The sequence below is a fragment of the Bacteroides bouchesdurhonensis genome (assembly GCF_900155865.1).
GTDB lineage: Bacteria > Bacteroidota > Bacteroidia > Bacteroidales > Bacteroidaceae > Bacteroides > Bacteroides bouchesdurhonensis.
Genome location: NZ_LT707006.1, coordinates 2,844,960 through 2,902,630 on the forward strand (window position 1 = coordinate 2,844,960; position 57,671 = coordinate 2,902,630).

47 protein-coding genes and 2 tRNA genes (2 of these 49 cut by a window edge) are annotated in these 57,671 nt (G+C 36.7%); 30 read left to right on the plus strand and 19 right to left on the minus strand.

The window, feature by feature from the left end:
• Both CZ225_RS11945 and serB read right to left on the minus strand, forming a co-directional pair.
• Positions 1–1,249, minus strand: the 5' portion of a protein-coding gene (locus tag CZ225_RS11945; RefSeq protein ID WP_077154220.1) for a DEAD/DEAH box helicase. The gene continues 8 nt to the left of window position 1, outside the view; 1,249 of the gene's 1,257 nt are visible here — the first part of the coding sequence; the start codon lies at positions 1,247–1,249; its stop codon lies off the left edge, out of view.
• 47 nt (positions 1,250–1,296) lie between these two features.
• Complete coding sequence (gene serB / locus CZ225_RS11950; protein WP_077154221.1) at positions 1,297–2,526, minus strand: phosphoserine phosphatase SerB; 1,230 nt, start codon at positions 2,524–2,526, stop codon at positions 1,297–1,299.
• Between the two features lie 266 nt (positions 2,527–2,792).
• Between serB and CZ225_RS11960 the strand changes: the two genes are divergently transcribed.
• Complete coding sequence (locus CZ225_RS11960; RefSeq protein WP_077154222.1) at positions 2,793–3,296, plus strand: redoxin domain-containing protein; 504 nt, start codon at positions 2,793–2,795, stop codon at positions 3,294–3,296.
• Positions 3,297–3,461: 165 nt separating this feature from the next.
• On the opposite strand, the gene CZ225_RS11965 is transcribed toward CZ225_RS11960, so the two are convergent.
• Genes CZ225_RS11965 through lon form a run of 3 tightly spaced genes read right to left on the minus strand, consistent with a single transcriptional unit; the run spans position 3,462 to position 8,155 of the window.
• Positions 3,462–4,559 carry an LptF/LptG family permease gene (locus tag CZ225_RS11965; RefSeq protein ID WP_077154223.1) on the minus strand — a complete coding sequence of 366 codons (1,098 nt, stop codon included), beginning with the start codon at positions 4,557–4,559 and terminating at the stop codon, positions 3,462–3,464.
• A 3-nt stretch (positions 4,560–4,562) separates the two neighbouring features.
• Positions 4,563–5,693, minus strand: coding sequence for a tRNA guanosine(34) transglycosylase Tgt (gene tgt, locus CZ225_RS11970; protein WP_077154224.1), 1,131 nt, complete (start codon positions 5,691–5,693; stop codon positions 4,563–4,565).
• Complete coding sequence (gene lon, locus CZ225_RS11975) at positions 5,690–8,155, minus strand: endopeptidase La (protein WP_077155803.1); 2,466 nt, start codon at positions 8,153–8,155, stop codon at positions 5,690–5,692. Before lon ends, tgt begins: the two co-directional genes overlap by 4 nt.
• 214 nt (positions 8,156–8,369) lie before the next feature.
• On the opposite strand from lon, the gene CZ225_RS11980 reads away from it, so the two are divergent.
• Positions 8,370–9,083 (plus strand): tRNA1(Val) (adenine(37)-N6)-methyltransferase, encoded by a 714-nt coding sequence (locus CZ225_RS11980; protein ID WP_077154225.1) that lies wholly within the window; start codon positions 8,370–8,372, stop codon positions 9,081–9,083.
• Between the two features lie 51 nt (positions 9,084–9,134).
• Here CZ225_RS11980 and CZ225_RS11985 read toward each other — a convergent pair.
• Both CZ225_RS11985 and CZ225_RS11990 read right to left on the minus strand, forming a co-directional pair.
• Positions 9,135–9,209 (minus strand) — tRNA-Pro (locus CZ225_RS11985).
• A gap of 35 nt (positions 9,210–9,244) precedes the next feature.
• A tRNA-Pro gene (locus CZ225_RS11990) sits at positions 9,245–9,319 on the minus strand.
• A gap of 397 nt (positions 9,320–9,716) precedes the next feature.
• Here CZ225_RS11990 and CZ225_RS11995 point away from each other — a divergent pair.
• Positions 9,717–9,905 (plus strand): hypothetical protein, encoded by a 189-nt coding sequence (locus CZ225_RS11995; RefSeq protein WP_077154226.1) that lies wholly within the window; start codon positions 9,717–9,719, stop codon positions 9,903–9,905.
• A 25-nt stretch (positions 9,906–9,930) separates the two neighbouring features.
• Here CZ225_RS11995 and CZ225_RS12000 read toward each other — a convergent pair whose 3' ends face one another.
• Together CZ225_RS12000 and CZ225_RS12005 are read right to left on the minus strand one after the other, a co-directional pair.
• Positions 9,931–11,211 (minus strand): sensor histidine kinase, encoded by a 1,281-nt coding sequence (locus CZ225_RS12000; protein WP_077154227.1) that lies wholly within the window; start codon positions 11,209–11,211, stop codon positions 9,931–9,933.
• On the minus strand, positions 11,208–12,575 hold the full coding sequence (locus CZ225_RS12005; RefSeq protein WP_077154228.1) for a sigma-54-dependent transcriptional regulator: 1,368 nt from the start codon (positions 12,573–12,575) through the stop codon (positions 11,208–11,210). The genes CZ225_RS12000 and CZ225_RS12005 overlap by 4 nt, the downstream gene beginning before the upstream one ends.
• A gap of 195 nt (positions 12,576–12,770) precedes the next feature.
• Between CZ225_RS12005 and CZ225_RS12010 the strand changes: the two genes are divergently transcribed.
• The 5 genes from CZ225_RS12010 to CZ225_RS12030 all read left to right on the plus strand — a co-directional run bounded on the left by CZ225_RS12010 (position 12,771) and on the right by CZ225_RS12030 (position 21,084).
• Entirely contained in the window at positions 12,771–14,246 is a 1,476-nt protein-coding gene (locus tag CZ225_RS12010; protein ID WP_077155804.1) for a TolC family protein, read from the plus strand.
• Positions 14,247–14,273: 27 nt separating this feature from the next.
• Positions 14,274–15,524 carry an efflux RND transporter periplasmic adaptor subunit gene (locus CZ225_RS12015; RefSeq protein ID WP_077154229.1) on the plus strand — a complete coding sequence of 417 codons (1,251 nt, stop codon included), beginning with the start codon at positions 14,274–14,276 and terminating at the stop codon, positions 15,522–15,524.
• A 122-nt stretch (positions 15,525–15,646) separates the two neighbouring features.
• On the plus strand, positions 15,647–16,321 hold the full coding sequence (locus CZ225_RS12020; protein WP_077154230.1) for an ABC transporter ATP-binding protein: 675 nt from the start codon (positions 15,647–15,649) through the stop codon (positions 16,319–16,321).
• Between the two features lie 106 nt (positions 16,322–16,427).
• The gene (locus CZ225_RS12025; RefSeq protein ID WP_077155805.1) at positions 16,428–18,749 is read left to right on the plus strand and encodes an ABC transporter permease; all 2,322 of its coding nucleotides are present in this window, start codon (positions 16,428–16,430) and stop codon (positions 18,747–18,749) included.
• 13 nt (positions 18,750–18,762) lie between these two features.
• A complete protein-coding gene (locus CZ225_RS12030) occupies positions 18,763–21,084 on the plus strand; it encodes an ABC transporter permease (RefSeq protein ID WP_077155806.1) in 2,322 nt (773 codons plus the stop codon).
• A 255-nt stretch (positions 21,085–21,339) separates the two neighbouring features.
• Here CZ225_RS12030 and CZ225_RS12035 read toward each other — a convergent pair whose 3' ends face one another.
• Positions 21,340–22,317 (minus strand): Gfo/Idh/MocA family protein, encoded by a 978-nt coding sequence (locus CZ225_RS12035; RefSeq protein ID WP_077155807.1) that lies wholly within the window; start codon positions 22,315–22,317, stop codon positions 21,340–21,342.
• A 1,112-nt stretch (positions 22,318–23,429) separates the two neighbouring features.
• Between CZ225_RS12035 and CZ225_RS12045 the strand changes: the two genes are divergently transcribed.
• Both CZ225_RS12045 and CZ225_RS12050 read left to right on the plus strand, forming a co-directional pair.
• Positions 23,430–23,801 carry a hypothetical protein gene (locus tag CZ225_RS12045; protein WP_077155808.1) on the plus strand — a complete coding sequence of 124 codons (372 nt, stop codon included), beginning with the start codon at positions 23,430–23,432 and terminating at the stop codon, positions 23,799–23,801.
• A gap of 32 nt (positions 23,802–23,833) precedes the next feature.
• A complete protein-coding gene (locus tag CZ225_RS12050; RefSeq protein WP_077154232.1) occupies positions 23,834–24,181 on the plus strand; it encodes a lipocalin-like domain-containing protein in 348 nt (115 codons plus the stop codon).
• A gap of 84 nt (positions 24,182–24,265) precedes the next feature.
• Here CZ225_RS12050 and spt read toward each other — a convergent pair whose 3' ends face one another.
• Positions 24,266–25,450 (minus strand): serine palmitoyltransferase, encoded by a 1,185-nt coding sequence (gene spt / locus CZ225_RS12055; RefSeq protein WP_077154233.1) that lies wholly within the window; start codon positions 25,448–25,450, stop codon positions 24,266–24,268.
• Positions 25,451–25,668: 218 nt separating this feature from the next.
• Between spt and CZ225_RS12060 the strand changes: the two genes are divergently transcribed.
• The 4 genes from CZ225_RS12060 to CZ225_RS12075 all read left to right on the plus strand — a co-directional run bounded on the left by CZ225_RS12060 (position 25,669) and on the right by CZ225_RS12075 (position 30,897).
• The gene (locus CZ225_RS12060; RefSeq protein ID WP_077154234.1) at positions 25,669–26,694 is read left to right on the plus strand and encodes a diacylglycerol/lipid kinase family protein; all 1,026 of its coding nucleotides are present in this window, start codon (positions 25,669–25,671) and stop codon (positions 26,692–26,694) included.
• A gap of 109 nt (positions 26,695–26,803) precedes the next feature.
• Positions 26,804–28,570 (plus strand): aspartate--tRNA ligase, encoded by a 1,767-nt coding sequence (gene aspS / locus CZ225_RS12065; RefSeq protein WP_077154235.1) that lies wholly within the window; start codon positions 26,804–26,806, stop codon positions 28,568–28,570.
• 3 nt (positions 28,571–28,573) lie between these two features.
• Positions 28,574–30,511 carry an LTA synthase family protein gene (locus CZ225_RS12070; RefSeq protein WP_077154236.1) on the plus strand — a complete coding sequence of 646 codons (1,938 nt, stop codon included), beginning with the start codon at positions 28,574–28,576 and terminating at the stop codon, positions 30,509–30,511.
• Positions 30,508–30,897 (plus strand): GtrA family protein, encoded by a 390-nt coding sequence (locus CZ225_RS12075; protein ID WP_025074145.1) that lies wholly within the window; start codon positions 30,508–30,510, stop codon positions 30,895–30,897. Before CZ225_RS12070 ends, CZ225_RS12075 begins: the two co-directional genes overlap by 4 nt.
• Before the next feature lie 9 nt (positions 30,898–30,906).
• On the opposite strand, the gene CZ225_RS12080 is transcribed toward CZ225_RS12075, so the two are convergent.
• From CZ225_RS12080 to CZ225_RS12090, 3 genes are read right to left on the minus strand one after another with little or no spacing between them, the layout of a single operon-like run.
• Entirely contained in the window at positions 30,907–31,791 is an 885-nt protein-coding gene (locus CZ225_RS12080) for a carbon-nitrogen hydrolase (RefSeq protein ID WP_077154237.1), read from the minus strand.
• A gap of 8 nt (positions 31,792–31,799) precedes the next feature.
• Complete coding sequence (locus CZ225_RS12085) at positions 31,800–32,915, minus strand: agmatine deiminase family protein (protein ID WP_077154238.1); 1,116 nt, start codon at positions 32,913–32,915, stop codon at positions 31,800–31,802.
• 18 nt (positions 32,916–32,933) lie between these two features.
• On the minus strand, positions 32,934–33,476 hold the full coding sequence (locus tag CZ225_RS12090; RefSeq protein ID WP_077154239.1) for a ferredoxin domain-containing protein: 543 nt from the start codon (positions 33,474–33,476) through the stop codon (positions 32,934–32,936).
• Between the two features lie 85 nt (positions 33,477–33,561).
• On the opposite strand from CZ225_RS12090, the gene CZ225_RS12095 reads away from it, so the two are divergent.
• From CZ225_RS12095 to CZ225_RS12110, 4 genes are all read left to right on the plus strand, one after another.
• Positions 33,562–34,182: an ABC transporter ATP-binding protein gene (locus CZ225_RS12095; protein ID WP_077154240.1), complete on the plus strand. Its 621-nt coding sequence runs from the start codon at positions 33,562–33,564 to the stop codon at positions 34,180–34,182.
• Positions 34,183–34,194: 12 nt separating this feature from the next.
• Entirely contained in the window at positions 34,195–34,989 is a 795-nt protein-coding gene (locus CZ225_RS12100; protein ID WP_077154241.1) for an ABC transporter permease, read from the plus strand.
• On the plus strand, positions 34,986–35,258 hold the full coding sequence (locus tag CZ225_RS12105; RefSeq protein WP_077154242.1) for a hypothetical protein: 273 nt from the start codon (positions 34,986–34,988) through the stop codon (positions 35,256–35,258). Before CZ225_RS12100 ends, CZ225_RS12105 begins: the two co-directional genes overlap by 4 nt.
• A gap of 756 nt (positions 35,259–36,014) precedes the next feature.
• Positions 36,015–36,395 (plus strand): VOC family protein, encoded by a 381-nt coding sequence (locus tag CZ225_RS12110; protein WP_077154243.1) that lies wholly within the window; start codon positions 36,015–36,017, stop codon positions 36,393–36,395.
• A 4-nt stretch (positions 36,396–36,399) separates the two neighbouring features.
• Here the strand turns inward: CZ225_RS12110 and CZ225_RS12115 are convergent, their stop codons facing one another.
• Positions 36,400–36,816: a DUF4891 domain-containing protein gene (locus CZ225_RS12115; protein WP_077154244.1), complete on the minus strand. Its 417-nt coding sequence runs from the start codon at positions 36,814–36,816 to the stop codon at positions 36,400–36,402.
• Between the two features lie 106 nt (positions 36,817–36,922).
• On the opposite strand from CZ225_RS12115, the gene CZ225_RS12120 reads away from it, so the two are divergent.
• The 5 genes from CZ225_RS12120 to CZ225_RS12140 all read left to right on the plus strand — a co-directional run bounded on the left by CZ225_RS12120 (position 36,923) and on the right by CZ225_RS12140 (position 44,808).
• Entirely contained in the window at positions 36,923–38,017 is a 1,095-nt protein-coding gene (locus CZ225_RS12120) for a Nif3-like dinuclear metal center hexameric protein (protein ID WP_077154245.1), read from the plus strand.
• 4 nt (positions 38,018–38,021) lie between these two features.
• Positions 38,022–38,855, plus strand: coding sequence for a zinc ribbon domain-containing protein (locus tag CZ225_RS12125; protein ID WP_077154246.1), 834 nt, complete (start codon positions 38,022–38,024; stop codon positions 38,853–38,855).
• A gap of 137 nt (positions 38,856–38,992) precedes the next feature.
• Positions 38,993–40,390, plus strand: coding sequence for an efflux transporter outer membrane subunit (locus CZ225_RS12130; RefSeq protein ID WP_077154247.1), 1,398 nt, complete (start codon positions 38,993–38,995; stop codon positions 40,388–40,390).
• 35 nt (positions 40,391–40,425) lie between these two features.
• On the plus strand, positions 40,426–41,559 hold the full coding sequence (locus CZ225_RS12135; RefSeq protein WP_077154248.1) for an efflux RND transporter periplasmic adaptor subunit: 1,134 nt from the start codon (positions 40,426–40,428) through the stop codon (positions 41,557–41,559).
• 126 nt (positions 41,560–41,685) lie between these two features.
• A complete protein-coding gene (locus tag CZ225_RS12140; protein WP_077154249.1) occupies positions 41,686–44,808 on the plus strand; it encodes an efflux RND transporter permease subunit in 3,123 nt (1,040 codons plus the stop codon).
• Positions 44,809–44,904: 96 nt separating this feature from the next.
• On the opposite strand, the gene CZ225_RS12145 is transcribed toward CZ225_RS12140, so the two are convergent.
• Positions 44,905–45,354: a type I restriction enzyme HsdR N-terminal domain-containing protein gene (locus CZ225_RS12145; protein ID WP_077154250.1), complete on the minus strand. Its 450-nt coding sequence runs from the start codon at positions 45,352–45,354 to the stop codon at positions 44,905–44,907.
• Between the two features lie 63 nt (positions 45,355–45,417).
• On the opposite strand from CZ225_RS12145, the gene CZ225_RS12150 reads away from it, so the two are divergent.
• From CZ225_RS12150 to CZ225_RS12170, 5 genes are all read left to right on the plus strand, one after another.
• Entirely contained in the window at positions 45,418–46,194 is a 777-nt protein-coding gene (locus tag CZ225_RS12150) for an AMP nucleosidase (RefSeq protein ID WP_077154251.1), read from the plus strand.
• Positions 46,195–46,221: 27 nt separating this feature from the next.
• The gene (gene holA / locus CZ225_RS12155) at positions 46,222–47,241 is read left to right on the plus strand and encodes a DNA polymerase III subunit delta (RefSeq protein ID WP_077154252.1); all 1,020 of its coding nucleotides are present in this window, start codon (positions 46,222–46,224) and stop codon (positions 47,239–47,241) included.
• Between the two features lie 1,212 nt (positions 47,242–48,453).
• Complete coding sequence (locus CZ225_RS12160) at positions 48,454–48,924, plus strand: helix-turn-helix domain-containing protein (RefSeq protein WP_077154253.1); 471 nt, start codon at positions 48,454–48,456, stop codon at positions 48,922–48,924.
• Between the two features lie 76 nt (positions 48,925–49,000).
• Positions 49,001–49,777, plus strand: a complete 777-nt coding sequence (locus tag CZ225_RS12165) for a dihydroorotate dehydrogenase electron transfer subunit (RefSeq protein ID WP_077154254.1) — start codon at positions 49,001–49,003, stop codon at positions 49,775–49,777.
• Complete coding sequence (locus CZ225_RS12170; RefSeq protein WP_077154255.1) at positions 49,765–50,676, plus strand: dihydroorotate dehydrogenase; 912 nt, start codon at positions 49,765–49,767, stop codon at positions 50,674–50,676. The genes CZ225_RS12165 and CZ225_RS12170 overlap by 13 nt, the downstream gene beginning before the upstream one ends.
• Before the next feature lie 216 nt (positions 50,677–50,892).
• Here the strand turns inward: CZ225_RS12170 and trmD are convergent, their stop codons facing one another.
• Positions 50,893–51,570, minus strand: a complete 678-nt coding sequence (gene trmD / locus CZ225_RS12175; protein WP_025074165.1) for a tRNA (guanosine(37)-N1)-methyltransferase TrmD — start codon at positions 51,568–51,570, stop codon at positions 50,893–50,895.
• 74 nt (positions 51,571–51,644) lie between these two features.
• Between trmD and ligA the strand changes: the two genes are divergently transcribed.
• A complete protein-coding gene (ligA, locus tag CZ225_RS12180; protein WP_077154256.1) occupies positions 51,645–53,645 on the plus strand; it encodes an NAD-dependent DNA ligase LigA in 2,001 nt (666 codons plus the stop codon).
• Between the two features lie 58 nt (positions 53,646–53,703).
• Positions 53,704–54,597 (plus strand): 4-hydroxy-tetrahydrodipicolinate synthase, encoded by an 894-nt coding sequence (gene dapA, locus CZ225_RS12185; RefSeq protein ID WP_077154257.1) that lies wholly within the window; start codon positions 53,704–53,706, stop codon positions 54,595–54,597.
• 327 nt (positions 54,598–54,924) lie between these two features.
• Here the strand turns inward: dapA and CZ225_RS12190 are convergent, their stop codons facing one another.
• Both CZ225_RS12190 and CZ225_RS12195 read right to left on the minus strand, forming a co-directional pair.
• Positions 54,925–56,778: a DUF5722 domain-containing protein gene (locus CZ225_RS12190; RefSeq protein WP_129585800.1), complete on the minus strand. Its 1,854-nt coding sequence runs from the start codon at positions 56,776–56,778 to the stop codon at positions 54,925–54,927.
• 113 nt (positions 56,779–56,891) lie between these two features.
• Positions 56,892–57,671: the 3' portion of an ISAon1 family transposase gene (locus CZ225_RS12195; RefSeq protein WP_449374846.1), read on the minus strand. Its footprint extends 204 nt past the window's final position; the window shows 780 of its 984 coding nt (coding positions 205–984); its start codon lies off the right edge, out of view — the gene reads right to left on this strand; the stop codon is at positions 56,892–56,894.

The following is a 57,671-nucleotide window of genomic DNA, read 5'->3' on the forward strand; positions in this document are numbered from 1 at the left end:
TTTGAGGAGAAGGGCGGAAATTTCCTTTTTTCGTGCTCGGTCTTTTCCCGCGAAAGTTTTTTCTTTTATAGTCGGATTCCCTTCTTTCAAATGAACGCGGTCTATACTCCGGAGCTTCGCCCAGTTCTATTGGAATAGGAATCTTATAAATATCTTTCTCGAGGAAGTTCTCAATATTTTTAAAATTTGTCTGTTCTTTCTCGCTAACAAAAGTAATTGCCACTCCATCATTATTAGCACGTGCTGTACGTCCAATACGGTGTACATAATCTTCACTATCATGTGGCACATCGAAATTGATGACTAATCGTATGTCGTCAATATCAATACCACGTGCAACAATATCAGTCGCAACCAAAATATTGATTCTTCCCGCTTTAAATTCGTACATAACAACTTCCCGTTGAGCTTGTTCCAAATCCGAATGCATTTCTCCGACATTCAATTTCATCATTTTAAGTGCTTTAGTTACTTCTTTTACTTTAATTTTAGAAGAAGCAAAAATGATAACACGCTCTGGAACTTCATCAGAAAATAGACTCCGTATGATTCCTAGTTTTTGATTTTCATAACAGATATATGCTGCCTGGATAATTTTATCGGCTGGGCGTGAAACTGCAAGTTTAACTTCTACCGGATCATGCAGTATAGTCTTTGCTAATTGTTGTATCTTGGCAGGCATAGTAGCCGAAAACATAATTGTTTGACGTTCCTTCGGCAGATATTTCACGATTTGCATGATATCATCATAGAAACCCATATCAAGCATACGATCTGCTTCATCTAATATAAAATAAGAAACCTTGGAAAGATCTACATATCCAAGGCTTAAATGTGCAATTAGTCGTCCGGGAGTAGCGATAACTACATCAGCACCCAAAGTTAATCCCTTTTTTTGCTGCTCAAATAATACCCCATCATTTCCACCATATACGGGAACACTTGATATAGGCATGAAATAAGAGAAGCCTTCCATTTGTTGATCTATTTGCTGAGCTAATTCCCGCGTAGGAGACATTATGACACAATTAATAGCATCCTCCGGATGACCTCCTTCGGATAATCTATTAAGGACGGGGAGTAAGAATGCTGCGGTTTTACCAGTGCCGGTTTGTGCTACTGCTATCAAATCTTTACCTTCAAGTATTATTGGAATTGCTTGCTCTTGTATAGGCGTACACTCGTCAAATCGCATTGCATCAAGTGCCTCAAGCACATTTACGTTCAGTTGTAGTTCGGAAAACTTCATTATCTCAAATTATTTGCCAACAAAGATAGAATAATTTTTGCTCTCAATTACATATTTAAATAAGAATCTTTGAATCCCAGAAAATAGAGTACTCCATCCAATCCAATAGTATTGATCGATTGTTTCGCATTCGCTACAACTTTCGGCTTTGCATGGAAAGCAATACCCAGTCCGGCAACTCCTAACATAGGAAGATCATTTGCTCCATCGCCAACAGCTATTGTTTGAGCTATATCCACTTTCTCCACTTGAGCTATTAGGCGAAGAAGTTCTGCTTTTCTTTTGCCATCAACGACGTCTCCTAAATAACGTCCAGTCAGCTTACCGTCTATTATTTCCAATTCATTCGCATATACATAGTCAATGCCGTATTTCTTTTGTAAATACTGTCCGAAATAAGTAAAACCTCCTGAAAGAATAGCAATTTTATACCCATATTTTTTCAAAACATACATCAATCGATCCACTCCTTCGGTGATCGGCAGACTTTCAGCGATCTCTTCCATTACAGACTCATCCAACCCTTTTAAAAGAGCTACACGACGTGTGAAACTTTCTGTGAAATCTATTTCTCCACGCATGGCACTTTCAGTGATTGTTTTTACTTCTTCACCTACTCCTGCACGTATAGCCAATTCATCAATAACTTCTGTTTCGATCAATGTAGAATCCATATCAAAACAAATCAGACGACGCATGCGACGATACATATTGTCTTGTTGGAAAGAAAAGTCCATTTCTAGCTCACTAGCAAGCTGCATCAATCGCTCTTGCATAGCAATCCGATCTTTCGGAGTTCCTCGTACTGAGAATTCTATGCAGGCGCGGGTAGGGGTATCAGTCTTACCTTCGTCCAAAGGGATACGTCCTGTTAAACGTTTGATCGCATCTATATTCAAACCTTGCTCTGCTAAGACACTAGTTGCAGCAGATATTTGTCGTGCAGATAGTTTACGTCCTAATACAGTCAGTATATATCGGTTTTTACCTTGCATTCCTACCCAATTCTCATACTGTTCTGTAGTGATAGGCTCAAATCGGATGCTTACTCCTAATGATGAAGCTTTGAACAATAATTCCTTCATAATGAATCCAGAATGTTGTTCTTCACTTTTGAAAAGGATTCCCAATGATAAGGTGTTATGAATATCTGCTTGACCGATGTCAAGGATTGTAGCGTCATATTTAGCCAGAATTTCGGTTACAGAAGCTGTCAGCCCGGGACGGTCTTCACCGGTAACCCTAATCAAAATTAATTCAGTATTTGATGGTTGCATAAGAAGTTGACTTTTATCGTGCAAAAGTAGAGAAAAAAGTTTGTTTTTATGCTAAATAACATAAAAAGTTAGGTCTATAAAGCAAGAAATCAACTTGTTTTCTTGGAAGTTAATTTAATAATTACTTACCTTTGCACCCGGTTTCAAAAATAAAGGCACTGATAATCAGCGGATTCCTCTTCGCCTGATGCCTGGAAAGATGATGTTTCGGGAAGAAACCACTGTTTGAGGACAGTCCCGGATAGTATTAACCAAAACCGACTTACATGAGACATGTAAAATGGATTTTTGTTGTATTACTGATTTGTTCTTTGACTGCTTTCGTTGAGAAAGACAAACCTACCGGAGGTTTGAGTGCGGGTGACGTAGCCCCTGATTTTAAAATCGAATCTACGTCAGAAAAGCAACCTTTATTTAAGCTAGCTGATATGAAAGGTAGATATGTGTTGCTTAGTTTTTGGGCAAGTTATGATGCGCAATCCCGGATGCGGAACGTGAGTTTGAGCAATGTGCTTCGTTCTTCCCATAATGTGGAAATGGTTTCTGTTTCGTTTGACGAGTATAAGTCAATCTATGAGGAAACTATTCGTAAGGATCAAATAGTTACGCCCACTTGTTTTGTAGAAACAGAAGGCGAAGGTTCCGGATTATTTAAGAAGTACCGTTTGAATCGGGGATTCACTAACTATTTATTGGATGGAAATGGTGTGATTATTGCCAAAAACATCTCTGCTGCAGATCTTTCTGCTTATGTAAAAAAGATTGGCTAACAATCTTTTGATGTGAGGAGAAAGTAGAATTTTCCAGATCGTCTTTCGGCGAGATGATGGAGAATAGACAAAAGAGGAAATGAATACAACAAAAAAGTTCCGCCTGTTCTTGCTGACTGCAATGAATAGGCGGAACTTCTATTTTAGATTTATACTTTTATTGTTCTATTTTGGAGCTTTCCTATACAAGAAAAATGCTATACCTGCATAAAGAATATTTGGAATCCATACAGCAATAAAAGGAGGTACATTTCCATTAACAGCAAAAGTTGAAGTTACTGTCTGAAATAAGATATAAGAGAAACTTAGTCCTAGCCCAATACCTAAATGAAGCCCCATACCGCCTTTGGTTTTTCGAGAAGAAAGAGAAACACCAATGATTGTTAGAATGAAAGATGCAAATGACATTGCAATTCGTTTATGATACTCAATCTCAAACTCTTTTATATTGGCGAATCCTCTTCGTTTTTGTTTATCAATGTATTCACTCAATTGAGGGCTGGTAAGCATTTCTTGCTGGTTCTTCATGATCAAAAAATCAGAAGGATCCATGTTAATGATAGAGTCTATCCGATCTCCCTTAGTGATTGTTTCTTTCAATCCATCCAGCTCTCGAATCATATAATCGTGAATAGTCCATTTATTAACGGTCGTTGTATCATATGTGATACGTCGTGCTGTCAGATGTGAAACTAATTTTTTATCAACAAATTTATCCAGTGAAAAACGATTACCGGTTTTTAGAGCATCATTATAGCTATTGATATAGGCAATCACCCCATCAGCTACTTCCAGCTGCACATTTTGTGCAGTATTCTTTTTTTTAGGTTTAATATATCTATCCTCGAAATTCAAACGTGTTACACTTCCCCTGGGAATAATATATGAACTCAACGTAAAAGTTATCATTGCAATAATAGCCGCAGAAATCATATATGGACGCATCATTCGCTTGAAACTCATGCCAGTAGAGAACATGGCAATAATTTCGGAATTCTCAGCCAATTTAGAAGTAAAGAAAATAACAGCAATGAATACAAATAGTGGACTGAATAAGTTTGAAAAATAGGGGATAAAGTTCATGTAATACTCGACAATGATTTTATTCCATGGAGCCTCATGTTCCATCAACTTATCCATTTTCTCATTAAAGTCAAATACTACTGCAATGGAAATAATTAATGCAATGGCAAATACGTATGTCCCCAAGAATTTCTTGATGATATACCAGTCCAGCCGTTTTAAGAATCGATTGCTTTTCATTTCTTATAATCTTGATGACACCTTTTTTACCATCATCGGTTTCCATGTAGAAAAATCTCCGGCAATGATATGCTTTCGTGCTTCTCCCACCAACCATAGATAGAATGCTAAATTGTGTATGGAAGCAATTTGCATTGCCAATAATTCTTGTGCATGGAATAGATGACGCAAGTAGGCTTTGCTATATAATGTGTCTACAATGGAGGCTCCGTCAATCTCAATAGGAGAGAAGTCTGTTTCCCACTTCTTGTTTCGCATATTGATGATACCGTCTTTGGTAAATAACATACCGTTTCTTCCGTTTCGGGTAGGCATAACACAATCAAACATATCCACGCCACGTTCGATTCCTTCAAGTATATTAACAGGGGTACCAACACCCATCAGATAACGAGGTTTGTCTTTAGGAAGAATCTCATTAACAATCTCGATCATTTCATACATCTTATCTACAGGTTCGCCAACCGCCAGCCCTCCAATAGCATTACCGTCGGCATTCTTAGAGGCAATGAATTCTGCAGATTGTTTACGCAAGTCCGGGTATACACATCCTTGTACAATAGGAAAAAGTGATTGTTTATATCCGTATTTAGGTTCTGTCTCGTTAAAACGCTGGATACAACGGTCAAGCCATCTATGAGTTAATCCCAATGATTTCTTGGCATAATCATAATCGGAATCTCCCGGAGGACATTCGTCAAAAGCCATCATGATATCGGCACCAATCGTACGTTCAATATCCATTACTTTTTCAGGAGTGAAGATGTGCTTACTTCCATCGATATGTGAACGAAACTCTGCACCTTCTTCTCTAAGTTTGCGAATACCGGCTAAAGAAAATACTTGAAATCCACCACTATCGGTCAGCATTGGACGATCAAAGCCATTAAAACGGTGTAATCCACCAGCTTTTTCAATAACGTCTAATCCCGGACGCAAATATAAATGATAGGTATTCCCTAAAATAATTTGTGCCTGAATATCTTCCTTTAATTCTGTCAGATGTACTCCTTTTACTGTGCCTAAAGTACCTACAGGCATAAAGATAGGCGTTTGTATTTGCCCGTGGTCTGTTGTTATCAGACCGGTACGGGCATTACTTTTAGTGTCTGTATATTGTAACTCAAATGTCATTCCTGGCTGGGTTTCTTTACAGATAAATCAATAGCGTCAGAAACTTTCTCATCAGTTAATGCAATGGCAAAAACTTCTCTTATATCGTTTACATAGTGGAAAGTGAGTCCTTTCAAATAAATATCCTGAATCTCGTCAATGTTCTTTTTATTTTCGGAACTCATGATAATCTCTTTAATTCCGGCACGTTTGGCTGCTAATATTTTTTCTTTGATACCTCCTACAGGAAGCACTTTACCACGAAGAGTAATTTCTCCGGTCATAGCAATGTTGGCTTTCACTTTACGTTGTGTTAAAGCAGAAGCTAATGATGTAGCCATCGTTATGCCGGCTGAAGGACCATCTTTAGGGATTGCTCCTTCGGGCACATGAATATGAATATTCCAATTCTCAAAAATATCTTCTTCTAAATTAAGTATAGAAGCATGAGCTTTGATGTATTCAAGTGCCAACATGGCAGATTCTTTCATCACATCTCCAAGGTTACCGGTTAATGTAAGACGTCCGCCTTTACCTCGGCTTAAGCTGGTTTCAACAAAGAGAATTTCACCGCCAACTGCTGTCCATGCCAATCCTGTGACAACACCTGCATAATCGTTTCCTTGATATTTATCACGTGTATATTCCGGTGCACCCAAAAAATCATAAAGATCTGATGGCTTAATCTCTTTCTTGGCAAAGTAGCCATCCGTTGCATATTGGCGTGCTGATTTACGAAGGATCTTACCTATCTTTTTCTCTAATTCACGTACGCCGCTTTCACGAGTATAAGATTCGATGATAGCTTCCAACGTTTCTTTAGGGAATTTAATATCTGTCTTATTCAGCCCATTTGCTTCCAATTCCTTTGGGAGTAAATGTTTACGAGCAATCTCTATTTTCTCTTCTGTGATATATCCGCTGACTTCTATTAATTCCATGCGATCGAGCAATGGACCAGGGATTGTATTTAGATTGTTAGCAGTGGCAATAAACAATACTTTGGATAAATCATAGTCTACATCCAAAAAATTATCATGGAAAGACGTATTCTGTTCAGGATCGAGTACTTCCAATAATGCAGAAGACGGATCACCTTGACGATCAGCACTAACCTTATCAATTTCATCAAGAATAAATACAGGATTAGATGCGCCTGCTTTGATCAAGCTTTTTATAATACGTCCAGGCATTGCACCTATATATGTTTTACGGTGACCACGTATTTCTGCTTCATCGTGTACACCACCTAAAGACATACGTACATATTTTCGTTTCAATGCAGAAGCAATAGATTTACCCAGCGATGTTTTTCCAACTCCCGGAGGGCCATACAAACAAATAATCGGTGATTTCATGTCACCTTTGAGTTTCAGTACTGCCAAATGTTCCAAAATGCGTTCTTTTACTTTCTCTAGTCCGTAATGATCCTTATTCAACGTCTTTTCTGCATTCTTCAGATTCAGATTATCAGTTGTATAAGTTCCCCATGGAAGGTTCAGCATTGTTTGCAGATAGTTCAGTTGTACACTAAAATCTGGTGATTGTGGATGAGTGCGTTCCAATTTAGCCAACTCTTTCATGAAAGTTTCCCTGACCTCAGCATTCCAACGCATCCTTTCTGCTTTCTGACGCATTTCTTCAATTTCCTGCTCTTGACCGCCACCACCTAATTCGTCTTGAATCGTCTTAATCTGTTGCTGTAAGAAATATTCTCTTTGCTGTTGATCGATGTCTTCACGAGCACGCATCTGGATAGATGCTTTGATTTCTGCTAACTGAACTTCACGGTTCAGAATCTCCAAAAGATGATATGTACGTTCTCTTAAAGAATTGATAGCTAATAAATCCATCTTCTCGTCCTTTTTAAAGGGGAGATTGGAACAGATGAAATTAACTAAAAACATCGAATTACTGATATTCTTAATGGCAAATGTAGAATCCTGATGCATTATATCCGATGATTTGATGTAACGCATTGTCAGGTCTTTACACGTTTCTACCAAAGCTTGGAACTCTTTATCATCTTTATTGGGTATTTCTTCATTTAGAAGCTCTATTTCTCCCTTTAAATAAGGATGGATTTCTATGATGTCTTTCAGTTGCATACGTTTCATTCCTTGTAGAATGACGGTGGTCGTTTGATCCGGCATCTCAAGTACACGTACAATTCGCCCTACAGTGCCAATAGTATGTAAATCTTCTAACTTAGGATCTTCTATCTGAGCAGATCTTTGGCATACAACTGCAATATCTTTATTTTTCTTCTCGGCATCACGAACCAGTTTTAATGATGTTTTCCGTCCAACAGTTATCGGTAGAAATACTCCAGGAAACAACACCATATTACGAAGGGGGAGGACCGGAAGAATTTCACCTGATTTTACATTCACATCAAACGCATGTTCGTCGTTTCCATCATAGTCTGTGATAAGTGAGAAGTTGTTATCACTTACATCTTCCAATAAATATTTATCTTTCATCATTTCGTTTTAATTTAGTTTATGTCATAACTGATATGCATAAATCGTTTGCAAAGTTAATTGATTCTCTCTAATAATAAAGCGCATGTAGGATAAAAACACAAAAACAATGCCAAAATTTCAAAGGGCAAAGGATATATTCCATAATAATTATTTATTTTTGGCGGTTTTCAGTAAAATATGAATAAGAAACAGGTTTAGAATAGAGAGAATTATGTCGAATCCTTATTTTCAATTTAAACAGTTTGTCGTATGGCATGACAAATGTGCCATGAAAGTTGGTACTGATGGAGTATTATTAGGTGCTTGGACCTCTATTCAAGGAGCTCATCGAATTTTAGATATTGGAACAGGTACGGGATTGGTTGCATTGATGTTAGCTCAACGCAGTTTGTCAGACTCCTATATTGTTGCACTTGAGATTGATGTAGCTGCCGCTGAACAAGCAAAAGAAAACGTGTCTCGTTCTCCTTGGAAAAATCGAATAGAGGTTTTACAAACTGATTTTATATTTTATCATTCTGCTGAAAAATTTGATGTTATTGTTTCTAATCCTCCTTATTTTGTCGATTCTTTAGCTTGCTCAGATCAACAACGAAATACAGCACGACATAATAACTCATTGACTTATGAAACATTATTTAAAGGGGTGTCAGAGCTACTTGCAAAAGAAGGAAGGTTTACGATTGTTATTCCTTCAGATGTTGTGGACAGAGTGAAATTGATTGCCATTAATTATGGAATATATGCTTTCGAACAATTGAATGTGATAACAAAACCTGGGGGAACTCCTAAACGGACATTGATTTGTTTTTCATTCAAGAAACAAGTATGTTTGATTGAAGAGCTTTTGACGGAAGTGTCCAGGCATCAATATAGTGAAGAATATATTGCTTTGACGAGAGAGTATTATTTAAATATGAAATAAAATAAGACCTTTATAATAGCTTAAAGCAAATATAAAGGTCTTATTTTATCGTCGGGGTAGCGGGATTCGAACCCACGACCCCCTGCTCCCAAAGCAGGTGCGCTAACCGGACTGCGCTACACCCCGAAAAACTTTTAATCGAACTTCCTCTTTCTTTATCGTCGGGGTAGCGGGATTCGAACCCACGACCCCCTGCTCCCAAAGCAGGTGCGCTAACCGGACTGCGCTACACCCCGATACTTTTATAAGGTTGTTCTTTTCAAAAGCGGTGCAAAGATAGGGAGGATTTTTTAATTAACAATAGCAGAATGAAAGTTTTTTCTTTATTAATTTTCAAAAAGCTGAAATTCACTAGTTTGCAAACTAACTTTTTTTTGGCAGAGATCATAAATATCATAAGACGCCGCAGTTACATCTTTCTTTTCTGGGATTGAGTTTAACTAGACTGTATAATTGGGGGCTCAACAGAGAATACAAAAGAACCTCTTATTGTTAGTCAGATGTTTATTAGCGGACAAATATCAATAAATGTATGAGAATTATGCTAAATAGCAAAAAATATCTTAAGATTCAATGAACTATTTTTCTTTATTTTCTGTTAGCAGAATAGAAACTTAAAAACAGAAATGTCATATGGAAACAAAAAAATTAGAAGAAACGAAAGAAACGCCATTGTTGGAACAAAAAGGATATGAGCGAATCGTAAATGAAATAGCACCAGTACAACAAACAGAAGCTTACCGCCAACCAACTCAAAAGGTGGTGAAAGAAGCTGTGAAAGAATTAAATCCTGATTTGAACAGTTTAGGTAGTAGAGGGTGATAATCATCCTCTGCTATAATAATCGTTAAATTTTAGGAAAGGTCAGGTTGAAACTGCTTCCTTTTCCAGGTTCTGATTTTACAGAAATACTTCCTTTATGCAGAGTCATTATTTGTTTGCATAGACTTAATCCAATGCCTGATCCTGATGTTTTTGTGGTAAAGAAAGGAACAAATATTTTATCCAATACGTTCGGTAATATTCCTTCTCCATTATCAGATACAGTTAAGGTAATAGTATGAGTAGAATGAGAACTTATTTTAATTTCAATATTTTTATTTGTTTTCCGGCTACATGCTTCGTGTGCATTTTTTAATAAGTTAATAAGTACTTGTTCTATTTGTGTTCGATCTACATATAGGAATATGTCGGTTGAAGGAATTTCAATATGAAACTGTTCTTCAGGAAATAGCTTTTTTAAATCAATGAATAATTCAGTAATAGAAACGTTGCTGCATACGGGAGTAGGGATACGAGTTAAACGACGGTAATTTTCTACGAATTCCAATAATCCTTTACTTCTTCTATGGATAGTTTGCATAGCTTGTAACATGATGGAATATTCTTTCTCGCTGTATTGGTCTGGAATACCTCTTTCGCTTAGTGTTTCTGAAAGAGATATGATTGGAGTAATTGAATTCATAATTTCATGTGTTAGTACCCGTATCAATTTCTGCCAAGCTTCCATTTCGTTCCGCTCCAATACTGAATGGATATTTTTTAAGCTGATAAGGTATTTCCTTTTTCCAGTCGAAATAAATATGGTACATGAAATAGTCATCTCTAAAATAGTTCCGTTTTGTTCCAGTCGAACTACAGAAGTGTCTGGTGAAATTGCAGCCCTCTGTAAATTTTCCGGTAATTGTACTATTTGGCCTAAATGATTAATAGCAGTCTGGTTCATCCATTCTATATAACCTGTTTTGTCTGTAACCAAAACAGCTGTATCTACTTTATTTAATAAATTTTCATAATATTGGTGTTTAACTTCTTCTGCTAACAACCTTTCCCGAAAATCTTTTAAAGCTTCTGAAAGTTCTTTAGACCATTCATTCATTATCTTATTTCTGAATGGAGGGTGAAAAGTTTGCATTAAGTCATTGTAACGTAGGCTATCTGTGAGTCGTCGTAACAAAGATATTTGTTTAAATTGCATACGGTAGAGATTCATACTAGTAAGTATTAGCAATAAAACACTAATAGAGGCACTGAACCATAAATGTTTTTGAAATAGTAGATAACCACCAATAGATAATAATACAATCAGTATTATGTGTAGAATGACTCTAGCTGCAAATTGCTTCATAAGCCTAATTTTTCTAGTTTACGATATAAAGCAAACCTTGTAATACCTAAATATTCTGCAGCTCGTGAAATGTTACCTTCACTGAGTCGCATAGCTTTTTCAATAGCTTGACGTTCCAGTACTTCCAGATTTAAGAATTCTTCTTCCTCTTTTTTCTGCTTGGAAGTATTATGAAAAAGAAAATTATCAGGTTTTAATAGTGAACCATCTCCCAGAATAACCGCACGTTCCATGGTATGTTGCAATTCTCGTACATTTCCGGGCCAAGAATATTTTAAGAGTTTATTTTTTGCTTCTCTTGTCAAACCGCGCATTTCTTTCTTATATTTCCTGGCATAACGGTCTAAAAAGTACTCGGCAAGCAGAATAATATCATTTCCTCTATCACGAAGTGGAGGTATATGGATTTCAATAGTATTGATGCGATAAAGTAGATCCTGACGAAAATTTCCTTCTTCTACCATATGACGAATATCCGCATTGGTTGCACATATTAAACGGACGTCAATAGGTACAGTTTGTGTACTTCCCAAACGACTAATATATCGCTTTTCAATAGATGTAAGCAGTTTCGATTGCATTGGAAGAGAAAGATTCCCAATTTCATCTAGAAAAAGTGTTCCATTCGTTGCCACTTCCATTCGTCCAGCTTTTGACTTCTTAGCATCAGTAAAAGCTCCTTTTTCAAATCCGAACAACTCGCTTTCGAATAATTGTTCAGGAATACTTCCTAAATCAATCGTCACAAAAGGTTTATTACAACGTGGAGAACAACAGTAAAGTAAATGTGCAATAACATCTTTTCCAGTACCGTTTTCGCCTAAAATAAGAATATTTGCATCTGTTTCACTTAGCTTTTGTATAGTAGAAAAGACTTCTTTCATCGCAGGAGACTCACCAATTATTTCATGATCAAAAGCATTCTGTTTACTTAAAACTTCTACTTGTTCTTTCAATCTATTAATTTCCTTTCTCGATTGTCGTAAGCGCATTCCTGAAGTTAGAGTCGCTAACAATTTTTCTTTTTCCCAAGGTTTAGGAATGAAATCGGTAGCTCCAGCTTTGATAGCACGTACTGCTTTATCTGTATCAGCATAGGCAGTCATGAAAATAACAACAGCTTGAGAATCTATTTCTAAGATATGTTCAAGACTTTCAAATCCTTCTTGTCCACTGATTGCATCGCGACTGAAATTCATATCAAGTAAAATAATATCTGGTTGGAAAGTATTCATGAAATATTCGATACGATCAGGGGTAGTAGCAACTTTTATCTTTTCCGCATATGGTTCCAGCAATAAATTGAGGGCGAAAAGAACGTCTTCATTATCATCTACAATTAAAATTTTTCCTATTTTATCCATTTTAATATGATTTCTAACTTCTTCGCTACAAAAGTAGTTATAATTTAAATGTGTTGTATGTGCGAATACGCACTATTTTTGTGCGGAATTGCACGATGTGTTGCTGCTTGTCATAATGTTATATGTTTAATATACAATTATTTATTTATTTGGCATAGCTTTTGAATAATTCTATTAAAAGAAGATATGCTGGATATGAACCGACGAATATTACTTATAATAGTTATCCAATTAATACTAACCGGACAAGTATTAAGTCAGAAACGTATCATGGAGATTTCGCTAGAACAAACGGTGGAATTAGCAAAGAATCAATCTCCTGATGCACAAAATGCTCAACACAGCTTTCGTTCTGCATATTGGAATTATCGTTATTACCGTGCTAATTATTTGCCAGCGTTAAGTTTAAGCTCAAACCCTAATTTGGATCGAGCTATTAATAAAGTAACTTTATCTGATGGTTCTGTTAAGTTTGTAGAGCAAAATTTATTGAATACAGATTTAAGTTTCAATCTTTCTCAAAACATATCCTGGACGGGAGGTTCTTTATTTTTAGAGACTTCTGCTCAACGAATGGATATTATAAATGACCATCTATTTTCTTGGCAGACATCACCTGTTATGTTAGGATATAAACAATCACTTTTTGGATATAACAGTTTGAAATGGGACCGTCGCATAGAACCTTTACGATATAAGGAAGCGAAAAAAAGATATGTAGAGACGTTAGAGTTGGTTGCCGCACGTGCGACGTCAAAATTCTTTTCCTTGGCTACAGCACAGAGCAATTATGAAATAGCTAATTTTAATTATGCCAATGCAGATACGCTTTATCGATATGCGCAAGGACGTTATAATATTGGTACCATAACTGAAAACGAAATGTTACAATTAGAGTTGAACCGATTGACTGAAGAAACTAACCGTATGGATGCACGTATAGAAATGGATAATTGTATGCAAGAGCTTTGTTCTTATTTGGGAATTAAAGAAGAAGTAGAAATTCGTGTGAATGTTAGTTCCAAAGTTCCTGATTTTAATGTGAATCTTGATGAAGCACTTGCATTAGCTTATGAGAATAGCCCGGATATAGATGCAATGAGTCGTAGGAAGTTGGAAAGTACAAGTGCGGTGGCTCAAGCCCGTGCTAATGCTGGTCTTAAAGCAGATATTTATCTACGTGTCGGTTTGACACAGACTGCAGATAAATTACCGGAAGCCTACCGCCATTTATTGGATCAACAGCACGTTAGTGTCAACATTTCACTGCCTATTTTGGATTGGGGAAGAGGAAAGGGACAAGTCCGGGTAGCACGCTCTAATCGTGATTTAGTTTATAACCAAGTAGAACAGGAATTGACGGATTTCGAACTGAATGTACGTAAATTGGTGAAACAATTCAATTTACAGATACAAAGAGTGCGTATTGCAGCCAGAACAGACGAGACGGCACAACGGAGAAATGAAGTTGCCCGTAAACTTTATTTGTTGGGGAAATCTTCAATTCTTGACTTGAATGCTTCCATTTCAGAGAAAGATAGTGCCCGGCGTAATTATGTATCAACTTTATATAACTATTGGAGCCTGTATTATACACTTCGTAGTATGACGTTATTTGATTTTGAACATAATACAAAACTAACTGAGGATTATAATCTCCTGATTAAATAAAGTTAAACACAGAAATACTAATATATTATGGATATAAAACTAGAAAAAAGACCTTGGTACATTCGTTATAAATATTACTTAATAGCAGGTGTTTTATTTGTCATATTTCTGATTTATATAGTGACGCTCTCTTTAGGTCCTAAAAAGCTTCGTATTGATACTGATAATATTCAGATATCAGAAGTGAAAGAAGATAAATTTATGGAATATGTGGATGTAGAAGGGTTAGTCCAACCTATCCTTACTATAAAAGTCAATACTCGTGAAGCGGGCAGCGTGGAACGTATTGTAGGCGAGGAAGGAAGCATACTTCAGGTGGGAGATACAATTCTGGTTCTTTCTAATCCGGATTTATTACGTAGTATTGAAGATCAGCATGATGAGTGGGCGAAACAAATGATCACTTATCAAGAACAGGAGATTGAAATGGAACAGAAAAGCCTTAATTTGAAACAACAAGCTTTGACAAATAGCTACGAATTGGAACGTTTGAAAAAAAGCATAGCTCTTGATCGGGAAGAATATCAAATGGGAGTAAAGAGTAAGGCGCAACTACTAGTAGCAGAAGATGAATATAATTATAAACAGAAAAGTGCTGTATTGCAGCAGGAGAATTTACGCCATGATTCCGCCGTTACAATGATTCGCAAAGAGTTGATTCGGAACGATCGAGAACGGGAACAGAAAAAATATGAACGTACTCGTGAACGACTTAATAAATTGGTGGTGACTGCTCCTATTAAGGGGCAACTTAGTTTTGTAAAAGTAACTCCTGGGCAACAAGTTTCTTCTAGTGAAAGTATTGCAGAGATTAAAGTTTTGGACCAATATAAGATACATACTTCCCTTAGTGAATATTATATTGATAGAATTATTACCGGTCTTCCGGCTACCATTAATTATCAGGGAAAAAAATACCCTTTAAAAATAGCCAAAGTAGTTCCTGAAGTGAAAGACCGTATGTTTGACGTAGATTTGGTTTTTACGAGTAATATGCCAGATAATGTAAGAGTTGGCAAAAGTTTTCGTGTTCAGATTGAATTAGGACAACCGGAACAAGCACTTGTCATTCCGCGAGGAAATTTCTACCAAGCTACAGGTGGGCAGTGGATATACAAAGTTAATGAATCCAAGACTAAAGCAATTCGCATGCCTTTATCTATTGGTCGCCAGAATCCTCATCAATATGAAATTACAGAAGGTTTACAGGCAGGAGATTGGGTAATTACAACAGGATATGATACCTTTGGCGATGCTGAAGAATTAATACTCAAATAAAGGTGTATTATTTTAGTATATTATAAAGAAATTGCCAAGTACATTTAGATGTTTGGAAGATTGTGCACCTTGATCCAGTAGTAGTAACAAAAAACGAATAATAATATTAGAGCTTTACGATTATGATCAAAACAGTTAATTTACAGAAGATTTTTAAGACAGAAGAAGTAGAAACTTGGGCTTTGAACAACGTAAGTATTGAAGTAAAGCAAGGTGAATTTGTAGCCATAATGGGACCATCCGGTTGTGGAAAATCAACTTTGCTCAATATTCTTGGACTGTTGGATAATCCGACAGGAGGGGAGTATTATTTGAATGGTACAGAGGTTTCCAAGTTTACGGAATCACAACGTACGAATCTTCGTAAAGGAGTGATTGGGTTCGTTTTTCAAAGTTTTAATTTAATCGACGAGTTGAACGTTTATGAGAATATTGAGTTACCACTTCTTTATATGGGTGTTTCAGCCTCTGAACGCAAAAAGAGAGTGGAAACGGCAATGGAACGAATGGCTATAACTCACCGTAGCAAACATTTCCCTCAACAACTTTCCGGAGGTCAGCAACAACGGGTTGCTATTGCACGTGCTGTAGTCGCTAATCCTAAATTGATTCTTGCTGATGAACCGACCGGTAATTTGGATTCAAAAAACGGAAAAGAGGTAATGGGGTTATTGAATGAATTGAATAAAGAAGGAACAACGATTGTTATGGTAACTCACTCACAGCATGATGCTGGCTATGCAGATCGAATTATTAATTTATTCGACGGTCAGGTAGTGGCAGAAGTTAGTATGTAATACTTATAAACTATTTATGATAAAATACAGTTATGGCAAATCCGTATAGCTAGCTGTACGATTCAATTCGGGAACTTTTATGAAAAACGAAAAGTAAGAAACTATGATGATACGACACAATTTAAAAATTGCATTTCGCAACCTTTTGAAGTACAAAGTACAAATGGGGATCAGCATTATTGGTCTATCAGTAGGCTTTGTCTGCCTTTCCCTGTCTTTGCTGTGGATTCGTTATGAAACGTCTTATGATTCATTTCATAAAGGAGTAGATCGAATCTATCTTGCAGGTGGCCGCAATGTTCTAGAATCAGATATGTTTCATTACCTTTCAGACTGTTTACTATATGACTACTTGGTGAAAAACTGTCCCGAAATTGAAACTGCTTGCCGTATTCGCCCTATACAATCGTCCAATGAAAAACTAAAATACAAGGATACTGAATTTCAACTGCCACAAATAGAAGTGGATTCCAGTTCTATCTCTATGTTTAATATTACTGTGCTGGATGGAAATACACCTTTACATTTAAACGCAAATCAAATAGCTATTACAGAGCGAGCAGCCAGACAGATATTTGGTAAAGAATCTCCGATAGGCAAACAGCTAGTATTTCCCGAAAAACAGAATGAGGAAAAAACAATTGTTGCCGTAGTTCAATCATGGGAAGGCCCTTCCTTATTTCCTTTCGACATTTTGTTACCGTTTGACGAAGAATCTATTTATAAAGTGTATACACTCTTTCGAGTATATCCTAATAGTAATTTAAAAGCGTTAGAAAAGAAATTAGAAAACGTCAAAGTTCTAAGAAATGGAGTGGAATGGCCTTTATTTCCCTTGATTGTCAAATTGACAGAGCTAAGAGAGCTCCATCCGGACAAAAATGTGAATGTTAAAATGAATCATATTCGTATGTTTGCTTCCATTGGTGCTTTGGTTATCATATGTGGGTTATGCAATTATCTAACTATGTTTATCACACGTATACGAATGCGTAAACGAGAATTAGCTTTACGAAAAGTGAATGGGGCATCTAATAAAAGTTTGCTAACATTGATTCTTTCAGAACTGCTCTTATTACTTTGTATATCTTTGGGAATAGGATGTATGTTGATAGAACTCATTTTGCCAACATTTAAAAAGCTATCACAAATTAATGAGAGTACTTCATTTTTTTATATTGAAATACTGACTTATATGATAGTGCTAATTGGACTCACTACTATCATTGCAGTTATACTGATACATTATTTCAACAAGCGAACTTTATCTGACAGTATTAGTCATAAATCAGACATTCACTTTTCCAGTTGGTTTTATAAAGCCTGTATATTATTTCAATTATTCATCGGCATCGGTTTTGTGTTTTGTACTTTAGTCATGATGAAACAATTGGATTTTTTACTGAATACAAATGAGCTTGGACTAGACCGGCATAACGTAGGAGCAATATTGAAAATGCGTGATTGTGAGGATATTCCTTGGGAAACAATATTAGATCAGAATCCTGATGTAATTAAACATTTGGAATATTTTCCGACTCCGATTCCTAAATCGTCTGTTATGAGTTCTGAAATCTCTGACTGGGATGGTAAGTCTATAGAAGAACAGCCCATTGAGGCGGAAAATATGTACATTAATCAAGAGTATGTTGATTTCTTTGGAATAAAATTAGTAGAGGGCAGCATGCCAGAGAAAGAAACAGACATTCTCATTAATGAAACCGCAGTAAAAGCATTGGGGTGGAAAGATCCTGTTAATAAGAAAATAATTAATGCTGGTACTTCAGCGACTGTAAAAGGAGTCATAAAAGACATTTATCTGCAATCTCCAATGTATCCGATACTTCCGACAATATATTCTATAGACCAACCCTACACGCGTTTTAAAATAAAATCAGATTACCTTTTTAAAGTGAAAGAAGGTACCTGGAATAAAGTATCGAAGCAGTTGTCGGAGGAGTTGAAGAAAGCTTGTCCGAATACAGAATTGAGATTAGTGAATCTGGATGAAGTTTATAAGAGTTATATGAAATCGGAGCAAAATTTGATAGTACTATTAAGTGTAGTATCTGTAATCTGTATCATAATTTCAGTATTTGGTGTTTTCTCATTAGTGACTTTGTCATGTCAGCAGCGTCGTAAAGAAATTGCAATTCGGAAAATAAACGGAGCTAGTGTGGGAATTATTCTAAATATGTTTTTCAAAGAGTACATACTATTACTCATCATCTCATCCTGTATTGCTTTCTCCATAGGATATGTTATTATGAAACATTGGCTCGAAGGATATGTGAAACAAACATCCATCACTTGGTGGCTTTTGGGAGGAATATTTGTATTGATGGCACTTATCATTTTCCTCTGTATTATCTGGAGGATATGGAAGACTGCACGGCAGAATCCGGCAGAAGTAATAAAAAAGGAATAATTAATAGATTATGATGATAGAACATTATTTAAAAATAGCATTTCGGAACCTGCTGAAGTACAAAGTACAGATGGGCATTAGTATTATCGGACTGTCGGCAGGTTTTGTATGTCTCTCCCTGTCTCTGTTGTGGATTCGTTATGAGATGTCTTATGACTCTTTTCATGAAGGAGCCGATCGTATTTATCTGGCAGGTAGTCGTGCTCAGTTAGAAAAGGACGGTTTTGATTATGAAACCAAGAATCAAATACGGAGCTATCTGATAAAGAATTGTCCGGAAGTAGAAATAGCGTGCAGCATTTGGCCTGCAAGAGCCGAATATTGTGGAGTAAGATACGAAAAAGGAGACGAGTTTTTACTGCCGGAAATAGACGCTGATACTAGTTTTGTTTCCATGTTCGTTACGGTATTGGAGGGAAACACTCCTTTGCGCTTGGACAACACGCAAATAGCCATTACAGACAAAGCTGCCAAAAGGATCTTCGGTAAAGAATCTCCGTTAGGCAAAGAATTGGCATTTACCAAAAGAAAGGATAGAACAAAGACGATTGTTGCTGTTGTCAAGTCGTTTGAAGGACCGTCTTTATTCTCTTTTGATATTTTACATCCCTATTTCGAGGAAGAAAGTGCAGGGCTTGTATATACACTGTTTAGGGTTCATCCGAACAGTGATATAAAGAAACTGGAGGACAGATTGAAGGATGTCAAACTTCTGGATAATGGATATGAATGGCCCACACCGACTTCTATTGCTCCTTTGGCTAAGTTAAGAGTTCTCCATCCACGAGAAGACATGAATGTCAAGATGGAGTATGTTTGGTTGTTTGCATGTATTGGTGCGTTGGTGGTTATCTGCGGATTATGCAATTATTTGGCTGTACTCGTCACTCGCATCAGGATGCGTAAGCGCGAGTTGGCTATCCGAAAGGTAAATGGAGCTTCTGACGGAAACTTATTGGCGTTGGTTCTGTCGGAGCTACTCCTGCTGCTTGTTTTATCCTTTAGTGTAGGAGCTATGGTGATTGAACTGATTCTGCCGGATTTCAAGCAATTGTCACAAATCAACGAAAGCACCTCCTTCTTTTATCGTGAGATTTTGATTTATATGCTGTCCTTGATCGGGATTAGTGTTGCCATCGCTACTGTCCTTGTTTATTATACCAACAAGCGGACACTTTCCGACAGAATAAGTCGGAGAGCGGATCTTCATTTCTCCGGTTGGTTTTATAAAGGTAGTCTGTTGTTTCAGTTATTTATCAGTATTGGTTTTGTATTCTGCACATCGGTGATGATGAAGCAACTGAATTATGTTTTGAATACCACCGAACTAGGTTTGGATCGTCACAATGTGGGTGTATTCACAGAAATTTATCATTGTGAAGAGGTGCCTTGGAGCAATATTTTGAGTCAAATGCCGGATGTAATCGATCATTTGGATGATTCCAGCACTCCGATTCCCAGATCAAGCTTATTTATTAACGAGATTTCCGATTGGGAGGGGAAGCTTTCGGAAAGTCAGCCTATCGATGCCGAGCTTTTGTATATCAACCAAAAGTATGTTGATTTCTTTGGGATACAGATCCTGCAAGGAGAGATGTTCAATGAGAAGAACAGCGACGAGGTGCTCATTAATGAAACAGCTGCAAAAGCATTGGGATGGAAAGATCCTGTTGGGAAGAATATGACTTTTCATGGACAGAAGGTGATAGTAAAAGGTGTTATTAAAGATATTTATCATCGCTCTCCTATACATCCGGTAGAACCGGCTGTCTTTAAGCTGAATCCGAATAAAGAACATAATCGGAACTGTATTTTCAGAGTAAAGGAAGGGAGCTGGAACAAAGTTTGTAATGCGTTGATGGCAGAGGCAAAGAAAGCGGGTCCGGATGCCAGAGTAACGCTGAGGAATATGGACGAGGTTTACAACGGTTATATGAAATCGGAATTGAATCTGACGAAATTGCTGAGTGTGGTTTCTATTATCTGTATTGTGATTTCTGTGTTCGGCATCTTCTCTTTGGTCACTTTGTCCTGCCAGCAACGCCGTAAGGAGGTGGCGATCCGGAAAGTGAACGGTGCCAGTGTGGGAGTGATTCTGAATCTGTTTTTCAAAGAATATATGATATTGCTCGTCATTGCTTCTTGTATGGCTTTCTCGTTGGGTTATGTCATTATGAAACATTGGCTCGAGGTGTATATGAAGCAGACCTCTATCGATTGGTGGGTATATGCCGGTGTCTTTGCATTGATGGCGTTGATTATCTTCCTGAGTATTATTTGGAGAGTATGGAAAACTGCCCGGCAGAACCCCGCTGAAGTGATTAAAAGTGAATAAAATAAGATTGTTTATTTGAATGAAACAGTTTCAACAGTCCATAATCATTATTTTTTAGTGAGTATCTATAAGTGTTGTATGTTATCATTTTGTTCTGTTATTCTGGACATTGCGAATAATCTACTCTTTTGGAGCTAATAAAGAGGAGATTCCTCGCAATGTTTTTTGAATGATAGAATGATATAGCTTACAGGCTTTGCAAGCAGTCTCTAAAATTGCTTATTGATAATTTATTTCGTTTTTGAAATAGCTTCGTTATTCAAATGGATACTTAACTCCCCATTCTTCGCGCAAGGCATCCATCTGTTTCATTATGCGAATCGTTTCGGCATGTGGCATATAAGGCGATTCCACCCAGCCATTTTCTATGGCTTCGATAGCCGCTGAAATTTCATATTCAAAACCTGTAATTTGTTTAGGAGCCTGATATTCGGCAATAAGATGATAACTATTGTCTATAACCTTCACTGACTGAGGATTATTAATATTTTCTACGATGATGCAACCTCTATCACCTGAAATAATACCTAAACGGTCGGTCTGGGCGTACATAGAACAAGATAGTATTGCCATACGATCAGCGGAATAAAACTGCGTGATGCTATCTTGTGCATCGACTCCTGATTCTGTTTTTATACAAGTTGTCGATGTGTTCTTGACTTCAGTACCGAAAATCATTGCCGCAAAGTTTAGTGTATATACACCTACATCCAAGAGTGCGCCTCCGGCAAGCTCTGGTTTTATCAATCTTTCCTTATCGCGAATAACATAACCGAGATTAGCAGTCAGAAAGAAAGGCTTTCCGATTATTTCACTTTGAACTAATTCCGTTATTTTCCGGGATAAAGGCATATAGCGAGTCCAAATGGCTTCAGCAATAAATACCCGCTTTTCTTGTGCTAGCTTCAATAATTCTTCTGCTTGACGCGCATTGGCGGTAAAAGCTTTTTCACATAATACAGGTTTCCCTTTTAGAATGCACATCCTTGCTTGTTCGTAGTGCATGGCATGTGGAGTTGCAATGTAGATTAAATCCACAGTCGGGTCGTCTGCCAATTCTTCATAAGATCCATAAGCATGCGAGAAACCCCATTCTTTGGCAAAATTTTCTGATTTCGCAATATCACGTGAAGCAATCGCATAACGTTCCACTCCTTCCATATTGGCTAACGTGTGTGCCATTTTTCGGGCAATGTGTCCGGCACCGATAATACCTATCTTATAAGTTTTCATATCTATTACATTTATATTATATAAAGTTGGAGAATGAAGTAATATTATTCCTTTTTTCAAAAATACAAAAAAGGAATAAACGAACCAATTTTTTCTTTCATTTAAGTGATGACGTGCCATTAATGAAATTCCTGCAAACGTGGAATATTAAAATGACAAAATGACATTTTGATATTCCTGATCTTCATGAATCGTTTTTTTTAATGTAGAGGGACTATGAATTGTTTTTTTCAATTATAGAGAGGGTAGGGCTTATCATAGTTTTATATATAGAGCTTCTGAATGAAATATATGTTTGTTCCTTCCAAAATTCTCTTTCTTTTTGTTGCAGCTTTTGCTCTTTACATCCGTTTTTTGATAGATTCAAAATGCTTGTGTATAACTCCAATCTAGGAGTAAATTTGTTGAAAAAGTAAAGATCTCAAACATCATTTCAGGTTTGTCGTCATTATGCAATGCTTTTGATGACACAAAGCGGTGCTTTTAGTGACACTATCCGTATATTTTGGTATAATCATCCCATTGTTTTTTCCAAAATATACGGTAGTTTATTCCAAAACATACGGTAGATTATGGCAGAATTACCGTATATTTTACGATTTATTGCAATATCTTTATTTATTAGACATCAATATTTTAAAGAACGAGATAGCATATATCTCAGTTTTCTGTGTTAATGTCAGTATAATCAATCAAATGCTATCTTTATGTCATTTATTAATTTAACTTTTTTGATTGTGATTTTATGTTCTACTCTTTTTTAGATGTATCCAGGCGTAGCGTACTCCTTCATATAATTGTTTATTGAGTTCTAAACGATATGTATTACCATGGGATTGGTATGCGTCGGAATATAAGTTCTTCACAAAGAGTTTTTAGAATTGGTTATTGTGAAGAAATTCTCGATTATTATCATAGAGCACAAGAAATAGCTGTACAAGAGATACAAATAAAAGCTTTACCGGAAATAGAAATGTACAATAATAAAGAATATAATAAAATTATCGATTTATAAACTTGAAAATGTATTCCATAAAAAAAGAAATGATTTTTATTTTTTTATAGGAAAAGACAGATAGAAAAAATTATCTTTGTTCTTTAAATGTATGTTTATGAATAAATCAATAGTTTCTCTGGCAGTTATAACTATAATTTATTTTAGTTCTTGCCAGCCAAAGAATGGGCAAACGACAAATAATGATGATCAAGTTATTGATAGCATAACTGCTCATACTGAGGATGAAAAAGTACTTACTGGTGTTATAGAAGACGCTTCAATGAATAATTTCATGTTAATTACAGAAAAAGAAGACACTATATTTATTAGTACAATGGATCAGGAACCAAGCGAAGTTAGTGGTTTCGAACTGGGAGATACAGTGAAAGTAAATTATATAGAAGAGGAAGAAGAGCCAGGATTAAGCACAATTATTACTGCTAAAAAAGTGGTTATAATAGGAAAAAGGAACAAATATACGGAATAATACATTTTTTATAACTTAATAAAATATATGGCATGAAAAAGAAAATGTTAGGAGTAGTGATGCTTTTAGGTATATTAACTGCATGTGGAGGTAATTCAATGTCTGTAGTAGGAGCATGGGTAGAACCGGTTCCAGGTATGGAAGGAAAAGTACAAGGTGTTAAAATAGAAGAGGGAGGAAATGCTTCTTCTATCAATATGGCTACATTAGTCTATGAAAGTTGGAAACAAAAAGGCGATCAGCTGATTTTGACAGGAAAAAGTATTGGAAACGGACAGACGATTGAATTTACCGATACATTGGAAATTATAAAGTTGAGTGCTGACTCTTTGATTTTGGATAATGGAGAAATAGAGTTCCACTACGCAAAACAAAAATAAGAATCAGAATTAGCTTAGATAGAAAAAAGCTACTCTCGAACCTTGAATAAGAGAGTAGCTTTATTTATTTAAAGAAATGATAAGTTACAGAATATCCAATGCTTTAAAGGCTTTCGTTAGCTTTTCTACTGCACTGTCAATTTGTTCTTTAGTATGTGTTGCCATTAATGCCACGCGTACCAATGTGTCTTGCGGTGCACATGCCGGTGGAATCACCGGATTAATAAATACTCCTTCATCAAAAGCTAATTTAGTTACCATGAAAGTCTTGTCCGTATCACGTACATAAAGAGGAATAATCGGAGATTCAGTAGCACCGATCTCGAAACCTGCTTCACGGAAACGCTTTAATGCATAGTTAGTTGCTTCCCACAGAGCTTCAAGTCTCTCTGGTTCATTCTGGATGATATGCAAAGCTTCTAAAGCTGCGGCAGTAGCAGCCGGAGTATTGGATGCACTGAAAATATAAGTACGTGCATTGTGACGTAGCCAATTAATAATAGATTCATCAGCAGCAATGAATCCGCCAATAGAAGCCAATGACTTGCTAAAAGTACCCATAATAAGGTCTATTTCGTCTGTCAAACCAAAATGATCACAAACACCACGGCCTTGCTTTCCGAACACTCCTAGACCATGAGCTTCGTCCACCATGATTGTTGCGTTGTATTTATGCTTCAAGCGTACTATTTCGGGTAAATTTGCCAAATCACCTTCCATAGAGAACACGCCATCGACTACAATCAGTTTAACAGAATCCGGATTGCACTTTTGAAGTTGCTTTTCCAAATCTGCCATATCATTATGTTTGTACTTTAATTGCTGTGAAAAAGAGAGGCGACGACCATCTACGATAGATGCATGGTCACGATCGTCACAAATAATGTAATCGTTACGATCCGTCAGACAAGAGATAACTCCGGAATTGACAGTGAAGCCTGTTGAAAAACAAAGAGCTTCATCTTTACCAACGAATGTTGCGAGTTCTTTCTCTAACTGAACATGAAGGTCGAGTGTGCCATTCAAGAAACGTGAACCAGCACAACCGGAACCGTATTTACGCATGGCATTAATGCCTGCCTCAATTACTCTTTCATCTCCTGTAAGGCCAGTGTAAGCATTAGAACCGAACATTAAAACTTTATGTCCGCCCATTTCTACTTCTGTTCCCTGTTTTCCTTCGATCTCACGGAAATATGGGTAAACGCCTTTTGCCATAAATTGTTGCGGCAAATTGTACTTAGCTAACTTCTCTTGTAATAATCCCATGAATTAAATTTATTATGCCAATACTCAGACCATTCACGATGGTCTCACATCCTTTTTTCTTAACAAGTGTTTAAAACAGGGGGCAAAGATAACAAATTTTGTTTTTATCTGTTCTTTTTAAGAGAAAAAAGTTGCTCTTATGCGATTAGAAACCTCCAATAGATTAAAATTTAATATATTTGTATTACTTTTGTCGTCTACAATCGACAAAAATTAGCATGAACGAAAGAATGAAGAAAATTATATTCGTCGTTAATCCGATCTCAGGAACCCAGAGTAAAGAATTAATTCTTAGCTTATTGGATGAGAAAATAGACAAGACGAGATACACTTGGGAAGTAGTGTATACAAAAAGAGCCGGTCATGCAGTGCAAATAGCCGCTAAAGCCGCCGAAGATAAAGCCGATATAGTAGTAGCCATCGGAGGGGATGGAACAATTAATGAAATAGCTCGTTCATTAGTCCATACAGACACTGCTTTAGGAATTATTCCATGTGGTTCTGGTAATGGGTTGGCACGACATTTGCATATACCGTTAGAACCTAAGAAAGCATTAGATATACTTAATGAAGGTTATCTGAATGTGATAGATTATGGCAAAATTAATAATACAGACTTTTTCTGTACTTGTGGAGTAGGGTTTGATGCTTTTGTAAGTCTGAAGTTTGCCCATGCAGGAAAACGCGGATTATTGACTTATTTAGAAAAGACGCTGCAGGAAAGTCTTAAATATCAGCCGGAAACATATGAATTAGAAACTGAAAATGGAGTAGCTAAATATAAAGCTTTTCTGATAGCTTGTGGAAATGCCTCGCAATATGGGAATAATGCATATATTGCTCCGCAAGCTACATTAACAGACGGATTGTTGGATGTGACAATTCTTGAACCTTTTACTGTATTGGATGTACCTTCACTTGCTTTCCAATTATTTAATAAAACAATTGACCAGAATAGTCGTATCAAGACTTTTCGCTGTAAAAAGCTCTGCATCCGTCGTGCAACTCCAGGAGTCGTACATTTTGATGGAGACCCGATGGAAACTGGTGCAGAGGTGAATATCGAATTAATTCAGAGAGGTCTTCATGTCGTTGTTCCGTATCTTGAAGAAAAAGATCCGGCAAATGTCCTTCAGAAAGCACAAGAATACGTGAGTGGAATAAAGTTAATGAATGAAGCGATAGTAGACAATATAACAGATAAAAACAAGAAAATATTAAAAAAACTGACCAAGAAAGGGTGAGAATTTTATTAATTACTAACTACTAATTACAAATTATTACGTACTTTTGCAGTGTTTTGGTCGATCCAGAATGTGAATAGGAATGATAATTGTTTAAATATTAAAATATATGTTCAGAACACACACATGCGGAGAATTGAGAATCTCCGATGTAAATAAACAAATCACGCTGTCCGGATGGGTACAGCGTAGCCGTAAAATGGGAGGAATGACATTCGTTGATTTACGTGACCGTTACGGCATCACCCAATTAGTATTTAATGAAGAAATTAATGCTGAGCTTTGTGATCGTGCCAATAAGCTGGGACGCGAATTTGTTATTCAGGTTACGGGAACGGTAAACGAACGTTTTAGCAAGAATGCAAATATTCCTACCGGAGACATTGAAATTATTGTCTCTGAGCTGAATGTACTGAACACAGCTTTAACTCCTCCATTTACTATCGAAGATAACACAGATGGAGGTGATGATATTCGTATGAAATACCGTTATCTGGATTTACGTCGTAATGCTGTTCGTTCTAACTTGGAATTACGTCATAAAATGACTATCGAGGTTCGTAAATATCTGGATAGTCTGGGATTTATTGAAGTAGAAACTCCTGTATTAATTGGATCTACTCCAGAAGGGGCACGCGATTTTGTAGTACCTTCACGTATGAATCCAGGACAGTTCTATGCACTTCCACAATCTCCTCAAACTTTGAAACAATTGTTGATGGTTTCCGGTTTCGACCGTTATTTTCAGATTGCAAAATGTTTCCGTGATGAAGACTTACGTGCGGATCGTCAGCCTGAGTTTACACAAATTGACTGTGAAATGAGTTTTGTAGAACAGGAAGATATAATTAACACTTTTGAAGGAATGGCAAAACATCTGTTCAAGACTCTACGTAATGTAGAATTTACAGAACCATTCCAAAGAATGTCTTGGTCTGACGCAATGAAATATTATGGTAGCGATAAACCTGACTTGCGTTTCGGTATGAAATTTGTCGAACTCATGGACATTATGAAGGGGCATGGCTTTTCTGTATTTGACAATGCTGCTTATATTGGTGGAATTTGTGCAGAAGGTGCTGCAACTTATACTCGTAAACAATTAGATGCTTTGACTGAATTTGTAAAGAAGCCACAGATTGGTGCCAAGGGTTTAGTCTATGCACGTATAGAAGCAGACGGTACCGTAAAATCAAGCGTAGACAAGTTCTACACTCAAGCGGTTTTGCAGCAAATGAAAGAAGCATTCGGAGCTAAACCGGGTGATTTGATTCTAATTTTGTCAGGTGATGATATAATGAAGACGTGTAAACAATTGAATGAGCTTCGTTTGGAAATGGGTTCTCAATTAGGATTACGTGACAAGAACAAATTCACTTGTTTGTGGGTGGTTGATTTCCCAATGTTTGAATGGAGCGAAGAAGAAGGACGTTTGATGGCTATGCATCATCCATTTACTCATCCGAAAGAGGAAGATATTCCATTGTTGGATACAGATCCCGCTGCTGTACGTGCAGATGCTTACGATATGGTAGTAAACGGTGTAGAAGTAGGTGGTGGTTCAATTCGTATACACGATGCAAAATTACAAGCAAAGATGTTTGAAATACTAGGCTTCACTCCTGAAAAGGCTGAAGCGCAGTTTGGTTTTCTGATGAATGCTTTCAAGTATGGTGCTCCTCCTCATGGTGGTTTGGCCTATGGACTTGATCGTTGGGTATCTCTTTTCGCTGGCTTAGATTCTATTCGCGACTGTATAGCCTTCCCAAAAAACAATTCAGGACGCGACGTTATGTTAGATGCTCCGTCTGCTATTGACCAGTCCCAACTTGACGAATTAAATCTGATTGTTGAAATCAAAGAAAACAATAAGTAAACGATGAGTAAATATCGTTATCTTTATAATACCACCCTGTCACTCATAAGCAATCTGTTATTAGTGATGGGGTGCTTTATTCTCTGTCGTATTATATTTCTAGCAGAAAATTGGAGTGCTTTTTCCGATTTAACAGCACGAAGAATTTGGAGGATGTTCGAAGGTGGATTTCTTTTTGATACTTCTGCTATTTTGTATACTAATCTCCTGTATATTTTTCTAATGTTGATTCCTCTTCATTATAAGGAAAATATCATCTATCAGAAAATTACTAAAGGAATTTTTGTTGTAACAAACTTAATCGTAATCATCATGAACCTGATGGATACGGTTTATTTCCAATATACACATCGAAGAACAACAGCATCTGTATTCAGTGAGTTCAAAAATGAAGGAAATCTAGGAGGCATTTTTGGAACAGAGCTAATAAATCATTGGTATTTGACATTGTTAGCTGTAGCTTTCGGTTATGTGTTATTTAAACTTTACTGCAAGCCTAGAGTAGTGAAAGTGAACCATCTGCCTGTATACTATACAGTTAATCTAATAATTTTAGGAGTGGCTGTTTATTTATGTGTCGGTGGTATGCGTGGTGGCTTTACAGGTATGGTACGCCCCATTACAATCAGTAACGCCAATAAGTATGTAGACCGTCCCATAGAAACGGGAATTGTATTAAATACACCGTTTTCTGTATATCGTACTTTGGGTAAGAAGCCATTCATGGTGCCTCAATATTTTGATAAGGAAAAATTGGAAACAATCTATTCTCCAATACATCTCCCCAAGGATAGTACCCAATTTCGTCCACTCAATGTAGTAGTCTTTATATTGGAGAGTTTTGGTAAAGAAAACAGTGGTTTCTTAAATGAGGATTTAGACAATGGAACTTATAAAGGCTACATGCCTTTTCTGGATTCTATCATGTCTGAAGGTTTGACTTTTAAATATTCATTCTCTAATGGAATGAAGAGTATTGACGGTATGCCTTCTGTATTATCAGGGATACCAATGTTTGTTGAACCGTTTTTCTTGACTCCGGCTTCCTTGAATACAGTATCCAGCATAGGAGGGGAGTTAAAAAAGAAAGGTTATCATACGGCCTTTTTCCACGGTGCAGATAATGGTTCGATGGGGTTTGAAGCTTTTGCGCGGACTGTTGGGTATACTCACTATTATGGACGTACTGAATATAATGAAGCAAATCCGGGGAACAAAGATTTTGATGGTCATTGGGGAATTTGGGACGAAAAGTTTTTTCAATTCTTTGCCAATACCTTGTCTACTTTCCAACAACCTTTTGCTGCTGCTTTATTCAGTCTATCTTCTCATCACCCGTTTGCAGTGCCAACAGAGTACGAGGGTATTTTTCCAAAAGGGAATAAGGCAATTCGGCAATGTATAGGATATACAGACAATGCGTTGAAACTATTTTTTGAAAAAGTATCTAAAGAGCCATGGTATAAAAATACATTATTTGTATTTACAGCCGATCACACCAACTCCCAAGAACGTCCTGAATATGAAACTGAAAGTGGTCTTTTCTCTGTTCCAATCGTCTTTTACCAACCGGGAACCGATTTGAAAGGATATCGGAAAGAAATGATTGCGCAACAGATTGATATTATGCCTACTGTATTGGGATATTTAGGTTATGATAAACCATATATTTCGTTTGGATGTGATTTATTGAATACTCAACCGGAGGATACTTATGCTGTAAACTATATCAATGGTATTTATCAATTTTTCAAAGGTGAGTATTTATTGCATTTTGATGGTCAGAAATCAATTGCCATGTATGCATTTAAAACAGATAAGTTATTAGAGCACAATTTATTGGGAGAAGTTGCCGGTCAGCAGCAAATGGAGGATGAGCTTAAAGCAATCATCCAACAATACATGACACGTATGAACAATGATGAATTGGTAATAAAATGAAAGAATCAATACGTATATTTCGTTTCATAATAATCGGTACAATGAATGCTTTGATAATGGCATTAGTTGTATGGCTAATGATGGAAAGTCTATCATTCGAGGGGGATTATCTGGTTGCGAATATAACTGCGTATGTGATAGCTCAGATTCATAATTTCATTTGGTGTAAATACTGGATCTTCCCAACAGAAAAAAGGAAGAACAATATTTGGAAACAAATACTGTTCTTCTGTTCTGCTTTCGGGATAGCGTACACTGCCCAGTTCCTTTTTCTCATTCTTTTAGTAGAAGGGTTGGATGTCAATGAATATCTAGCCCAATTTCTCGGTTTATTTATCTATGGAGGAGTAAATTTTGTGGTTAATAAGAAGATAACTTTCAAATAGAAAGTATCTCTAGTCCAGAAAGCGTTTTGTAAGCCCCTCGAATTCATCAATTCGTCGATCACGTAGAAAAGGCCACCAACGACGGACATTTTCCGAACGTTCCATATCAATTTCAACAACCATATTTTCAGCATGATCATTGCCCGCTTGTGCTAAAAATTCTCCTTGCGGTCCTGCTACAAAACTATTTCCCCAGAATAAAATACCATTGGTCTGACCTGAAGGATCAGGTTCATGTCCTACACGATTGACTGAGATAACAGGAAGACCATTTGCAACGGCATGGGCACGTTGGGAAATAATCCACGCATTAAGTTGGCGAGTCTTTTCATCATCAGTATCATTACTTTCCCAACCAATAGCAGTAGGATAAATCAAAAGCTCAGCACCGTTCAAAGCCATCAAACGAGCTGCTTCGGGATACCATTGATCCCAACATACCAATACTCCAAGCTTTCCTAATGAAGTTTGAATAGGTTTGAAGCCTATATCCCCCGGAGTAAAATAGAACTTTTCGTAATAGGCAGGATCATCCGGAATATGCATTTTACGATATTTTCCGGCGATACTACCATCGCGGTCAAATACTACAGCAGTGTTATGATATAATCCCGGTGCCCGTTTTTCGAAAAGAGAAGTGACAAGAACAACTTTGTTAGCAGCAGCCAGTTCTGAATAGAAACCTGTTGAAGGACCAGGGATAGGCTCAGCAAGGTCAAATAAGTTTGGATTTTCAGTCTGGCAAAAATAAAGAGAGTTGTGTAGTTCCTGAAGTACAATCAATTGTGCACCATGAATAGCACAAGCTTCTATACTTTTTGCCAAATTCATTAAATTGGCTTTTATATCCGCAGTATTGGATTGTTGAATTAATCCTACTTTTATTTTTCTCATATACGATTTTATTTGATGACTCCTAAAGGATATTGCATAGTGACACAATGTAGAGATCCATGCTGTTTGATGAGGGCACGGCAATCTATTCCTATAATTTCGTGTTTGGGAAATGCCTGTTGTAACACTTCCCTCGCTTTATGATCATTTTCCGGCTGATCATAGGTAGGATAAAGAATAACTTCATTCATGATCAGAAAGTTTGCATAAGTAGCAGGCAGACGTTCGCCATCTTCCTCTATTTTATTCACCATCGGCAACGCCATCAACCTGTAAGGTTCACCGGCTAATGTACGAAAAGTTTTTAGTTGTTCCTCCATGTCATGAAGAGATTTATAATGCTCATCTTCGCTATTGTCACATTTTACGTATGCAATAGTATTGGGAGAACAAAAACGTGCCAATGTATCAATATGACTGTCCGTATCGTCACCGGCAAGATAGCCATGATCTAACCATAAGATTCTTTGTAAATGAAAGGTTGATTTCAAATATTCTTCAATTTCTACTTGATTCAGTCGTTTATTTCTGTTGGGAGACAGTAAGCATTCTGAGGTAGTCAATAATGTTCCCATTCCATCACTTTCAATGGATCCTCCTTCTAATACAAAATCGAGGTGATTAACATAGACTCCTTTTAATGCCCCAGCTTCTAGAGCATGCCGAGTAATTTGGTTATCTAACCCAGATGCATATTTCAATCCCCATCCGTTAAAAGCAAAGTCTAGCAAGGAAGGATTGCCCTCATCAATCATAGTGATCGCCCCATGATCTCGTGCCCATGTATCATTGGTTTCACATTTAAGAAAACGGACGTTGTCCATATTGACTGTTGCCTCAATCTGACCTCTTACAGCCTCAGGTTCCGGAGTAACGATTAGTAAAATCTCACGTTTCGCGATCTCTTGAGCAATGTTTAAGAAACATTCTTGTACTTCATTCAACATGTACGCCCAATCAGTACCAGCATGAGGCCATGTTAGTTGAATACCACTTTGCTGATGCCATTCAGCAGGCAGATGAGGTGCCCTTACCTCTACTTGTTCGGTAATAATCTTGCCAAAATTTAATTGTAAATCCTTCTCCGAACCACCGGAACGGGGGAGCCCAACAATGATTCCCATTCGTATGTTGTTATTTTATTATTTATTATCCTCTTGTTTAGGTTTCCGATCAAAGAACGGATTCTTGGACGATGCACTTACTGGAATTGCCATAACCGTTTTACAGTTTTTCAACCAATTCAAACGTTGAGCAGCTAATCCTGCAGAAAACATGACACGGGTATCAACTCGCATATCAGCTGCTGTTGCACAAGCAGAACCTATTGCAATTCCTACATCGATACTATTTATGGTACAAGGAACTCCCTCTGTACGGCTGGTACAAGTTGCAAATCCGCAATATCCGCAATTTAATCCTTGTGCTTGTTCACGTGTACCTATTAATATAACACATTCAGCGTTCAGGATGTTGTCAGCATCACGGAGAAAAAATTTCATTCCATGTTCTTCTACCATAGCTATCATAGTGTCTGACAGTTGTTTAATTTCTTCGTCAGTAATTAAAGCTACTTCAATAATATCAATACCCTTTCCTTTTGGAGCCGTACGGGCAGCAGTCATCATTTGGCGTGCAACCTGTAAAATATGCTCATGACGGGCATCTCTTTCGTTTAGTATCATAACTTTATTGAATTAATTAGTGAGGCAAAGATAACGTTTTTCAAGAAAATACTACCTTTGCCGGAAAGAAAGAATTAAAAACGTCATGTTACATATTAACAATGCTTGTGTTGCTTTTGGACCAGAAGTTCTTTTTTCCAGATTTAATCTACATTTGGAAAAGGGAGAGACTGCCTGCATCGTTGGACAATCCGGCTGTGGAAAAACATCGATATTGAATGCAGTGATGGGATTTGTACCATTAAAGGAGGGCACTATCAAAGTGGGGGAAACATTGTTAGGTAAATCAACGATTGACATCATCCGTCGGCAAATTGCATGGATTCCTCAAGAATTGGCACTTCCATTTGAATGGGTGAAAGAAATGGTAGCTTTACCTTTTGATTTAAAAGTAAATCGTTCTATTCCTTTTTCGGAAAAACGATTGTTTGCTTGCTTTAATGAGTTAGGATTGGAACATGAATTGTATTTTAAGAGAGTAAATGAAGTTTCGGGAGGACAACGGCAGCGAATAATGCTGGCTGTTGCTGCAATGCTTAACAAGCCACTGATTATTATTGATGAACCTACTTCAGCGTTGGATGCTGACTCAACAGACAGAGTTTTAACCTTTTTTCGTCAGCAAGCGGAAAAAGGAGCCGCTGTACTAGCTGTATCACATGATAAAGATTTCGCATCAGGTTGTCATTATGTAATAGAATTATAAAAAGAATTATTCGTGGGAACTATCGATATCACATACTTTAATTTATTTATAGGTTTGCTTCTGCTTGCCATTCCTTTTTTTTATCTCTGGAAGTTCAAGACCGGACTACTAAAACCTGCAATGATTGGAACATTACGAATGATTATTCAATTGTTCTTCATTGGTATGTATCTGAAATATCTTTTTTTATGGAACAATCCTTGGATTAATTCGCTTTGGGTGATTATTATGATCTTTGTAGCAGGGCAAACTGCGTTGGTACGTACTCAATTAAAAAGAAAAATCTTACTTATTCCTCTTTCTGTAGGTTTTCTCTGTAGTGTTATACTCGTAGGAATGTATTTTATAGGTATTGTACTCCAACTAAACAATGTTTTCAGTGCTCAATATTTTATTCCGATAGCTGGAATCTTGATGGGAAATATGTTATCTAGTAATGTAATTGCACTTAATACCTATTACAGTGGACTGAAGCGCGAACAACAACTATACCGTTATTTATTAGGAAATGGAGCAACACGACAAGAGGCCCAGGCACCGTTCATCCGCCAGGCTATTATTAAATCATTCAGTCCTTTAATAGCAAATATTGCAGTAATGGGATTGGTAGCTCTTCCTGGAACCATGATAGGGCAGATATTGGGGGGAAGTAGTCCTAATGTGGCTATTAAATATCAGATGATGATTATGGTGATTACGTTTACTGCATCCATGCTTTCATTAATGATTACCATATCATTAGCATCACGTAGATCATTTGATGCATACGGAAAACTATTAGATGTAACAAAAGAACCAAGGAAATGACAATTGTTGATCAGATTTTCCAAAAAGTAGCGGAAGTATCTATTCCAAAATTCTTCATTACAGTAGAATTTTCGACAGTGGGTAAAGATATGCCGAAACATTTGGATGCATTCTTATGGGAGAAATATGAATTAATCCTTCATGGAGCAAATGGACGGAAATTTATATATAGAGAAGGAGATTGGCGGATGATTCTTACTTTTTTCCCTACAGATCGCGTTGTAGATGAACATTATGCTTTAAAAAATAAGGTGCAGATAAAAAAATAAGAAGAAATTCCTAGAACTCTTGAGCTCAGTCTGATACAAGCTCGTTAAACTTTTCATTAACTCTTATGTCGCAATCGCAGTAAATGCAATTACCTCCCATATTCTTCAGCTTATTTCCGAGTCCGGTTTTCCGTATCCACATTTTCATTGTATTATAAGTGATGAACAGAAGTATTAATAGATTAGTTCTTCTCTTCCTATAACAAACTTTATTTTCTTTAATAGTAAAGTTGTTTTTTATCCTTTGCAATCTATAAACTGAACTTTCATTTGTATAAATGCAAGTTCAGTTTATGTAAACGCAAGTTCCGTTTATACAACTGCAACTTTTGTTTATAGTTTATTCCTAATAAAAAATAATTTCTCTATCAGAAGAAAAGAAGTTAGGTATTAAAGGAGAGAAAGTTTGTTAATAATAGAATGGATGTTTACTATTAAGGAGTTTAAAAGTTATCTGTCGTCCATATAATAAAAGAGGATGATAGCAGGAACCGGCAAAGGTGATAGGTGATAGATGAGGTGATAGATAAAATAACAACCTATCACCACTCCAAAACACGATATACAGCGAGTTTCCGAAGGTTGGTGATAGGTTGATAGAGAAATTGATGTTTTATCTTAGGAGGAAGAAATCAAATAATATTCGCATGAATTCTTCTGATAATTACTTTGCTGTAACGATTTTGACATACATCAATGTCATTTTTAGTTTCTTTCTTTATCTTTGCAGAAAATAAATTGTAATATAATAAAGCTATGAAAATTAATCATATTGCTCTATGGACCAATCAATTAGAAGAACTTCGTGAATTCTATACTAAATATTTCGATGGTCGTACAAACGAAAAATATATAAATCCCCAAAAAGGTTTTGAATCCTATTTTATGCGTTTCGAAGAAGGAGCTGCATTAGAAATAATGCGGAAAATAAATATTACCGAACCGGATAGCGTATTACATATTGGATTGGCACATTTTTCTTTTTCTGTAGGTAGTAAAGAAGCTGTTATAGGATTTATAGAACGCTTCCGTAAAGATGGATATACCATTGCAAGCGAACCCCGTACTACTGGAGATGGCTTTTTTGAGGGAAGTATTCTTGATCCGGACAATAACTTAGTGGAAATTACCATTTAGTATATTACTGCATTATCTTTTTTTCTCTATCTCCCCATAGACAACGAAGTTGAACAATTTGCTCTCCAGGTTTTATATAACCACCTTCAAACATTATTGGGGGAACCATGAATTTGGCAAGATAATGACGTATGTACTTATTTACACCTGGTGTTTGCTCTTTAACAAACTCCAGGAGATCGACTTTACCGTCTTCGTGAATAAACACTTTTGCTTTGATTGTGCGAAAAGCATATTCTTTGGCATATTTATATTTCGCTTTATCAATCCAAAATATAGCTGTCACTTTTATAGTATCGTCTATAGCAGTTTCTGCGTCGTTAGCATTTTTAATAATAGCCTCGTTAATACTTTCTTTTTGCTTTAACTGACAGGAAACAATCAAAAAGATTATGAGAAAGAAAGCCGGAATTGTTTTCATTGCGTTCAATTATTAAAGATATGCGACGAATTTACTAAAAAAACGATAACAAAAAGCATTCTTTCTTCTTTTTTCGCTATATTTGCATCCAAATTTTCTACAAATAATGAAAATTAAAGAAATAGTATGCGCCCTTGAACAATTCGCGCCTCTGCCATTGCAAGACGGATTCGATAATGCCGGCCTGCAAATCGGATTGACAGATGCGGAAGCTGCAGGGGCTTTGTTGTGTCTTGACGTTACTGAAGCTGTGTTAGATGAAGCTATTGCGCTAGGATTCAATCTGGTGATTTCGCATCATCCGCTTATTTTTAAAGGATATAAATCCATTACTGGAAAGGATTATGTTGAACGTTGTATTTTGAAAGCGATAAAAAACGATATCGTTATCTATTCGGCACACACTAATCTTGATAATGCCCAAGGCGGGGTAAACTTTAAAATAGCTGAGAAAATTGGTTTGAAGAACATACGTATTCTTGAGCCTAGAGAAAACTGTCTGATGAAGTTAGTAACCTTTGTGCCTTTTGCACAAGCTGATGCTGTCAGACAAGCATTGTTTTCCGTAGGTTGTGGAAACGTAGGTAACTATGATTCATGTAGTTACAATCTGAATGGAGAAGGAACATTTCGTGCAAAAGAAGGAACGCATCCTTTCTGTGGTACTATTGGAGAGTTGCATAGGGAAGGAGAAGTGCGAATAGAAACAATCTTGCCTTCATTTAAGAAAGCAGAAGCAATAAAGGCATTATTGATGGCTCATCCATATGAGGAACCTGTTTTTGATTTGTATCCACTACAGAATGATTGGAAGCAAGCTGGGGCAGGAGTTGTAGGTGAGTTGGAAGAGTCTGAAACGGAACTTGATTTTTTAAGACGTATCAAGAGAACTTTTGAAGTAAGCTGCCTTCGTCATAATAAGCTGACAGGTAGAGAAGTACAGAAAGTTGCACTGTGTGGAGGAGCGGGAGCATTTTTGTTGCCTCAAGCTATTCAGGCAGGTGCAGATGTGTTTATTACAGGCGAAATTAAATATCATGATTATTTTGGTCACGAGGGGAATATTCTTATGGCAGAAATAGGTCATTATGAGAGCGAACAATATACAAAAGAAATTTTTTATTCCATAATCCGGGATTTATTTCCTAATTTTGCACTCCAATTGAGTAAAGTAAATACGAATCCCATAAAATATTTATAGTAAAATGGCTAGAGAAGCAAAAAAAGAACCAAGTGAATTGACAGTAGAGCAGAAACTTAAAACTCTGTTCCAACTTCAAACAATGTTATCTAAGATTGATGAAATCAAAACTTTGAGAGGTGAGCTTCCGTTGGAAGTGCAAGACTTGGAAGATGAAATTGAAGGTTTGAGTACTCGTATTGAGAAAATCAAAGCGGAAGTAGATGAACTGAAAAGTGCAATTGCAGGCAAGAAAGTGGAGATTGAAGCAGCAAAAGCTTCAGTAGAAAAATATAAATCACAGCAAGACAATGTCCGTAACAATCGCGAATATGACTTTCTAACAAAAGAAATAGAATTCCAGACTTTGGAAATTGAGCTCTGTGAGAAGAGAATCAAGGAATTCACAGCTGAAAGAGAAGAAAAGGAAGCAGAAGTTGTGAAAAACGAACATATTTTTGAAGAAAGACAAAAGGATCTGGAAGAGAAAAAAGGTGAACTTGATGAGATCATTTCTGAAACAAAACAAGAAGAAGAAAAACTGAGAGACAAAGCTAAAGATTTGGAAACTAAGATCGAACCACGTCTATTACAGTCATTTAAGCGTATCCGTAAGAACTCTCGTAATGGATTAGGTATTGTATATGTACAGCGTGACGCTTGTGGAGGTTGCTTTAATAAGATTCCGCCTCAGAGACAGTTGGATATCCGTTCTCGCAAGAAAATAATTGTTTGTGAGTATTGTGGACGTATTATGATAGACCCGGAATTGGCAGGAGTACAAGCTGAGCATAAGGCAAATGAAGAAGCTCCGGTTACTACAACCAAGAGAGCTATCAGAAGAAAGTCAGCTGAGTAAAGTACTATAATTGATGATATTTTTCAAAGCCTCGCAATCTGCGAGGCTTTTTTTGTATCCTTTCCTTAACATTTACGAAATAAACAAAGCAAACCGACAATTGTTATCATTTCATTTCATAAAAAACTGAACTGAATATGAATAAACGAGTGTGGAGCCTATCACTCCTTTTGTTACTCTCAACTGTAGCAGCTTTTGCACAAACTGCAAACCGCTATTTGAATGTCCCGCTTCCCGACGAATGGGAAGAAAGTGGAGAGGTATTTCAACAAATACTCCCTGTAGATGATCATTGGTGGAAGTCTTTTCAAGACACCAAACTTGATTCCCTTATTGCATTGGCGGTAGATCGTAATTATTCCGTAGCTATGGCAATGGATCGTATTGCTGCTGCACGTGCTAATCTTTGGATGGAACGTGGAAATTTCTTTCCTTCTATTGCCCTAAATGCCGGATGGACAAGGCAGGAAACTAGTGGAAACACCTCGACTTTGCCTCAATCGACAGATCGTTATTATGATGCTTCTCTTAGTATGAGCTGGGAAGTCGATGTTTTTGGCAGTATCCGTAAACGGGTAAAAGCGCAAAAAGAAAATTTTGCCGCTAGCAAGGAAGAGTATACAGGAGTTATGATTTCTTTAGCAGCCGAAGTCGCTTCTTCTTATATTAATTTGCGCGAATTGCAACAGGAACTTGAAGTAGTTAAAAAGAACAGTGCTTCCCAAGAAGAAGTTCTAAAAATAACGGAAGTTCGGTTTAATACCGGACTGGTAGCAAAATTGGATGTAGCACAGGCAAAGTCTGTTTTGTATAGTACAAAAGCTTCAATTCCACAATTGGAAGCAGGAATTAATCAATATATTACATCATTAGCAGTTTTACTGGGTATGTATCCTCAAGATGTCCGTCCAATCTTGGAACCTGTAGGCAAACTGCCAGACTATATGGAACCGATAGGAATAGGTATGCCTATAGATCTATTAATGCGGAGACCTGATGTAAGAAGTGCAGAGCGAACTGTAAATGCACAAGCAGCATTATTAGGAGCTTCCAAATCGGATTGGTTGCCAAAGGTCTTTTTAAAGGGCTCATTTGGCTATGCTGCACGTGATTTAAATGATTTGATGAAAAGTAAAAGCATGACTTACCAAATTGCTCCGGCATTGAGCTGGACAATCTTTAGCGGAGGACAGTTGGTTAATGCTACGAGATTAGCAAAAGCACAATTGGATGAGTCAATTAACCAGTTCAACCAAACAGTATTGACAGCGGTACAGGAGGCGGATAATGCCATGAATTCTTATAAAAACTCTATCAAACAGATTGTTGCATTACGAGAAGTTCGAAATCAAGGTATTGAAACATTAAAATTATCATTAGATCTTTATAAACAAGGACTTTCTCCTTTTCAGAATGTGCTTGATGCACAACGTTCTTTATTATCATACGAGAATCAGTTGGTTCAAGCTCAGGGAAGTTCATTGCTACAATTGATAGCACTTTATAAAGCCTTGGGAGGTGGTTGGAGAGAATAAAAGAATCTTTATAAATAATATATAACCTAGCAGATATGAAAAAACGAATGTATATTTTTCTTATATTGCCGATATTGATCGGTTGTAAGGAGAAAAAGAGTGTAGGATCAATAGGAGGGATGCCAACTCCGGCTGTCAGTGTAGCGAAACCAATCGTGAAGGATATTACTCTGACAAAAAATTATCCTGGTTATTTAACCACGGAAAAGACGGTAAATCTTGTGGCCAGAGTAAATGGTACATTACAATCTATTTCTTATTCTCCGGGAGGAAGGGTGAAACAAGGACAGTTGCTATTTGTCATAGAACCAACATTGTATAAAGATAAAGTGGCTCAGGCAGAAGCTGAACTTAATACAGCTCAGGCTCAATTGGAATATGCCCGTAATAATTATAGTCGTATGAAAGAAGCTGTCAAAAGTGATGCAGTGAGTCAAATACAAGTTCTTCAAGCAGAATCATCTGTTGCAGAGGGAATTGCAGCAGTAAATAATGCAGAAGCTGCCTTGAGCACTGCTCGTACAAATTTAGGATATTGCTATGTTCATGCTCCGTTTAACGGAACAATTAGCAAAGCGAGCGTAGACGTAGGAAGCTACGTAGGAGGTGCATTGCAACCTGTCACTTTAGCTACTATCTATAAAGATAATCAGATGTACGCCTATTTTAATGTTGCCGATAATCAATGGTTGGATATGTCAATGAATAATCAGTCATCGGAGCGAAATCTTCCTCAGAAAATAATGGTTCAGTTGGGGAAAGAAGGTACAGAATCTTATCCGGCTACTCTGGATTATTTATCTCCAAATGTAGATTTGAATACAGGAACATTAATGGTTCGTGCCAATTTTGACAATCCTCAGGGAGTGCTGAAAAGTGGATTATATGTCAGTATAACTCTGCCTTATAAAGAAGCTAAGAATGCGATTTTAGTAAATGAAGCTTCGATTGGTACCGATCAGTTAGGCAAGTTCTTATATGCTGTTAATGATTCGAATATTGTACATTATCGACATATTGAGGTTGGACAATTAATTAATGATACACTACGGCAAGTTTTGGGAGGTTTCTCACCTCAGGAACGTTACGTTACGGAAGCTCTGATGAAGGTTAGGGATGGCATGAAGGTAAAGGCAATTTCCAATTCGCTTCCAGAAAAAGAGAAATAAGGATAGCCTTGTTAATCATAATTGTTCCTTCAAGGGTTATTAATGAATTATATATTAACAGAAGTGATTTAAACTTCCCCTTTTCATGAAAGGGCTGTAAAAAGGCTTCGTAAACTCATAAATAATATGTTCTCTAAATTTTTCATAAACCGACCGATTTTTGCTACTGTACTTGCACTGCTCATTGTAGTAGCTGGTTTGGTTACTCTAAATATATTGCCTGTGGCACAGTTCCCAGACATTACACCGCCTACAGTACAGGTATCTGCAGTTTATCCCGGAGCAAATGCTGAAACGGTAGCCCAAACGGTGGGGCTTCCGATAGAGCAACAGGTTAATGGAGTGGATGGAATGCTTTATATGTCTTCCAATTCTTCTTCTTCGGGAGCTTACTCATTGACTATTACGTTTGCCGTTGGTACAGATATCGATATGGCAACCGTACAGGTACAGAACCGGGTAAGTGTGGCCCAATCATCTTTACCCGAACCTGTTGTTGTTCAAGGGGTAACCGTACAGAAGCAATCCTCAAATATCGTTATGTTTTTAACGATGACTTCTCAAGATTCTCTTTATAACAGTTTATATCTTACCAATTATGCGAAACTAAATTTGGTAGATCAATTATCTCGTGTTCCTGGTGTTGGAGCTGTCAATGTAATGGGAGCTGGGGATTATTCAATGCGTATATGGCTTGATCCTGAAGCCATGCGAATCCGGAACATCTCACCAGAACAAGTTTATCAAGCCATTCAATCTCAAAATGTGGAAGTATCTGCCGGCTACATTGGTCAGCCGATCGGAGAGGATAATAAGAATGCTTTTCAATATACACTGAATGTGCAAGGAAGACTTAGTTCTCCGGAACAATTCGGTAATATTATTATTCGTCGAGAAAAGGAGGGAGCAATGCTTCGATTGAAGGATATAGCTCGTATTGATTTAGGTTCTGCATCTTACAGCGTAGTATCACAACTGAAAGGAAGACCTACAGCAGCTATTGCTATTTATCAACAACCGGGTTCCAATTCATTGGATGTATCCAAAGGAGTAAAAGCTAAAATGGGAGAATTGGCAGAGAATTTTCCAACAGGCGTATTTTACAATGTAACGTTGGACACGACAGATGTTATTCATGCTTCTATAGATGAAGTGATGGTTACATTTTTGGAAACAACTTTATTAGTAATACTTGTCATTTTCTTGTTTTTACAGAATTGGAGAGCAGTGATTATTCCATGTATTACAATTCCAGTTTCATTGATTGGCACACTTGCTGTCATGGCTGCATTTGGTTTCTCTATTAATACGCTAACTTTATTTGGGTTGATATTAGCAGTTGCCATTGTGGTAGATGACGCCATTGTGGTAGTTGAAAACTCTTCGAGATTGTTAGAAACAGGACAATATTCACCACGTGAGGCTGTTACAAGAGCAATGGGAGAGATTACCGGACCTATTGTCGGAGTAGTATTAGTGCTGCTTGCCGTATTTATTCCGACAATGTTGATTAGTGGTATCTCTGGCCAGTTATACAAACAATTTGCCTTAACAATTGCTGCTTCCACTGTATTAAGTGGTTTTAATTCACTGACATTAACTCCGGCACTCTGTGCCTTATTTCTCGAAAAGAGTAAACCTTCCAACTTCTTTATATATAAAGGATTCAATAAAGCTTATGATAAAACACAGGGTGCATATGATAGAATCGTAAAATGGTTACTTGAACGACCGGGTATAGCTTTTTTATCATATGCTGTTCTGACTATTATAGCTGTTTTACTTTTCATGCGTTGGCCATCTACTTTTATTCCGGATGAAGATGACGGGTATTTTTTAGCTGTTGTACAACTTCCGCCAGCTGCAAGTCTGGAACGTACACAAGCTGTTGGGAATGAGATTAATGCAATATTAGATTCCTATCCGGAAGTGGAAAATTATATTGGTATTTCTGGTTTCTCAGTTATGGGAGGCGGAGAACAAAGTAATTCGGCTACATATTTCGTAATATTGAAGAATTGGAGTGAAAGAAAGGGAAAAGATCACACTGCAGCAGCGGTAGTCAATCGTTTCAATGGTGAAGCATATATGACGATACAAGCAGCAGAAGTGTTTGCCATGGTTCCTCCGGCTATTCCCGGATTAGGTGCATCCGGAGGTTTACAACTTCAATTAGAAGACCGGAAAAACCTGGGACCAACTGAAATGCAACAGGGTATTAATACCTTGCTGGCTTCTTACCATTCCAAACCAGCTTTAGCTTCAGTTTCGAGTCAGTATCAAGCAAATGTGCCACAATACTTTCTAAATATAGACCGTGATAAAGTACAATTCATGGGGATTGCCTTGAATGAGGTCTTTTCTACGTTGGGTTATTATATGGGAGCAGCTTATGTTAACGACTTTGTGGAATTCGGGCATATTTACCAAGTTAAAATAGAAGCTCGTGACCAAGCACAGAGAGTTATTGATGATGTATTGAAATTAAGTGTACCCAACGCGACAGGAGAGATGGTACCATTTTCTTCTTTTACCAAAGTAGAAGAACAATTGGGACAAGATCAGATTAACCGGTATAATATGTATTCTACTGCTACTTTGACTTGTAATGTAGCTCCTGGAAGTAGTTCTGGACAAGCGATTCAAGAAATGGAGGCTCTATTTAAAGAACAGTTAGGGAATGAGTTCGGTTATGAATGGACTTCAGTTGCTTATCAGGAAACACAAGCAGGGAATACCACAACAATTGTCTTAGTAATGGCATTAATTGTTGCATTTTTGGTTTTAGCTGCTCAATATGAGAGTTGGACGAGTCCAATAGCAGCTGTCATTGGATTACCTGTTGCCTTACTAGGTGCTATGATAGGTTGTTCGATTATGGGCACCCCAGTCAGCGTCTATACTCAAATTGGTATTATCTTGCTTGTAGCACTTTCGGCAAAAAATGGTATATTGATTGTTGAATTTGCCCGCGATTTTCGTGCCGAAGGTAACTCTATTCGTGAGGCTGCATATGAAGCTGGACATATTCGGTTGCGTCCAATATTAATGACTTCATTTGCCTTTGTATTAGGAGTAATGCCATTGCTTTTCGCTACAGGAGCAGGTGCTCAAAGTCGCATTGCATTGGGGGCTGCTGTTGTATTCGGTATGGCTATGAATACTTTACTCGCCACTATTTATATTCCTAGTTTCTACGAATTAATGCAGAAATTGCAGGAGAAATTCAACAAGAAAAAGGATAAATAATATACTGACACTATCCAGTCAGGATGGTGTCAGTATATAGTTGGGATGATGACACTATAAAAGCAGTATAGTGTCATCATCTTTTTTTTAAGAATATCATAGTAAATTATAGTCAGGAATATCTCTGAGAAAGGTATAACTCTGTTGCTCGTAATCCATCTGACAACAATAATGTTGCATCCCGTTACTAACAATCAGGTAGTCTACTTTCAGTACCATATTATATCGTGTAATTTGATTAAATACAGCTTGTGTTATCTCAATGTGTGGAGCTTTGTATTCAACAATCATTCGGGCAGACAGATCTCTCCGAAACAACACTGTGTCGCAACGTTTGGTAGTACCGTTTAACTTGATTATTACTTCATTAGCCAAAAGTGCAGTCGGATATCCTTTATATGCAATAAGAAAATGAACGAAGTGCTGTCGTACCCATTCTTCCGGAGTAAGAGCGACATATCGTTTACGAATTACATCAAAAATTACATTTTTTCCGTTTCGTACATTTATTTTAGTGTCGAATGCTGGTAGGTTTAACGATAACATTTATTATTTTTGTAAGTTAAATAATGGTTTCTATCATTGGAACCACAAATTTAATAGATAATTATGAAAACAAAAGAAGAAATCGTAGCTAATTGGCTACCCCGTTACACAAAACGTAACCTGGAGGATTTTGAAGAGTATATTCTGCTAACTAATTTCAACAAGTATGTAGAAATTTTTGCAAACTTGTTTAATGTTCCCATTTTAGGCAGAGATGCTAATATGACTTCTGCCAGTGCTGAAGGTATCACAATGATCAATTTCGGAATGGGAAGCCCTAATGCTGCTATTATTATGGATTTATTAGGTGCTATTCATCCAAAAGCTTGTCTCTTTTTGGGGAAATGTGGAGGTATTGATAAAAAAAATCAGATTGGTGATTTAATTCTTCCTATTGCTGCTATTCGTGGCGAAGGAACTTCTAATGACTATTTTCCCCCTGAAGTGCCAGCTTTACCGGCATTTATGTTACAACGTGCCGTTTCATCAGCTATCCGAGATTATGCCCGCGACTATTGGACAGGGACTGTATATACTACCAACCGACGTATCTGGGAGCATGACGATACTTTCAAAGACTATTTGAAGAAAACTCGTGCAATGGCAGTCGATATGGAAACGGCTACATTATTTAGTTGTGGTTTTGCTAATCATATACCTACTGGTGCATTATTATTAGTGTCCGACCAACCAATGACTCCAGATGGAGTAAAAACAGATAAAAGTGATAACATAGTCACCAAAAATTATGTAGAAGAACACGTTGAGATTGGTATAGCTTCTCTTCGTATGATTATTGATGAAAAGAAAACTGTAAAACACTTGAAATATGACTGGTAAGCAGCTTTTCTAAAGTGAATATATTATATGGCAAAGCAAGAATTGACGTGTGATGACATTCTTAGGGAATTAAAAGCCCAACAATATCGTCCGATTTATTATTTAATGGGAGAAGAATCGTATTATATCGACGTGATTGCCGATTATATTACGGATAACGTATTGAACGAAACGGAAAAGGAGTTTAACCTAACTGTTGTATATGGATCGGATGTAGATGTAGCTACTATAATTAATGCTGCAAAACGCTATCCGATGATGTCTGAGCATCAGGTAGTAGTGGTGAAAGAAGCACAAGCTGTCCGTAATATGGAAGAATTGTCATACTATCTTCAGAAACCACTACATTCTACAATCCTAGTGATATGCCATAAACATGGCACATTAGATCGCAGAAAAAAACTGGCTGCAGAAATCGAAAAAGTAGGCATTTTGTTTGAATCTAAAAAGATTAAAGATGCACAGTTGCCTGTCTTTATCTCTTCGTATATGAAACGAAAAGGAGTAGACATGGAACCTAAAGCAACTGCCATGCTTGCTGATTTTGTGGGTTCAGATTTAAGCCGTTTGACAGGAGAATTAGACAAGTTAATAATAACATTGCCCATAGGACAAAAACGTGTAACTCCTGAGCAAATAGAAAAGAATATTGGTATCAGCAAAGACTATAATAATTTTGAATTGCGGAGTGCTCTTATAGAAAAAGATATTCTTAAAGCAAATAAGATAATAAAATATTTTGAAGAAAATCCGAAAACTAATCCTATTCAAATGACTTTATCTTTGCTGTTTAGCTTCTTTTCCAATCTAATGTTAGCTTATTATGCACCAGATAAATCAGAGCAGGGAATTGCAAATATGTTAGGTTTAAAAACTCCATGGCAAGCACGAGATTATATGGCTGCAATGCGGAAATATAGTGGAGTAAAAACCATGCAAGTAGTTGGTGAAATACGGTATGCGGATGCAAAATCAAAAGGAGTCCAAAATAGTTTAATGACAGACGGGGATATTCTTCGTGAATTAGTGTTTAAGATTTTACACTAAAAAAATAATATTATTATTATAGAATAAGGCATATACTTTTACTCTAATTATAGAGAGTGTATACCTTATTTTTTATATCTTAAATTCTACTTTTTATTTTTGATGAAGTTTCTTCTTTTTCTAGATGAGAACTTTACAAAATAGTGATTATCAATTTATGATCTTCAATATAAATATAACAAGGGTAGACTAGAATTTTTTATCCTTGTCAAAATCTCTTTTTGAGTATTTTAAAGTCTATTTTCTCTTCTATCCGAAATCATACTCTTTTAGAAAAATAAACAATCTACTTTATTTTATATATAGAGTACAGAGCTGATTGAAATACTTTCGATATGATTAAATAGTAGAAAAAACTCTTCTGATCTCTCTTTTGATAGTTGTCATTTTGATAGTTTTACAGTATCAGGTTTTGATTCTGGTACTATTTCTCTAGTTTGATTAAATTAGAATAGATATAATATTGGAGTAAAATATTGAATATAAGAATATTACATCAAAATTAGTGCCTCTAGAATTTAAAAATTATAAAGATTCGATGAAAGGGGTGGAAAAATTGCAAGGATTTACCTATTTCAGAGTGAATGTAATAGAAATATAACAGAAATTTCAAAATACATTAGTAAATATAGGATTCTTTCATTGAATTTTATTGCAATTGCAACTTTCTATATTTACAGATGTATTCTTTGTTGATCGCTTATATATTATATACACATGTGAATTATACACAATAATATATTACTGAATGCATATACATTAATATATAATGGAAATTACAAATGTTGTTTATAAGATAGAAGTGTAGTGGAAGAGGGGATTAACACTTTTATTTGGTGTGATTAATATGCTGTTTATTAATATATTACCGTGTTTGTGTGAATAATAAGTATAGAATGGGCTTTATGTTGTTTTGTATATTTGTGAATTAAACTTATTTACTAATGAATTTGATAATTATATAGCTAATAAACAATATGTTATAGAATTTAATTAAACTAATGATAGGCATGGATTAATGATGATATAGCCTTATATACAAAAGTGTAGTTCACTATTGTATACGATTCGATATAAATGTAATATTGATATTTTTATATTTGTAATTTGCTTTTGTGAAACTTATTTTTTACTTTTGTATATTCATTATATTGATATATATTTTTGTGAAATCACTATATAATACGTACAATTGTAACTAGAGTGAATAGTATGGAGTTAAAAGATAGAATTAGATTAATAATGGAAAGAGAAAAAGTTCCTCCCAGAGTTTTTGCTGAAACAATTGGTGTGCAACAATCTACTCTTTCTCATATTTTGAATGATAGGAATAAACCTAGCCTGGAAGTCGTGATGAAAGTTCATCAAACTTATAATTATGTAAGTTTGGAGTGGTTACTTTATGGTAAAGGTGAAATGGTAGCTATTTCAAATGATCAAGGATCAACTAATTCCAATGGTGATTATCAGCCTTCATTATTTGACGAGAATCCATTAAATTCACCCCAAAGGACGATTGCTACGGAAAATCGCAAGGAAATGCCATTAGAAAATACAGAAATTATCCCTAAAGAGATTGTAAAACAAGAGATTAGATATATAGAAAAGCCTACTAGAAAAATTACTGAAATAAGAATCTTCTTTGATGATAACACCTATGAAACGTTTAGGCCTGAAAAATAAGTGGTAAAAACGGAGGTTTGATCAAATTCCTGTATCTTTGCAACGAAAATATGAATTTATACTTTTATATCCATACATGAAAAAATTTATTTTAGATCTGACGGTCACTGAGAATATCAGATTACATACTAATTATGTATTACTGAAATTGACTTCTCAGTCATTACTGCCCGAAATGCTACCGGGACAGTTTGCTGAACTTCGGGTGGACGGTTCACCTACTACATTTTTGCGTCGTCCCATTTCTATTAACTTTGTGGATAAACAACGTAATGAGATATGGTTCCTTATCCAATTGGTTGGAGATGGTACAAAGCGTTTAGCAGAAGTAAACAAGGATGATGTTATCAATGTTATACTTCCCTTAGGTAATGCTTATACAATGCCGCAAACCCCATCAGATAAGTTGCTATTAGTAGGTGGAGGTGTCGGTACTGCTCCTATGCTATATTTAGGTGAACAATTAGCCCGAAATGGTCATAAACCTACTTTCCTTTTGGGAGCTCGTAGTGATAAGGACTTGTTGCAATTAGAAGAGTTTGCAAAATACGGTGATGTTTATACTACAACAGAGGATGGTAGCCATGGGGAAAAAGGATATGTTACCCAACATTCAATATTGAACAAAATACATTTTGAACAAATATATACTTGCGGTCCGAAGCCAATGATGGTAGCTGTTGCAAAATATGCTAAGAGTAATCAGATAGAATGTGAAGTATCTTTGGAAAATACGATGGCTTGTGGTATTGGAGCTTGCCTTTGTTGCGTAGAGAATACGACAGATGGTCACTTGTGTGTATGTAAAGAAGGTCCTGTTTTTAATATAAATAAACTACTATGGCAGATTTAAGTGTAAACATTGGTGAATTACAAATGAAGAATCCGGTAATGACTGCATCCGGTACATTTGGATATGGTGAAGAGTTCTCTGACTTCATTGATATAGCGCGAATAGGTGGTATTATTGTAAAAGGAACTACTCTTCACAAACGTGAAGGAAATCCATATCCACGTATGGCTGAAACTCCATCTGGAATGTTAAATGCTGTGGGACTGCAAAATAAGGGAGTAGATTACTTTGTAGAGCACATATATCCTCGTATAAAAGACATTCAAACGAATATGATTGTAAACGTTTCCGGATCTACTATTGAAGATTATGTGAAAACAGCAGAAATCATTAATGAACTTGACAAAATTCCTGCCATAGAGTTAAACATCTCATGTCCTAATGTGAAACAAGGGGGGATGGCTTTTGGTGTGTCAGCAAAAGGTGCTGCTGAAGTAGTAAAAGCTGTGCGTTCTGCTTACAAAAAGACACTTATCGTAAAACTCTCTCCAAACGTTACTGATATAACAGAAATTGCTCGTGCAGTCGAAGAAAGTGGAGCTGATAGCGTGTCATTAATCAATACACTATTGGGTATGGCTATAGATGCTGAGCGTAGACGCCCTATTTTATCAACTATAACAGGAGGTATGTCAGGAGCTGCTGTAAAACCGATTGCTTTGCGTATGGTTTGGCAAGTTTCAAAAACAGTAAATATTCCGGTCATAGGATTAGGAGGAATTATGAATTGGAAAGACGCGGTTGAGTTCATACTTGCAGGAGCATCTGCCATCCAAATTGGTACAGCAAATTTCATAGATCCTACCGTTGCAATTAAAGTTGAAGATGGTATAAATAATTACCTGGACAGATACGGATGTAAGTCTATAAAGGAAATTATTGGTGCACTTGAGGTATAACTAAAAACATATAATAACTATTCGCATCAATTTTAAAAGAAAAATGTCATTTTCCACTTTAAGTATTGAGATGAGATATCTTTTATAGATTGAGAATCTGAAATATATTTGAGATACGAAAAGTAAGAAGGCATATAGATATTAAATAATAGACAAATAAAAACTCCGGTGAAAAAAGGTTCTTTTTTCACCGGAGTTTTTATTTACATTTGAATTTTATTCTTCTAGTAAGTCTGGACGAAGTTTTTTAGTACGTTCCAAAGATTGTTGTAACTCCCATTCTTTAATTTTTGCTTCATGACCAGACAATAAGATATCGGGAACTTTCCAGCCTTTATAATCAGCAGGACGTGTATATACAGGTGCCGCTAACAGATTATCCTGAAATGAATCGGAAAGGGCTGATTGTTCATCCGAAATAACCCCCGGAATGATACGTATAATTGCATCTGCCATAACTGCTGCAGCTAATTCACCTCCTGTCAGCACATAATCTCCTATACTGATTTCTTTTGTGATTAAATGTTCTCGGATTCGGTAGTCTATACCTTTAAAATGACCACAAAGAATAATAAGATTTTGGACAAGAGAAAGACTATTAGCCATTGGCTGGTCAAACAATTCTCCATCCGGAGTAGTAAAGATCACTTCGTCATAATCTCGCTCGGCTTTTAAGGAGTTGATGCAACGTTCAATAGGCTCAATCTTCATCACCATTCCTGCAAAACCGCCAAAAGGATAATCGTCTACGCGTCTATACTTATCTTCTGTATAGTCGCGAAGGTTATGGATATGAATTTCTGCAAGTCCTTTATTCTGAGCCCTTTTCATGATGGAACAATTAAAAAAGCCTTCAATCATTTCAGGCAAAACTGTTATTATATCTATGCGCATAATCTTTAATTTTTCGCAAAAGTACAAATATTCAAAGAGAAACCTGTATTTTTGCCTTAAACAATCGAAGAAATATGGATATTAAAAAGAAAATAGAAGAATTACGTGCCGAACTTCATCAGCATAATTATAATTATTATGTATTGAATACTCCGGAAATTTCAGATAAGGAATTTGACGATATGATGCGAGAACTTCAAGATATGGAGCAGGCATATCCGGAATTTAGAGATGAAAATTCGCCAACAATGCGTGTAGGCAGCGATTTAAATAAGAATTTTACCCAGGTAGCTCACAAATACCCGATGCTATCATTAGCTAATACCTACTCGGAAGGTGAAGTGACTGACTTCTATGAACGCGTTAGTAAAGCTTTAAATGAAGATTTTGAAATCTGTTGTGAGATGAAATATGATGGAACATCTATTTCGTTATCGTATGAGGATGGAAAACTAATCCGAGCAGTCACACGTGGAGATGGAGAAAAGGGTGATGATGTGACTGATAATGTCAAGACAATCCGTTCTATTCCTCTAGTATTGCATGGTGATAATTATCCTTCTTCTTTTGAGATCAGGGGGGAAATACTTATGCCTTGGGTCGTATTTGAAGAACTAAATCGCGAAAAAGAAGCGCGTGAAGAACCACTTTTTGCCAATCCAAGAAATGCAGCGTCCGGAACACTTAAATTACAGAATTCTTCTATTGTAGCATCTCGTAAATTAGATGCTTACCTGTATTATCTATTGGGAGAAAACTTACCTTGTGACGGACATTATGAAAACCTTCAGGAAGCTGCCAAATGGGGATTTAAGATTTCTGGAATAATGCGCAAGTGTCAAACATTACAAGAAATATTCGATTTTATCAATTATTGGGATGTAGAGCGCAAAAATTTGCCAGTTGCTACAGATGGTATTGTTTTAAAGGTGAACAGTCTGAGACAACAAAAAAATCTAGGTTTTACAGCAAAGTCTCCTAGATGGGCGATTGCCTATAAGTTCCAAGCAGAACGTGCCCTTACTCGTCTGAATAAGGTAACTTATCAAGTAGGTAGAACAGGTGCTGTTACTCCTGTTGCGAATTTAGACCCTGTTCAACTTTCCGGAACGATTGTGAAACGTGCCTCTTTACATAATGCTGATATCATCGAAGGACTCGATCTACACATAGGAGATATGGTTTACGTGGAAAAAGGTGGTGAAATTATTCCTAAAATTACAGGTGTAGATAAAAATGCACGTAGTTTCATGCTTGGTGAAAAAGTGAAGTTTATTACTAATTGCCCTGAATGTGGTAGCAAATTGATCAGATATGAAGGTGAAGCTGCACACTATTGTCCGAATGAAACGGCATGTCCTCCCCAAATTAAAGGCAAAATTGAGCATTTTATCAGTCGTAAAGCGATGGATATCGATGGTCTGGGACCTGAAACAGTCGATATGTTCTATCGTTTGGACCTGATCCATAATACTGCAGATTTGTATGAATTGACAGTAGATCAAATTAAGGGTTTGGATCGAATGGGAGAAAAATCGGCTGAGAATATCATTACAGGGATTGCCCAAAGTAAAGAAATACCTTTCGAACGTGTCATATTTGCATTAGGAATTCGCTTTGTTGGAGAAACTGTTGCTAAAAAGATTGCAAGGTCGTTTGAGAATATTGATGAACTGCAAAATGCTGATCTCGAAAAGCTGGTAAGTATCGATGAAATCGGGGAAAAAATAGCCCAGAGCATTCTTTCATATTTTGCTAATGAGTCGAATCGTGAGTTAGTTGGCAGACTCAAGAAAGCAGGTTTACAGTTATATCGTACAGAAGAAGATTTAAGTGGATACACAGATAAGTTGTCAGGTAAATCCATTGTGATTAGCGGAGTCTTTACTCACCATTCTCGCGACGAATATAAAGAACTCATTGAAAAAAATGGAGGAAAGAACGTCGGGAGTATTTCTGCCAAAACTAGTTTTATTCTTGCAGGTGAAAATATGGGACCTGCAAAATTGGAGAAAGCTCAAAAACTTGGAATAACCATAGTAAGCGAAGACGATTTTCTGAAACTTATATCATAAGATATGAAAAATATTCGTACTTTTGTGCCTGAAATTATTAGAGATTATAATTAAAACCATGATACAGACAAAATTGAAAGGAATGGGGGTAGCACTGATTACTCCTTTCAAAGAGGATGAGAGCGTTGATTATGATGCTTTGATGCGTTTAGTAGACTATCTATTGCAAAATAATGCGGACTTCTTGTGTGTGTTGGGTACTACAGCTGAAACGCCTACACTTACTGAAGAGGAGAAGAAAACCATAAAAAAAATGGTGATAGACCGAGTGAATGGAAGAATCCCTATTTTGCTAGGCGTAGGTGGGAATAATACACGTGCTGTAGTAGAAACATTAAAAAATGATGATTTTACAGGGGTAGATGCCATATTGTCTGTTGTCCCATATTATAATAAACCTTCTCAAGAAGGTATTTACCAACATTATAAAGCAATAGCTGAAGCTACAGAACTACCGATTGTACTATATAATGTACCCGGACGTACTGGAGTAAACATGACTGCTGAAACGACTTTACGTATTGCTCGTGACTTTAATAACGTAATTGCCATCAAAGAGGCTTCTGGTAATATTACTCAAATGGATGATATCATTAAAAATAAACCGGATAACTTTGATGTGATTTCTGGAGATGATGGTATAACATTCCCTCTGATTACATTAGGAGCTGTTGGAGTAATCTCGGTGATAGGCAATGCTTTCCCACGTGAATTTAGCCGTATGACGCGTTTGGCACTTCATGGAGACTTTGCGAATGCACTGACTATACATCATAAATTTACAGAGTTATTCAATCTTCTGTTTGTAGATGGTAATCCGGCAGGTGTGAAATCGATGCTAAATGCAATGGGAATGATTGAGAATAAACTTCGACTCCCCTTAGTTCCAACACGTATTACTACCTTTGAAGCTATACGGAAAGTTTTGAATGAACTGAATATAAAATGTTAGTAAAAAGCCCTATTTAAATTATAAAAAAACCACATATGGAGATTGAATCTTTAATATGTGGTTATTTTGTTTTATCATCTCTTGATTAATTCTCCTCAAAAAAAGATCTAAATGTTTGTTGTCAAACACTCTTATGTTTTTAAAAAAGATCGAAGAGAATGAAAATAAACTTCCCATAGATTATTAAAAAGCCTTCGATTTCTTCGATGAAATGGGCTAAAAAATAAAATAAGATTGAATTTTAAATCCTGCTACAAACAATTTTGTGTCAGTATAGATTTATTGCGTTATAGTGTTTCTATATAATATTCATTTTATGGTTGTTATTTATTTGATTTTACCGTTATACCATATTTCTTCCCACTTGCTAATATTAATAACATCTTTGTATTCATCTCTTACTTTCTCCCATTCTTTTGTTTCAAAAGCACGAACCACATCCCAGATTAGCTTTTTGCCCAATGGATCTTCTTTGTAATCAGCAAATTTACGTAACCCCAAACGAAGTCCTCCTTCTCCTGGATCGTCGGCCCAAAGATGATAATAGTAGCACTTGACATTTCTCATTTTACGGATTTTCTCCCAAGTATACACCATTCCAGCTGCTTGATCCCGAAGTGATTTTTCACTATAGTCTGGTGAATTCAGTCCCTGTTCTGTAAAATGAATCTCCCGAGGAATCCCACGATAGCATACATGAGGTTGTGCTGCCCATGCATCAAGAACTTCCAGATTTTTAGGAGTAATATAAGGAGTGTCAAAACTGTAAGTTGCCTGATCGTCTTTCCATGTACATGGATTATTAATATCTTGAGGATATGGATGTGCAGCAATAGCCCATTGAAAATCACCTTCCTGATGGCAGAAGTCTAAAAGGATATTTAGCAAATCTTTCCCTTCATAACTACGTTTGTTACTCTTACGATTCCAGTCGTGATCCATGGATATCATTACTTGGGTGTTAGGATCAAATTGTCTTGCAATATTATAAACAGTTCTCAGAGATTTCTGGTATATGTTCATATAAGACAACATGCGTCTATCACCAGCGTTGGCCCAATAGAATCCATTTTGAATTTCATTATGTACAATCCAGTGATGGATACGCCCATGTTCTTCCGAACTATATCTTTCACATAAGAAGGTCATTGTTGCTGCGTAAGCTTCTACGCCATCTTTCGACAACATATTTGGCATTGCAAAAGCTGCACTCCCTTGACGTTCGGGATGAGCAGCTTGCATCATCCAAGTGCCTGGTGTGAAATCACGATCTAATGGTAAAAGAAGAATAGCTGAAATCAGCCATCCATGTTCTTTAGCTTTTTTTGCATTCCAATCAATCAATTTTATTGCAGGGCTATTGACATCTACATACCAAATCTTACCACAATATTCATACGGAGTGCGTTCCGGAGCTGGATTAGGGAAAAGTATTTCATTTAGCAAGATATTAAAATTAGCACCACCTACTCCTAATAAATTCATGTCTTCATGATCGAAAGGACAGCCACCGATACCTTTAAGAGAATGTGCTGTTACTTTACGAAGCTTCTGTCGGGGAGAAATATCGTCTGCATAATGAATTGAAGATAATAATTCGTATTTATTATTCTTTTTACGAATGATAGCCCAACTCGATAATAACCTATCATGTCCGTCTTCCGCATATCGTTGAAATGAATGTTTAAAGTTACCTGATTTACTCAACGGAATAAAAACACCTATGTTGTTCAGATCAGTAGCATCTTCCCAAATGGGTATTTCGGCTAATCCTATATTACTAATATCAACCTTGTCTGATAATTTCCCCTTTACTGTAATGCTTGCTTTCTGATAAGAAACGCCAACATGCGTTATAGACGAGTTATAATTAGTTTGGAGATAAGATTCCAAACGTTTGCAATGTGCGGCATCTTCTTGATCTCGACGTTCTATGTTTTCAAGAATATCACGATCACGTTGGTTCAAAGGTCGAAGTTGCAAATTGTTAATAATAAATTTATTTCCACCATTCATTCCAAAACGTATACGAATCCAAGAAATAGGTTTTTCAATAGGAGCATCTGTACATGAAATATCATAGTCATTTGATAACCAACCCTCGGTGCGAGGCAATTCATATCGATTACCTTCAATAAGATGATCGTTGTCCAATTGTCCAACAAAAAGTACCAAACTCATAACACCTGATGTATTAAAGCTATTGAAAGATAAAATCGGATGTGTTTTAATATCAATAGCTTCAGATGCATCTAAAAAGGGGTCAGTCCGAAAATCCTGTGGGTATGTTAAATTTACACAGTTAGTTTGCATAATCTAAAAATAAAGAAAGGTATATCTCCGACTCCCCTAAACTGTGCTCTGAAGGCTTTGATTTTTGCATTGAATGATTCTGCAAATGCATTCGTTTCTCTGTTAACGAAATAGTTTAGTATTGTTTCATAATAGTTCTGCATGGTATTCGTTACGGTTCTGAAACATCCGTATCCAAGCTTTTCTATCTTATTGTACCACAAGGCAAGCTTTCCACGTGCCACATTCTTGTCATAGTGCTTATTATATATATTGGTCAACTCTATAGCCAAGTCGTAAACTGATTTCAATTCCGGATACTGTTCGAATATGATTTCCGCACGTATTCTTTGGGATTCAGTCCATTTGCTAAAATGCTTGACAAGTAGATGTTTAGCCCTGGCCAGCAACTGCTTACGGGTATCGCCATTGGCATATCGAAACGGAACATACTCTATACCCTGCTCCCTGCACCGCTGAATTTCATCGTTCTCCAGATCCCGTGCCATCCAGCGATAAGTAATCCTGAGTTCATCAATTGCCTCATAAAAGAGCTTCTGTACATGAAACCGGTCATTGGTCATAGTGGCGTTGGGAAAAGCCGTTCGGACAATCCGCATCATGGTCGGCGAAAGATCCAAAGTGACCTCTTTGACCGTCTTGCGCTTGGAGACATGAATCATTTCAAGCACCTTGATGACGTCTTCAGACTTCGTGCCACGTATCATGGCCACAAGGGTGCCTCTGCCACCACGCCCCGCACGGTTAGTGACAACAGTATA

Coding starts and splice junctions, on each gene's coding strand:
- CZ225_RS12035 (WP_077155807.1), bottom strand. CDS start 22,317: ATGAAAACTTATAAGATAGGTATTATCGGTGCCGGACACATTGCCCGA.
- CZ225_RS12190 (WP_129585800.1), bottom strand. CDS start 56,778: ATGAGTTTGGTACTTTTTGTTGGACAATTGGACAACGATCATCTTATT.
- CZ225_RS12095 (WP_077154240.1), top strand. CDS start 33,562: ATGTTACATATTAACAATGCTTGTGTTGCTTTTGGACCAGAAGTTCTT.
- spt (WP_077154233.1), bottom strand. CDS start 25,450: ATGGGATTATTACAAGAGAAGTTAGCTAAGTACAATTTGCCGCAACAA.
- CZ225_RS12160 (WP_077154253.1), top strand. CDS start 48,454: ATGGAGTTAAAAGATAGAATTAGATTAATAATGGAAAGAGAAAAAGTT.
- trmD (WP_025074165.1), bottom strand. CDS start 51,570: ATGCGCATAGATATAATAACAGTTTTGCCTGAAATGATTGAAGGCTTT.
- CZ225_RS12050 (WP_077154232.1), top strand. CDS start 23,834: ATGAAAAAGAAAATGTTAGGAGTAGTGATGCTTTTAGGTATATTAACT.
- CZ225_RS12075 (WP_025074145.1), top strand. CDS start 30,508: ATGAAAGAATCAATACGTATATTTCGTTTCATAATAATCGGTACAATG.
- CZ225_RS12110 (WP_077154243.1), top strand. CDS start 36,015: ATGAAAATTAATCATATTGCTCTATGGACCAATCAATTAGAAGAACTT.
- lon (WP_077155803.1), bottom strand. CDS start 8,155: ATGAAAGATAAATATTTATTGGAAGATGTAAGTGATAACAACTTCTCA.
- CZ225_RS12005 (WP_077154228.1), bottom strand. CDS start 12,575: ATGGATAAAATAGGAAAAATTTTAATTGTAGATGATAATGAAGACGTT.
- CZ225_RS12000 (WP_077154227.1), bottom strand. CDS start 11,211: ATGAAGCAATTTGCAGCTAGAGTCATTCTACACATAATACTGATTGTA.
- CZ225_RS12010 (WP_077155804.1), top strand. CDS start 12,771: ATGAACCGACGAATATTACTTATAATAGTTATCCAATTAATACTAACC.
- CZ225_RS12030 (WP_077155806.1), top strand. CDS start 18,763: ATGATAGAACATTATTTAAAAATAGCATTTCGGAACCTGCTGAAGTAC.
- CZ225_RS12165 (WP_077154254.1), top strand. CDS start 49,001: ATGAAAAAATTTATTTTAGATCTGACGGTCACTGAGAATATCAGATTA.
- CZ225_RS12025 (WP_077155805.1), top strand. CDS start 16,428: ATGATACGACACAATTTAAAAATTGCATTTCGCAACCTTTTGAAGTAC.
- CZ225_RS12115 (WP_077154244.1), bottom strand. CDS start 36,816: ATGAAAACAATTCCGGCTTTCTTTCTCATAATCTTTTTGATTGTTTCC.
- CZ225_RS12080 (WP_077154237.1), bottom strand. CDS start 31,791: ATGAGAAAAATAAAAGTAGGATTAATTCAACAATCCAATACTGCGGAT.
- CZ225_RS12130 (WP_077154247.1), top strand. CDS start 38,993: ATGAATAAACGAGTGTGGAGCCTATCACTCCTTTTGTTACTCTCAACT.
- CZ225_RS12120 (WP_077154245.1), top strand. CDS start 36,923: ATGAAAATTAAAGAAATAGTATGCGCCCTTGAACAATTCGCGCCTCTG.
- serB (WP_077154221.1), bottom strand. CDS start 2,526: ATGCAACCATCAAATACTGAATTAATTTTGATTAGGGTTACCGGTGAA.
- holA (WP_077154252.1), top strand. CDS start 46,222: ATGGCAAAGCAAGAATTGACGTGTGATGACATTCTTAGGGAATTAAAA.
- CZ225_RS12045 (WP_077155808.1), top strand. CDS start 23,430: ATGAATAAATCAATAGTTTCTCTGGCAGTTATAACTATAATTTATTTT.
- CZ225_RS11995 (WP_077154226.1), top strand. CDS start 9,717: ATGGAAACAAAAAAATTAGAAGAAACGAAAGAAACGCCATTGTTGGAA.
- CZ225_RS12060 (WP_077154234.1), top strand. CDS start 25,669: ATGAACGAAAGAATGAAGAAAATTATATTCGTCGTTAATCCGATCTCA.
- tgt (WP_077154224.1), bottom strand. CDS start 5,693: ATGACATTTGAGTTACAATATACAGACACTAAAAGTAATGCCCGTACC.
- CZ225_RS12170 (WP_077154255.1), top strand. CDS start 49,765: ATGGCAGATTTAAGTGTAAACATTGGTGAATTACAAATGAAGAATCCG.
- dapA (WP_077154257.1), top strand. CDS start 53,704: ATGATACAGACAAAATTGAAAGGAATGGGGGTAGCACTGATTACTCCT.
- CZ225_RS12150 (WP_077154251.1), top strand. CDS start 45,418: ATGAAAACAAAAGAAGAAATCGTAGCTAATTGGCTACCCCGTTACACA.
- CZ225_RS12140 (WP_077154249.1), top strand. CDS start 41,686: ATGTTCTCTAAATTTTTCATAAACCGACCGATTTTTGCTACTGTACTT.
- CZ225_RS12020 (WP_077154230.1), top strand. CDS start 15,647: ATGATCAAAACAGTTAATTTACAGAAGATTTTTAAGACAGAAGAAGTA.
- CZ225_RS12015 (WP_077154229.1), top strand. CDS start 14,274: ATGGATATAAAACTAGAAAAAAGACCTTGGTACATTCGTTATAAATAT.
- CZ225_RS12070 (WP_077154236.1), top strand. CDS start 28,574: ATGAGTAAATATCGTTATCTTTATAATACCACCCTGTCACTCATAAGC.
- CZ225_RS11965 (WP_077154223.1), bottom strand. CDS start 4,559: ATGAAAAGCAATCGATTCTTAAAACGGCTGGACTGGTATATCATCAAG.
- CZ225_RS12125 (WP_077154246.1), top strand. CDS start 38,022: ATGGCTAGAGAAGCAAAAAAAGAACCAAGTGAATTGACAGTAGAGCAG.
- CZ225_RS11960 (WP_077154222.1), top strand. CDS start 2,793: ATGAGACATGTAAAATGGATTTTTGTTGTATTACTGATTTGTTCTTTG.
- CZ225_RS12085 (WP_077154238.1), bottom strand. CDS start 32,915: ATGGGAATCATTGTTGGGCTCCCCCGTTCCGGTGGTTCGGAGAAGGAT.
- CZ225_RS12145 (WP_077154250.1), bottom strand. CDS start 45,354: ATGTTATCGTTAAACCTACCAGCATTCGACACTAAAATAAATGTACGA.
- ligA (WP_077154256.1), top strand. CDS start 51,645: ATGGATATTAAAAAGAAAATAGAAGAATTACGTGCCGAACTTCATCAG.
- CZ225_RS12135 (WP_077154248.1), top strand. CDS start 40,426: ATGAAAAAACGAATGTATATTTTTCTTATATTGCCGATATTGATCGGT.
- CZ225_RS12090 (WP_077154239.1), bottom strand. CDS start 33,476: ATGATACTAAACGAAAGAGATGCCCGTCATGAGCATATTTTACAGGTT.
- CZ225_RS11980 (WP_077154225.1), top strand. CDS start 8,370: ATGTCGAATCCTTATTTTCAATTTAAACAGTTTGTCGTATGGCATGAC.
- CZ225_RS12105 (WP_077154242.1), top strand. CDS start 34,986: ATGACAATTGTTGATCAGATTTTCCAAAAAGTAGCGGAAGTATCTATT.
- aspS (WP_077154235.1), top strand. CDS start 26,804: ATGTTCAGAACACACACATGCGGAGAATTGAGAATCTCCGATGTAAAT.